The organism is Acinetobacter haemolyticus (assembly GCF_900406815.1).
GTDB lineage: Bacteria > Pseudomonadota > Gammaproteobacteria > Pseudomonadales > Moraxellaceae > Acinetobacter > Acinetobacter haemolyticus_A.
This window is the reverse complement of the sequence record NZ_OVCN01000002.1, coordinates 173,015-215,477: the sequence shown is the minus strand read 5'-3', so window position 1 is coordinate 215,477 and position 42,463 is coordinate 173,015. Positions and strand designations below refer to the sequence as shown.

The window sequence follows — 42,463 nt, the reverse complement described above, 5'->3', positions numbered from 1 at the left end:
AAACAGTTTGCTGGCGACAATAGCAAGAGTGAACCACCTGATCCCTTCCCGAACTCAGAAGTGAAACCTCTTCGCGCTGATGGTAGTGTGGCACTTGCCATGTGAGAGTAAGTCATCGCCAGCTTTTTAATTCTAAACACCCCCTCCGCTAACGCAGAGGGGGTGTTTTTTATTGGCTAGAGAAAAACACATTGAATGGCGTATCTTGAGGAATATGTTATTGTTTTATAGGTTGAATCAAAACAATAAAAGGATGAAATTTAAATGATTAATAATAACTTTTCTATTACTTCAGAAGAATTTGTAGAGGAATTTAAACTTTTAAAAGATGATCTGATCCAGGGTTACTTTACTGTTGATTCTGAAATATCAAGGATCAGTTTATTAGAAAAATCTGGAATGAATCATGAACAGATTCATTTAACAAAAAAAATTGTCTCGGAGGTTTTAACTGATGCGTTGTATACGGTCTTGCTAGGTCTTGATGGTAGTGCATCAATTGGGTGTCATCAAATCATGTATAAGCTATTGGATGAGTAATCCAATGAACTGACTGGCGACTTGGAATCTATCGCATGGGAAAAGTTTCACGGGGAAGATGTATAACCATCTTTGCGTTTAACTTCAATTCAGTCTTTAAAGTTGTGTTGAATCTATTAATCTTGGATAGAATAAATTTGCGCATTGTGCACTGAGATGAATTGGGCTTAGAATTTATATTTATTCTATTTAGATATTCCTATGAAATGGGTTGTCGCTGAAACGTATTCTTTTCCATATGAGGCCCAAATTGCCAGAACGCAATTAGAAGCGGCTGGGATTCCAGCACGTATTGAAAATGAACATACCATTAATATGGATTGGCTTTATTCAAACGCCTTAGGTGGAGTTCGTTTATTGGTTCATGAAGTCTATTTGAAAGAAGCACAAGGCTTATTGGCGCAAGACTTTAGTCAGGAATTAGAACAGCAGTTTGGTTCAAGCGAGCGTTGTCCCCAATGCGGTAGTTTCGATATAAAGCCTTATACGGAAGGAAAGCGGCCAGCTTATTTGGTTTTCTTGTTACTTGGTTTTCCTCTATTTTCGTATAAACATGGGACTAAATGTCAGCAATGCCAATATTTTTGGCGTTAGACTTTATCTTAAATAAAATTTATCAACACTGCTTCATTTGAATTTTAAGTCAGAATAGACTAAAACTAGCTAATAACTAAAAAGAGAAAAGAACATGAAATATCAAGGAAGCTGTCATTGTGGAAAAATCACCTTCATTGCACAGGGTGAACTCACTGAAGCATTGTCTTGTAATTGTTCAATTTGTCAGAAAAAAGGTTCTTTACTCTGGTTTTTACCTAAGAGTGAAGTTGAGATTATTGTGGAAGACGATGATCAGGCGACTTATCAATTTAATAAGCATATGATCAACCATCATTTTTGCAAGGTCTGTGGTATTCATCCCTATGCAATGGGTGTGGATCCTCAAGGGAATACCATATGTGCAATCAATGTGTGTTGTATTGATGATCTGGATCTGGAAAATATCAAGATCAATCATTTTGATGGACGTTCGGTATAGCTATAAAGTTTAGAGTATAAAAATGACCAAAAATAAAAAGTTAGACCTTGAACAAGTCGCAACGTTATTAGATATATTAAAGCAGCGTTTTGAGCAAAATATGCATCGTCATAAAAACCTGAGTTGGTCTGATATTGAAGATCGATTAGAGCAGCAGCCAGAAAAGTTATGGTCACTCCATCAGATGGAAGAAACAGGTGGCGAGCCAGACATCATTTTATTGGATGCAAAGTCATCAGAAATCATATTTTATGATTGTTCAGTAGAATCTCCGAAAGGACGTAGAAGTTTATGCTACGACAAGGCAGCTTTAGATGCACGTAAAGAACATAAGCCTGAAAATAATGCGGTCGATGTGGCCGAGGCCATGGGAATTGAATTGCTCACAGAAGAGCAATATAAGCAGTTACAAGCAGTAGAACATTTTGATTTAAAAACCTCGAGCTGGGTCAAAACGCCAGTAGATGTAAGAGCTTTAGGGGGTGCTATCTTTTGTGATAGTCGTTATGGACGAGTTTTTACCTATCATAATGGCGCGCAATCTTATTATGCGAGCCGGGGATTTCGTGGACGATTAAAAATATAGTTTTATGGTTCTTTCGCTGTTTTTGACGTGTTTTTTTACTTTTAATTTTGCCAAGCGCTTGCTCGGTTTTTCTGGTTTTGCTACTTTAGTGCTCATTCAATAAACAATGATCAATAATTGCTAGGAAGCAGAATATGCAGCTAAACCCTTTATACTACAACGAGCAGCATCTTGAATTTGCTAAGACTGTTCAACGTTTCGTAGAGAAAGAGATTTCACCTTTCATAAATGAATGGGATGAAAGTGAAACCTTTCCTAGAGAGCTATATAAAAAAGCCGCAGATATTGGTTTGTTGGGACTAGGTTTTGAAGAACAATATGGTGGGATTGCTGGAACAGATGCATTTTATACGCTGTTAGCTTCTATTGAGCTGGCAAAATGCGCGTCGGGTGGCTTAGCAGCTTCTTTATTATCACATACCATTGGTGCACCGCCGATTCAGCATTTTGCAAATGAGGAAGTTAAAGCTCAAGTCCTGCCTCAGATTTTATCGGGAGAGAAAATTTCTGCCTTGGCAATTACTGAACCTGGTGGTGGATCAGATGTTGCATCACTTAAAACCAAGGCTGTACGCGAAGGTGATTATTTTCTGGTAAGTGGTGAAAAAACCTTTATCACATCAGGAATGCGAGCGGATTATTATTCAGTGGCAGTACGTACCGATCCGAATGCAAAAGGGGCAAATGGTATTTCAATGCTGCTGATTGATGCACATAGTGAAGGCATTACAAAATCAAAACTAGATAAAATGGGTTGGTGGGCTTCAGATACTGCACATCTACATTTTGACAATGTCAAAGTCCCCGCTAGTAATTTATTGGGTCCTGAAAATATGGGCTTCCTAGTGATTATGAACAACTTCAATATGGAGCGTTTTTTTCTCGCAGCAAGTAGTTACGGCTTTGCTCTGACTTGTTATGAGGAGGCCTTAGATTGGGCAAAACAACGACAAACTTTTGGCAAACGCTTAGTTGATCATCAAGTCGTTCGTCACAAGCTAGTAGATATGGCGACTCGTTTAACTTCAACTCGTGCGTTATTGGAAGATACAGCCTACCGTTTAGGAAAACCTGAATTGCAGGGTAATGAACTGATTGCGCAAATTTGTATGCTTAAGAATGTTGCAACACAAACTATGCAATTCTGTGCTGATGCTGCGGTACAGACATTAGGCGGTATGGGCTTTATGCGTGGTACGAAATCAGAACGTATTTATCGTGAAGTGAAAGTCAACATGATTGGTGGTGGGGCAGAGGAAATCATGAAAGATCTTGCCAGTCGCCAACTGGGCTATTAATACATATTTTAAAGGCTTTGAATCAAGAGGAAGTTGGTTTAAAGCCTTATCCGTATAACAAGAATGAGTTAAATAATAATTTAGGAAAAAGGCATGGATGGTTTATCACTTAACCCAATTTATTACACATCTGAACATCTGGCTTTTGCAGACAGTGTTAAACGCTTTGTTGAAAAAGAAATCTCACCCTATGTAAATGAATGGGATGAAGCAGGCACCTTTCCGCGAGAACTTTATCAAAAGGCCGCGAGTGTTGGTTTGCTGGGTTTAGGTTTTGATGCAGAACATGGTGGAATTCCTGAAGCTGATGCATTTCATGTATTGCTTGCTGCAATTGAGATGGCAAAAGCAGCATCGGGTGGGGTTCATATTTCATTGATGATTCATAGCATTGGTACACCGCCGATTCATCACTTTGCGCGTCCTGAGATACGAAATACAGTGATGCCGCAAATTATTGCAGGTGAAAAAATTTCAGCCTTAGCGATTACTGAACCGAGTGGTGGTTCCGACGTTGCCGCTTTAAAAACCAAAGCGGTTCGTGACGGAGATTATTATATTGTGAGTGGGGAGAAAACCTTTATTACTTCGGGTATTCGAGCTGATTATTATACGGTTGCAGTACGTACAGATCCGAATGGACAAGGTCCAAAAGGGATCTCGATGCTTTTGATGGATGCGCATAGCGAAGGGATTACAAAATCACCTTTAAAAAAGATGGGATGGTGGGCTTCTGACACAGCACACCTACATTTTGATGAAGTTAAGGTGCCTGTAAGCCATTTATTGGGTGAAGAAAATACTGGTTTTAAAGTGATTATGAATAACTTTAATATGGAGCGTTTTTGGTTAGGAGCAATAGCCTATGGTTATGCATTGGTTTGCTATGAAGAAGCTTTAGAATGGGCACAACAACGTAAAACCTTTGGTAAGCGCTTAATTGATCATCAAGTGGTACGTCATAAACTTGTCGATATGGCCACGCAACTTACAGCTACACGTGCGTTATTGGAAGATACTGCATATCGTATGGGAAAAAAGGAACTGCAAGGTAGTGAACTCATTGCACAGATTTCGATGCTTAAGAATGTCGCAACACGAACCATGCAGTTTTGTGCGGATGCTGCGGTACAGACCTTAGGGGGTATGGGTTTTATGCGAGGTATGAAGTCCGAACGTATTTATCGTGAAGTGAAGGTGAATATGATTGGTGGTGGCGCTGAAGAAATTATGAAGGATTTGATTAGTAAGCAGTTAGGATATTAACTAAAATGTTTAAAGGTTTGCTAATTAACTAAATCTTTACTTGTTGCTGATTTGCTTTGAATAAACATCTAGTATCCAAATTTCAGTACTTTCTAAAGTGATTAATATTTTTGAAGTTGTGATTTGCTGCAATGAAGTTATCCACCATATAGATGGTGGATTTCTATGTAGTTCAAAATATTGAGAACTTTCTTGATCATATTGATAAGGGATAAATGGTTCTTGAATAAAGTAAATGATAAGTCCACATCCACCGACTGCACACCACTTCTCATTTTTATCAATGATAGCGACTTCTGGATTCCCATAAAAATCACCTATCTCTATGTATTGATTGATATCGCTAGATTGTAAAGGTGCTATATATGCGCTCTCATAAAGATGAATGATTTTATAGCTTTTAGATTGAGAAAGTTGAACATAATCAAAATTCATAATTATAAAATTAGTCCTTTGTAGTCATAATTTTTATGTATTATTAATCAGTCTTAGTTAAAAAATTATAGAACAATATCTTGAACATTAATTTCACGAACTTTATTTTTAATTAACATAACGCCAACGCCCAGTTGTTTGTCCCAATCACAATCCATGATGAGTCCTATAAATTTACTCCAGTCTTCATCATAATAAGATACCTTTATAGAATGGAAATATATATGTTTTTCAAGATCTTTTGGAGATTTTAACTCAGAAAAAAACTCTTCATAATAGTCTTCATATTTATTATCTTCTCTTTGTTCTTGATAGTAAGCAAATAATTGTTCTTCTAATTTTTCAAAGATTTGTGGTGCTTCATTTAATAATTCTTTAAATGCTTGTAGTTGTTTTTGTGTTGGCTGAGCATCATCATCATTTTCAAAACGAACATATACATTAGTCGTTTTACCATACCAAGGAAGGGCAACTACACAGTTATAAAACTCATTATCAGATTCTATTACATTTAGATTTTCTAATTTCATAAACATTCTTTATTAATAATATTATTTCGCTAGCGCCATTTCCCAAACCATTTCAGTTAACTCGTCAATCTTAACTTTACCTTCAGGTCGGTACCAAGTCACCGTCCACGAAATAGAACCACCGACCAAACGTCGCCAAATAAATGCATCATGTTTGACTTTGCCTAGAGTGCGTAATTTTTCAATCACATCAAGCCAGACTTGCTCATATTCATTACGCATTTTCAAAAGGTATTCTTGTTTTTCTTTAGAAAGCGCAAACCATTCATGAACCAGCACCGCCATAGCCGCACCAGTATCACCAGTAATTGAGATTAATTCGGCTCTGATTAAATCACGCAATTGCTGTTCAGGATCATTTGATCGTTCAGCCGCTTCTTTAAGCCTTGCGAAGTTATAAATAATGGTTTGCTCCATCACAGTAGCAAGAATGTCATCTTTACTTTTAAAGTGATGAAAGAGACTACCTGATTGAATACCAATAAATTCACCAAGTTGGCGAACCGTAGTTTTATCATATCCTTGCTTATAAAACAGATACGCGGCACCTAAGAGCAAACGTCCACGTGGGCTATCGTCAAAACATACGATTTTAGGTATTTGCTCAATTGAAGTTGCGATCATGCCTGTCCGTCTATCCCGTCTTATCAAAGTGTATTGTAACAAAATTCATTTCATGAATTGTCTTATCTTTTTATAACAAGCATTTGCTTGAATTTGTCTGTTTTTGCTAATACAGCATATCATTATGCACTTTACAAACCAAGCACTTGCTTGGTAATGTTGTGTTGTTTTTAATAATAATGAGAAAGCTCATGACAAGCGTCAAGCAGGATGACCAAAAGCCAGTAAAAATCGGATGTGCTTCAGGATTTTGGGGCGATACCAATACGGCCGCTTTTCAGTTGGTACATCTGAGTGATATTGATTATTTAGTCTTTGATTATCTATCTGAAATTACCATGTCAATCATGGCTAAAGCAATGATGACTGATCCAAATCATGGCTATGCGTTGGATTTTGTTAGTCACGTGATGTCTCCACTGATTAATAAAATTGCTGAGAAGAAAATCAAAGTGATCAGTAATGCAGGGGGCGTGAATCCCTTAGCTTGTCGGGATGCTTTACAAAAAATCATTGATGAAAAAGGCTTGGATTTAAAAGTTGCGGTGGTACTTGGTGATGACGTATTGCCAAAGCACGCAGAACTACAGCAAAAAAATATCAAAGAAATGTTTAATGGTGAGTCTTTGCCTGCGTATGTGGCGAGCAGTAATGCCTATTTAGGGGCTGTCGCTATTCGTGACGCTTTGGATTTAGGCGCGGATATTGTGATTACAGGTCGTGTTGTTGATTCAGCTGTGGTTCTTGCACCGTTGTTGCATGAATACAAATGGTCATTGGATGACTATGACAAACTCGCACAAGGTTCATTGGCTGGGCATGTGATTGAGTGTGGTGCTCAATGTACGGGTGGTAATTTTACTGATTGGCGTTTGGTACAAGGCTTTGACAACATGGGCTTTCCAATTGTAGAAGTCAGTGCAGACTCCTCTTTTGTTGTAACTAAACCACAAGGTACAGGTGGTTTGGTGTCGACGGCAACGGTCGCAGAGCAAATCGTTTATGAAATTGGCAATCCACAAGCCTATCTACTTCCTGATGTGACAGCTGATTTTAGTCAAGTCCATTTAGAACAAGTGGGTGATGATCGAGTTAAAGTCACAGGTGCAACAGGTCGAGCACCAACTCAACAATATAAAGTGAGTGCCACTTATGCCGACGGTTATCGTGTTTTAGTCAGTTTCTTAATCGCAGGTCGCGAAGCGCCTGAGAAAGCACAAACGATTGCCAATGCCATTATTAATAAATGTGAGCGTGTATTGGCTTTACGTTCTGTTCCTCCATTTACAGAAAAATCGATCGAAATTTTAGGTGTTGAAAGTACCTATGGGGCACATGCACGCATTAAAGAAAGCCGTGAAGTTGTGGTTAAAATTGCGGTCAAACATATGTTTAAAGAAGCGTGTATGTTCTTCGCTTCGGAAATCGCACAAGCTTCCACAGGTATGGCCCCTGCATTAGCGGGCATTGTCGGTGGTCGTCCTAAAGCTTCTGCAGTCGTGAAATTGTTCTCTTTCCTGATTGATAAAGATCAAATCAAGGTTGAGGTTGATTTTGCAGGTCAGCGACATGCCGTTGAGATTCCAACTGGCTCACCAAAGCAGGATTTCGTTCCCCATCCAACTGGTGAAGTCGCAACTTATCAAGGTGACGAAATCGAAGTGCCTTTGATTGAGATCGCTCATGCTCGTAGTGGGGATAAAGGCAACCATAGCAATATTGGAGTGATTGCCCGTAAAGCAGACTATTTGCCTTGGATTCGAGCAGCACTCACTGAAGCCAATGTTTCAGACTATATGCAGCATGTTTTAGATCCAGCAAAATCAAAGGTCATTCGTTATGAATTGCCTGCGATGAATGCACTGAATTTTATGTTGGAAAATGCATTAGGTGGCGGTGGGATTGCAAGTTTACGTATTGATCCACAAGGTAAGGCTTTTGCACAGCAATTGTTAGATATGCCAGTCAAAGTACCAGCAAAATTGTTAGAAAAATAAGTAAGGGATGTAAATCAAATGGGTTATCAATCAATTTTCAGAGCAGATGCATTTGCCGACAAAGTGATTATCGTCACAGGTGGCGGCTCAGGTATTGGACGCTGTACAGCACATGAGTTGGCATCTCTAGGTGCTCAAGTCGTGATTACAGGTCGAAAAATTGAAAAGTTAGAAAAAACTGCAGCAGAAATTAGCGAAGATGGTGGCAAAGTCCATTTCATCGTTTGTGATAACCGTGAAGAAGAACAAGTCAAAAGCATGATTGCTAAAGTCGTTGAAAAATTTGGCAAGCTCGATGGTTTAGTGAATAACGCAGGTGGGCAATTTCCTTCGGCATTGGAAAATATTTCTGCTAATGGCTTTGATGCTGTGGTTCGCAATAACTTGCATTCGACATTCTATTTAATGCGTGAAGCCTATAACCAATGGATGGCTAAACATGGGGGCAGCATCGTCAATATGACTGCAGATATGTGGGGTGGTATGCCAGGTATGGGGCATTCAGGTGCAGCACGCTCAGGTGTGGATAACCTGACTAAAACGGCTTCAGTAGAATGGGGTAAATCGGGTGTGCGCGTCAATGCAGTTGCGCCAGGATGGATTATTTCCTCAGGTATGGACAACTATAGTGGTGACTTCGCCAAAGTGATCATTCCAAGTTTGGCAGGGAATGTTCCGTTAAAACGTATGGGTACAGAATCTGAAATTTCTTCAGCAATTTGTTATTTGCTTTCTGATGCAGCGGCTTTTGTTTCAGGGGTAACTTTACGTATTGATGGTGCTGCATCTCAGGGAACACGTATGTATCCATTGGCAGATGCAACCAATAGCCAGTCTTTTAATGGTTTCCATCGTGCTTTTATTCCAGAAATTTTTAAAGATGAGGCTGGAAAAGCAGAGCAACGCTCTGCCCAGCCGCAAGACGACAAGCTAGGCTTGGAGTGAGGAAAAACAATGACCATTCTCCAATCTGAAATTGCTGTCGGTAGTGAGCAGTACGAGCAAAACCGTGAAGCTTTGTTGAATCAAATTGCGGAAGTACGTGCAGTACAGCAAAAGAGTATTGATAAATCTTATGCGGCTAAACCAAAGTTTGATAAGAAAGGCAAAATCTTGCCGCACGAACGTGTGCGTTTACTATTGGATGCGGATTCACCTTTTGTCGAGTTATGTGGCTTAGTCGGCTACAACATGCATGATGATAAAGATGGCTCAGAAGCAGGTGGCGGTATTATTGCGGGTTTGGGCTTTGTGAGTGGGGTACGCTGCTTAGTCTCTGCGAGTAATAGTGCAATCAAAGGTGGAACGATGTCACCGATGGGCGTACAGAAAACCTTACGCTTACAGAAAATCGCACTTGAACAAAAACTACCGATTGTGACTTTAACGGAAAGTGGTGGGGCGAATCTTAACTATGCTGCTGAAGTATTTACCTATGGCGGTATGACCTTTGCCAATCAAGCACGGATGTCTGCGGCAGGGATCCCACAAATTTCGGTGGTACATGGTAATGCCACAGCAGGTGGAGCTTATCAACCTGGTCTGTCTGACTATGTAATTGCGGTTCGTAAACAAACCGAAATGCTACTGGCTGGTCCACCATTGCTATTGGCTGCCACTGGTGAAGTCGCAACGGCTGAAGAGTTGGGCGGTGCTGAAATGCATACCCAAGTTTCAGGTGTAGCAGAATATTTGGCAGAAAATGATGCAGATGGGATTCGACTTGCTCGTGAGATTTTAGAGCATTTGAATTGGAAGGAACAAACCACTAGTCTAAATCAAAACTATAAAGAACCGCGTTTCGCGCCTGAAGAGTTGCTTGGCATTATTCCCAAAGATCCAAAGCAACCTTTTGATATGAAAGAGGTAGTGGCTCGTATTATTGATGATTCAGATTTCCTTGAGTTTAAACAGGAATACGATGCTTTAACCGTTTGTGGTTGGGCGAAAATGGGTGGGGTACATATTGGCATTATTACCAACAATGGACCTATCACACCACAAGGTGCAGTCAAAGCGGCACAGTTTATTCATCTCTGTGAGCAGACCCAACGTCCGCTTTTATTTTTGCACAACACTACAGGTTTTATGGTTGGGACAGATGCGGAACAGAACGGCATCATTAAGCATGGTTCCAAGTTGATTCAAGCAGTTGCGAATGCCACTGTACCAAAAATCTCGATTATTGTGGCTGGTTCATACGGTGCAGGCAACTATGCAATGTGTGGGCGTAGCCTCTCACCAAGTTTTATCTTTGCATGGCCAAATTCACATGTTGCGGTGATGGGTTCGGCACAAGCGGGGAAAGTGTTGCGTATCGTCGCAGAGGGTAAACAGAAAGCTTCAGGAATGGAACCGAATCCACAAATGTTGGATTTCCTAGAGCAAAGCACTGCGATGAAATTGGAACAGCAATCGACCGCTTTGTTTAATACAGCTATGTTGCATGACGATGGCATTATCGATCCAAGAGATACGCGTAAGGTTCTGATCTTCTTGCTACAAACCATTTATGAAGCACAACAACGTGAACTTAATCCAACACGTTTTGGTGTATCGAGATTTTAAGAAATCCCTCCTAGCTCCTCTTTTTTTAAAGAGGGGGAGCTTCTCCCTTTACAAAGGGAGATTAGGAGGGGTTTATGAATATGTAATTTTAAAGGAAAAAAATAATGAAATTTACCGCAGAGCATGAAGCATTACGTCGTACCGCACGTCAGTTTGTAGAAAACGAACTCAATCCATTTATTCCAGAATGGGAAGCAGCGGGACGCTTTCCGATTCATGATGTGTTTAAGAAAATGGCAGATTTAGGTTTGCTAGGTATTTGTAAGCCAGAAGAAAATGGCGGTTTGGGTTTGGATTATTCATATAACCTTGTTGTCGCTGAAGAATTAGGGCGTGCGGCATGTGGTGGTGTGCCACTGGCGATCGGCGTGCAAACCGATATGGCGACACCTGCACTTGCTCGTTTTGGTAGCAAAGAATTAAGAGAAGAGTTTTTGAATCCTGCGATTCGCGGCGAATATGTGGCATCCATTGCAGTATCAGAAGTGCATGCTGGTTCAGACGTAGCAGCAATCAAAACCACTGCGAAAAAAGAGGGTGATGATTATGTGATTAACGGCAGCAAAATGTGGATTACCAATTCACTGCAAGCTGATTTCTTCTGTTTACTTGCCAATACCTCAGATGACAAACCGCATGTGAATAAATCCATGATTATTGTGCCTGCGAAGACTGCGGGTATCAGTTTTTCAGAGCCACTGAATAAATTAGGTATGCGTTCAACAACAACTGCTCAAGTCTATTTTGATAATGTTCGAGTGCCACAACGTTATTTAGTTGGTGCTGAAGGCATGGGCTTCATGATGCAAATGATGCAGTTCCAAGAGGAACGCATGTGGGCATGTGCCAATGCTGTAGGTGGTTTAGAAAAAGTTATTCAACAGACCATCGATTATGCCAAAGAACGTACTACCTTTGGTCAGCCATTAATTAATAACCAATATGTACATTTCCGCTTTGCCGAGTTGATGACTGAAGTTGAAGCATTAAAAGCACTGACTTATCAAGCTTGTGAACAGCATATCGCTGGGGAAAATGTCACGATGATGGCTTCGATGGCAAAGCTCAAAGCAGGGCGCTTAACTCGAGAAGTCGCAGATAGCTGCCTACAATATTGGGGTGGCAATGGCTTTATGTGGGAGAACCCTGCATCACAGTTGTATCGTGATGGACGTTTAGGTTCGATTGGCGGTGGTGCAGATGAAATTATGCTTGGGATCATCTGTAAGCTCATGGATATTCTGCCGAAGAAACAGAAAAACTAGGAGAAGAAAAATGACACTTTCAACTTCTCTTACTGATTTACAAGTAGATGAAAGTATCCAACTTGAACAACAAGGCAGTATCTTAACCCTGTGGCTGAATCGACCTGAAAGCCGTAATGCCATGAGCCTCAACATGGTTAATGCTATTCAACAGGTCTTTGCTCACATTGCTGATGATGTGTCTATTCGTGCGGTAATTTTGCGTGGTAAAGGCGGGCATTTCTGTGCTGGCGGTGACATTAAAGATATGGCAGCTTTGCGTGTTGAAGCGGCGAATGTGGGCAGTTTACAGCCTTATGTTGATTTTAACCGTCGTTTTGGTGCCATGATTGAACAAGTTGATCAAGCGCCACAAACGGTTGTTGCAATTTTAGAAGGGGCAGTGCTCGGCGGTGGTTTTGGCTTGGCATGTGTCTCTGATATCGCGATTAGTCGTGATACGGCACAGTTTGGCTTACCTGAAACAGGCTTAGGTGTTTTGCCAGCGCAAATTGCACCTTTTGTAGTGAAACGCATTGGACTAACACAAGCGCGTCGTTTGGCATTGTTAGGTTCTCGTTTCAATGGTGAGACTGCTCAGAAGTTAGGTGTAGTACATGATGTAGTGCATGATGAAAATGAGCTTGAGCAGCTACTGAGCGATACAGTTCAACAAATCAAACGTGCTGCACCATTGGCTTCTCGCAATACTAAAGCTTTATTACATCGTACTTTGAATGAACCTTTAGATTCTCTACTCGATGATGCTGCACAGCAATTTGCACAAGCTGTCGGTGGAGTAGAAGGTCAGGAAGGTACGATGGCATTTATACAAAAACGTAATCCGAGTTGGTTTAGCTAAGATCTCCCACGATAGGGATTTGATTAAGTACCATTGTTCCCCTCTTTGTTAAAGAGGGGGTAGGGGAGATTTAAAAATGAAATTTTCAAAAGTTTTAGTCGCAAATCGTGGTGAAATCGCAGTTCGAGTGATGCAAACAGCGAAAGCGATGGGCTATCAGACAGTTGCTGTATATTCGGATGCAGATGCCAATGCTCGCCATGTTCAAGTGGCTGATGAAGCTGTATACATTGGTGCTTCTAAAGTCTCTGAGTCTTATTTGTCGATCACCAATATTATTGAAGCCTGCAAAAAGACATGTGCAGATGCTGTTCATCCTGGTTATGGATTTTTATCTGAAAATACCGATTTCGCCCAAGCGTGTAGTGATCATGGCATCACTTTTATTGGTCCAAATGCCGCGGCGATTCATTTGATGGGTAGTAAGCGCTTGTCAAAAATTGCCATGATTGAGGCGGGTGTACCTTGTGTACCGGGTTATGAAGGTGATCAACAAGATATCGAATATTTAGCAGAACAAGCAGAAAAAATTGGTTTCCCATTGATGGTGAAGGCATCTGCTGGTGGTGGTGGGCGTGGTATGCGCTTGGTTCACCAGTCTGCTGATTTGCTCGAAGCTTTAAAAACAGCGCGTTCAGAAGCCGAAAATGCATTCGGTTCGGGTGAACTCATTATTGAAAAAGCAGTGATTGCACCTCGTCATGTGGAAATCCAAGTATTTGGTGATACGCATGGCAATTACGTCTATCTATTTGAACGAGATTGTTCAATTCAACGCCGCCATCAAAAAGTCGTTGAAGAAGCACCTTGCCCAGTGATGACAGCTGAATTACGTCAGCAAATGGGGGAGGCGGCCGTTGCTGCCGCCAAAGCTTGTGAATATATCGGTGCAGGTACAGTTGAATTCTTACTTGATCAATCAGGCGAGTTTTATTTCCTTGAAATGAATACCCGTTTACAGGTTGAGCATCCTGTAACTGAAATGATCACGGGGCTAGACCTAGTTGAATGGCAATTACGTGTTGCAAATGGTGAAAATTTACCCCTTCAACAGCACGAACTCACTTTAAATGGACATGCTATTGAGGTGCGTTTATATGCGGAAGATCCGCGTCAGGATTTCTTACCTCAAACTGGAAAAGTACTCAGTTGGCAACCTGCGGATTTACCAAATGTTCGGATTGATCATGGTATGTTAGAACAGGGTGAAATTAGCCCGTTTTATGATCCAATGGTAGCGAAGGTAATTGCTTATGGTAAAACTCGTCAGGATGCGATTCGTCTGTTAGCACGCGCAGTAGATGATTGTGTGCTACTGGGTGTGAACAGCAATAAACAGTTTTTGGTAAATTTATTACGTCATCCGATTATCGTGGCTGGTGATACCAACACGGCATTTATTCAACAGCATTTCCAAGATGATGTTAGCCTACATCAACAAGCACCAAGTTTGGAAAATCTCGCGGTTGCCGCTGCGTTATTCACCCAACTTAACCAAGCCAAGGTTTCATGGCAAACAGGTATTTCTGTTCCTTTCCCATTAAAGTTGAAATGTGCTGATCAACAGCTATTACTCCATATCCAAACAGATCATGATCAACTCATCGCTACGCTGTGTGATCAGCAAGTTAAAATTAAGATTTTAGCGATTCAAGATACACAGATCATTTATGAGGTTGATGGTGTACGCCGTAAATTGGATTATGTGCTTGACCAAAACCAACTTTATTTGGATACGGCGAATGGCAATCTCATGATAGAGAATAGTACTTACGCAGAACCTGAAGCGGTTGAGGTCATTGGTGATGGTAAGATTCGAGCACCAATGGATGGTGCGATTGTAAATCTACTGGTCAATGCCGGAGATACCGTTACCAAAGGACAAACCTTGTTGATCTTGGAGGCGATGAAAATCCAGCAACAGATTAAATCTGATGTAGATGGTGTCGTTGATGAGCTGATTGGTCAAGTTGGTCAACAAGTGAAAAAACGACAATTGTTATTAAATGTCGCAGTTGCATAAAACGTATGAATTAAAAAGCTAGGCTAGTCCTAGCTTTTTAATAATTTTTCTACAGCATCGAGTGAACTTCCCGAATTTCCTTTTAATTCTTGTGTTGCAAACTCTGCCAAAGCTTGTTCATGTGCCAATAAATATTGCAGAAATGTTTGAGTTTGAGCATCAGCATGTTGATTCATTCGCTCGAAAGTTTCCATAAAAGGTTTTGTGCCTTGTTTAAGCAAATGCATCGCAACTTTCCACGGCAGTTTTGCCATCACAATTCCTGATGCTTTGGCTTGTAATTTGATATGCGGTCGTATCTTTGCGGTATGCCCATTTTGAATCAGAAACTGTTGTAACTTATGTAAAGTTTGAGTTTCTAATTGAGCCAAGATATTCCATTTATATTGTTGTTCAGTCGAGTGAGTATACTTTGCTGCATTCTGAAAAATCAATTCACCTAAGATTTCAGATTCAAGCGCGGTATTTAAGTCATGTTGAAATTTTGGGTAATTCATTCCATTGATTTCCAAAAATAAAGAAGCGTTTGTGAGTTTTACTTTTACAGCAGTATAGGTGAAAAAATCAGATGCTGAAATAGTCGCCATCTGTATATCAGATGGCATTATTTTTAAGGAAACAGATTCGATCGTAAGCTTTCAAGACGCTGTTGATAGTGCTTTTGCCACTCAGTTTCAGAAAGTTGAGACTTGAGCGGTTGCATTTCTTGTTGTAGTTGTTTGAGCGCTTGTTGGTATTGATCTACTTTTTGTTGCTGCTGTTGTTCACGTTGTTGTTTAAATTGTAGGTCTAATTGCTCTTGTTGTGAGAGATAGCGCTGTTGTAACTCTTGTTTTAGACGTTGTGTTTCAGCAGTTGGCTGTTTCTCGTCAAGCAGTTGAACAGCTTGTTCATAACGAGCAAAATTACTTTCTTGCTCCATCAGTCGAGGGTGTTTTTGTTGAAGCGTTTCTAATGCAGCCAATCGTTGTTCAGGATTTAATTGCGTATTCTGTTTAAGTTCCGCATAAGCAAAACGATAATCTGCATATTCACGTTCTTGTCCAAAACCTAAAGCTGCTTCATCTTTACCTAGCGTCTGTTCTCTTAGTTTCCAAATTGCATCAAAGCGTTCTTTAGGTGATATCGCCGTTGATAACACGGTACTTTGCATTTGCTGTTCATATTGCGGCATACGCTTCAATAAATTCTGCACAGTTTGAGCAAATTTTTGATCAGGATAATTTGCGAGTGCTTGGGCTAAGGCTGCATCACAGTTTTCTAACTGGCAATTGGCTTTAAACGTATTGATAAATTGGGTGATATTTCCTGGTTGACGCTGCACGGATTTTAATTGCGTGGACAAAGACTCTTGTAAAATTTGATCGGCATTTTTATGTTGCATGTTTTTATCTTGAGTTGGGTTAGGTCTTATAGATTCGGTCCGTGCTGCTTGTTCAATTGCAGCGGAAGAGGCGGTGCTCTTCCAAACTGCAATTCCGACCAAGACCAGTAAAACAAGAAATATTGTCAGTAATAGTCTCTTATTCATTCGGCATTCCGCTTTATGGGTTGTAATTAAAATGTCCCATGACAGGGAAATGATCAGATAGATCCCATGTCATAAACAATGGGTCAGCAGCCGAACGTAGAATGCGAACATCGTTACGAGATTGGGTCGGTTGACGGTGATTATTTGATGAAACGACATAATCCAAGTATTCAACTGTTGTTCCACCTGAACCAGCCGCTCCAGCGAGTTTATTGATACGTGGATCAAAAGTTGAAGCGGTATAGCCTGTGCTCACAGGTGCAGTCGCATTAAGATGAGTAAGCATATCTTGGTAATCTTGTGGCCATAACAACTTATTTACATTGAAATCGCCACCCATTAATACTGCATCGAAGCTTGGAATATTTTGCTGATTGATCAATTGTCGAATTTGTTGGAATTGAACCTGACGTAACGCGCGCGCTTCATTGGTATCAAATGATGCAGTGTGTGTTGAAGTCACATGGTAGGCTTTACCATTCTTGATGATTTCTGCATAAATTACGCCTTTATCTGCGAAACAATCCGTTCCAGTACAATCTGGATAAATCATTTCAGCTGTTTTAACGATAGGGTAACGGCTCAATACCAATACACCGCTATCGAATAAGTTATAGCCAGATCCAATTGGAACATGTGTTTGATAAGGATATTGTTGCGCGAGTTGATTAAGCATGCCAGTACGCGAAGATGAAAAAGCTTCCTGCATCAGAATGACATCGTAACCATTTAGATGTTGGGGTAACTCAGCTAAACGTTCACTAATTTTGCTGGCGACCATAGGTAGGGCGTAAATATTATAGGACAAAACCTTAATTTCATTGGCATTGTTCGAGACAGGTTCAGGTATCGTATTTTGATGAATGGTGTAATGAAAATCATCATAGCCCCCTGTATATTCTGCTTTCACAGCAGTCTGAGCGGCTAAACCTGCATATATTGTATTGATCCGATATATATTGCGATCTGTATACCAAGGTGAAGTCGTCGATGAGGTTTGCATACCGTGTTTAATGGTGCTGCCATACCATGTCCCAGTCATGGATTGTTTAAAAGTAACTTGAGAATTGCCACTGGAAACTACGGTATCAAAATTGTAGGTTTGACCAGATTTGAGTCCTGAATATCGGTTCATGCGGAGCACACGTTTGGTTTCATAAGGCGCTATCTGTGTTGCCTCTTGCGCCCATTGATTTCCATGCTGCAAAACTTGTGTGCCTGTATGGTTGACTTGAACGGATACCGTTTCAGGAGTGGTATTCGTAATAAAAACATAAGAATCTGCCAAGGCATTTTGCATGGCAAAAGTACCCATCAGCAATGCTGTACCGACACTGAATTTAATAGTGCTTAGCCCCATTGAATCTTTCTCCTTGTTGATCTTGCCTTGATGATTAATCGATTTCATCAAGCAATGGTGTTGATTTTCATTTTTGAACATTAATGTTGTTATTTGTTCGAAAATTATCATAATGAAAAATTATTGCTAAATCATGTAATTTTTATACCGTTCATCTGATTTAATTACAGTAATTTATATGGATGATTTTCAAATAAACATGAAGAAGGGATGTATTAAGAGAATTTATACAGGTTTAGGATATAGATTCGAATATGAAAATTTAAAAATGTATATGGCTAAATTTAAGGCTAAAAAAAATCTGACAGGATGATTGCCCTGACAGATTGAATGAAATCAATGAAGAATTAAGCTTGATCGGCTGCGCTAATGGCTGCGCTGGCTTGTTTTAAACTATATAACAATTGTCCGAGAAGAACATCTTTATTGCTCAGTGTGACTAGAACCATCGGATGATGCGGTGCTGGGATGGCTGTCAAAATCGCTTTGCCATTTTCTGCATCTAAGGTAATGCTCTGACAGCCTGTAAGTTGAATTTCATTAAGAAAAGCGCTGACCATTGCCAAGATAGAACTACTTACCGCGGCCAGTTTACTACTGTTATAAGGATTCTTTTTATAAATTGATGCCAACTCAAAACCGTCGGTTGAACAAATCATAATATAATCAATACCACGAATATTAACAAGAATATCATTGGCTTGCGATTTTGCGAACTGAATCAGCTCTTTCGGTGCGGTACGTTGTTGGCTTGAGATAGTGAACATAATTTTTCTCTTTATTAAAATAGTTAATGGGTGGCTTTTAAGTTTACTTCTAACGCCGCAATCAGTGATTCGATCATAAGCAGGATATGTTCTTGTTTACGTGCATCAATAAAAAAAAGTGGGTATTGATAGTTGTTCTGCATTAGCCACTCTCGATATATCGCAGTGGATTGTCCTTTGTTTTCATCAACATGAGTAATGCCAATCGAAATATTCTGTGTATAGTCTTTAAATGTGTCTAGATAACCTTCAAGCTCTTCGATAGGCACCTTGCTGTTATGATCAACTAACAGAATTACTCCAAGAGCACCTTGACAGATGACGGGCCAAATAAAGTCAAAACGTGACTGTCCAGGTGTGCCATATAAGCCTATTTTAATGCCGTCATCTAGTGTGATTTCCCCATAGTCAATCCCCACAGTTGTTTCAGCTTTACTATGTGCTTGAGTATCCGTGTTAAATGCTTCAGTTGCTAGGACAGGGACTTCAGAAAGAGACCGTATGGCTTCAGTTTTGCCTGCGCCCATGCTTCCTGCAAAAACAATTTTATATTGTTGAAGAATCATATTATTCCTTAAAGCCCAAAGCGGCGTCTAATTTTTCCAAAAAACTTATTCAAAAAACCTTGTTGTTCAGGAGGTGGTTCAACTGTATTGGATTTTAAGTAATGACCGTCAATTGCTGAAATAATGTTGCCATTATTTGAAGCAATACAAGCGGCAATATATTGCTGAACTGTTTGAATGGGTATGTTTAATTGGTTCGCAACTTGATCAAGTTGAGCGCCTTGAATGAAACAAGCAGACAGCAAAAGAATAATTTTTCGATCCGCACTTTGTGTCGGTTGAGGCCAGTAGTCAATTTTGTAATATTCTTGTGCAACAGGTGCTAGTGTTTGAAATTCGTGCGAAGACCATATTAAGTTCCATAACCAGTCTTGTAGGTTGTATTCAACTTTACGAGAGACTTTGGTGAAATCAGATGTTGTCGCAAACCCATAATTAAAACTGCGATTGGTCTGTGTATGTATGCGTGTAGGTTCTAACCAAGCAACTTGACTGCGTGTATCGATAATTGCCAATGTACCGTGATCATCAAAAAGATGTAGACGTGCATTTTCAGGATTTAACATATCCGTTAAAAACTTTTTATCGAGCGCGTTATGGGTTGAATTGGTCTCTATTTTTGGTTGTTGGGCTTGTTGATGTGATAAATAGCTTAAAAGACGGAGCTGAATCCAGTTTTTTAAGGCATCGGTTTGTTGAAAGGGTAAGTAAAGGGTATTGTTTTCTTCGATATTACAGCTGGCTTGTCCTTTAGAGACTTTTAAGCAGGGAAGTTCCTTCTCTCTCAAAATACGCTGAATACCTTCGGTATCAAAAAAATTTTCGTTTATTAATAATAAGTCTATATTTGGATCTGCAATATTAATCCAGTTAATTCCAAAATCATTGGGTATGGTTTTTCTAAGCTCTATTTTTAACTCATCCGAAACTTTTAAACTTATACCTGAAATTGCGATATTAATGCAATGCCCATTCATAGTATCACTTTAATATTGGTAAAATATTGGACTGCACAAAATGGTCTTTATTTAATATATAAAGACTAATATTAGACCTCTTATATTATTCCTATTGTTTTAAATAAAAATAAATGTAAGAAGTCTAATATACTAAATCTTTTAGCTTTGCAAATTAAGCAAAGTCTAATTCTTTTTCGAAGGTTTTAAGTTCGTGACGAGCCATTGCTAGGTTTGATTTTGTGCGGTCAAGTACAACATAGAGGAAGAGGTTGCCATTGCTTTCTAATGGTCGAATTAAGTGGTATGCCTTACCAAGTGTAATTAAGATATCTTCGATATCATCGTTTAGTTTCAGTGAGTTAGCAACACGGCGTTTTGCTCGTACAACTTCGGTATTACCCGCTGCTGCAAGTTCCAAATCAATTGCCCCACCACCTTGTGTCGCGAGGGCTAGGCCACTTTCTGTGTCTACTAACGCTGCTGCAACGAAACCATCAATATTTGATAAGCTTTCTAGTGAAATTTTAGCCATGATATTATCTCTACTAATACATTATTGTTTATAAGTTTATATAACTTACTTTTGTTTTAATTGGTTTTCAAAAGTAGTTAATTTCATTATAGGAAACTATTTAATTAAATCAATCATGCTTTAGGATAATAATAAAATAAAGGGTGTTAATAATTGACAATTTTTGTCAGGATGAAAAATTAAAATATTAAATACAGATGTTATTTTAATTTTATTGTGATTTTTATCACATTATTGTTTGGGAATTTAATGGAAATATGATTGTAAATAAATGTAAATTATTCTGTTAAATTGTTTAAAATTAATATTTATTCAAACTTTATTATTTATAAGTGTTTGATAAAGAAAGATATAAATCTTTCTTTATCATTTGGAAATTTAGGCAACAATAAGTTGAGTATAAGAGCAATACAGTATCCCTAAAATAATTAAGGCAACCAAAGGTGCTGTAATAGAAGCCCATGTTGGCGTAGCAGGCGGCTGAATATCAATTGTTTCTTGATGGTCTAAGGTTGGCTGGGCTTGATGAACCATTTTATTGAATTCTTGCATAGTTGTTTCAAGCGAGACCTCTTCTTGTTCAATTGGTTTTGAACCCAGAAGCTCGGTTAATTGATTGGTTGACCAGACCCAGTCTTCTGCTTGACCAGATAAATGTTCGACTTGACCCAAAAGCAATTCAGTAAGCCCTGTTTGACCAAAACTTCCTGTTTCATCCAGCTGTTTCAATTCAGCAAGTTGTAATGACAAAACCTCAGTGAGACTTGTTTCTAGTTCAGTTGTGCTGAGGGAGGATTGGTTGTGAGCGGAAGTCGTGAGGTGACGCGTAATTTCCCGGATATACAATGGATCAGAAGTTTGGACTTCCTGATAATGTTTTTGAGGATTTTGTTTCCAGAGACTAATCAAGCGACCAAGTGCGAGTGCATTGATTTCATCAATGTAAAGCAGTTTTTCTGGTTGAGAATATTGACTAAATAGTTGCGGTTTTTGAATTTTAATTTGTTCAGCAAAATATTGAACTAAGTCAAAGGCCATTATATATATCCTCAATTAATCTAAAATTCTAAGCGAAGGTTTTTTCTTAGTTGTTTCAGTTTTTTGTTGTGATTCTTCTTTTGCCGGGCTGATTGTTTCTTCAATATCAGCATACTCAGAAGGATCGAAAAATAAACCTTGGCCGTTTTCCTTTGCATAAATGCCGAGTACAGCGCGGATAGGCACGTAAATTTCTTTGGCAACACCGCCAAATCGTGCAGAAAAAGTAATTGCTTCATTGCTGATATGCAATTGATGAATGGCATGAGGTGCAAGATTTAAAACAATTTGACCATCTTTAACAAATTGTTGTGGAACATCGGTATGCGGTTGTGTTGCATCAACTAATAAATATGGCGTGAGTTGATTATCGCAAATCCATTCATAAATGGCACGAGCAAGATAGGGGCGTGTAGGAGTAAACGTTATTTGCTCAGACATAATTAAAAACTTATTAAATCGTAGAAATCAATTTATTGTAGCTGTTTTTTTCTTGAGCTGTCATTGATTTAATGAAAGATGGACGGCTAAAGATACGATGACAATACAAGAAAATTGGTCGACAGTGTTGTTGGGGTAATTCTATTCCCATGCTTTTAAGTCTGAGAAAGATGGGTGCAAGCATACAGTCCAGAATGGAAAATGTTTCTGACATAAAAAAGGGATAGTGTTGAAATAAGGGTGTCAGTGAAATCAAGGTATTCCTCAACTCCTTCTGTGCTTTTTGTTTTTGGGTTAAATCGAGCGTATCAGCATGTCTAAGCATGTGGTCAACGAGTTTGAACCAGTCTTGCTCAAAGCGCCAAATATATTGGCGTTGTTCTGCTCTGGCCATAGGTGCATCAGCATAGAGCTTATTTTGTCGATAGCGATCATCTAAATATTCAGCAATTACATGCGGAGAGAAAAGTTTAAGGTTCTGCTCTATCAGCATGGGGAGCTGATTGTAGGGATTCAGATCAGCCAAATCTTCATCTTCATGGTCAGTAAGAATCAGATGATATTTGATTTGTTTTTCGGCGAGTAATAAGCGAATCCAGTGGGAACGGAAATCATCTGCGTGACTATAAAGGGTGATGCCCTGAACTGGTGTATTTTCAACCGATGACATATGACAAAGCTAGAGGTATAAACGCTTTAGCATACTAAAAAAACGTAGAAAAAGCATCCTTGAGATTTGATCTTAGTCATAAATAAAAAACCTCGGAAAAATCCGAGGTTTTTGGTCCAATTCGTAAAACGATTAACGTTTAGAGAATTGAGGACGTTTACGTGCTTTACGTAAACCAAGTTTCTTACGTTCAACTTCACGAGCATCACGAGTAACGAAACCAGCTTGACGAAGAGCAGGTTTTAAAGTTTCGTCTGCAGCGATCAACGCACGAGTAATACCGTGACGAATAGCGCCAGCTTGACCACCGATACCACCACCTTTAACAGTGATGTAAAGGTCAAACTTTTCAGTAACTTCTAAAAGTTCTAAAGGCTGACGTACAACCATACGAGCAGTTTCACGACCGAAATATTGCTCTAAAGTACGATTGTTGATTACGAGTTTGCCTGTACCAGCTGATAAGAAAACACGTGCAGTTGCGGTCTTACGGCGACCTGTACCATAATTAGTAGCCATGTGCTGTATCCCTTAGATGTCCAAAACTTGTGGCTGTTGAGCAGTATGAGGATGCTCGCTACCAGCGTACACTTTCATTTTTTTGATCATTGCATAACCAAGAGGACCTTTTGGCAACATACCTTTAACAGCTTTTTCTAAAACAGCTTCAGGTTTGTGAGCAATTAACTTCTCGAAGTTAGTCTCACGGATACCACCAGGGAAACCAGTATGGCGATAATACTTTTTATCAAGTGCTTTGTTACCAGTCACTTGAATATTCTCAGCATTGATAACAACGATGTAGTCACCAGTGTCAACGTGAGGAGTATAAGAAGTTTTGTGCTTACCGCGTAAACGACGAGCGATTTCAGTCGCGAGGCGACCTAAAGTTTTGCCAGAAGCATCAACAACATACCAGTCATGTTGAACTTCAGCTGGCTTAGCGCTGAGAGTTTTCATTAAACCACTACCTATTATAGTTGGTTTGGACGGTGAAATCTGTCCAAACAAAAGGAGACCGAATTCTACATTAATTTATAAAACGGCACAACAGAAAATCATACGAGAGGCATTATTTTGCTGCAAAGTGACTGATTTGGTCAATAACAAGACCATAATTATAGCGTGTATTGTTCCGCTTGTGATGGGGGAGAGTTTGACTTATTATTTTTATTAATTGATTGAAATAAATAGAAGTATTTGCATGTTCTCTTGGGGATCTTGATGAGACTGTCGTTTTCTACAAAAATTGTTGTAGTGACTTTATTAATAGGTGTTTGTTCTACACAAACAAATGCACGACGTCTTTATAAATGGGTAGACCAAAGTAGTGTGACCAATTATTCAGAATTCCAACCTAGAGAAGGCACCACCAAGAAACTTGAAGTGCTTGAGAGCCGAGGCAGTGATCATGTCGATCCGATGATGGCAGTTACGGCCGAGATGAAAGCAATTGAAATTCCTGTAGATTTGATTACATCACAAGACCAAGCGCCGACTCGTCCATCGTCAGTTGCTCCTCAATCTCAACAATCTTCCATTCAAACAGTAGTGAAACAGGGAATGTTGGCGCCGTCATATACCCAGTCCAATACTGCTACAACAGTAACTACCATTGTTGATAAAAAAGAGATGCAAGTTGGACAGCCCATCCCTGCGATTGAAAAGAAAGAGCTTGCTGTCAATTCTAGTCTGGATAAAGCAAATGGTGCTGGAGGGATCGCAGAGAAGAAAAGCGATTTGGCTGTAAGTGTACCAGTCGAAAGAAAACCACAGGCCACCATTAACCCTTGGACACGTACGCCAAGCTTTGTCCCATCAAATTTAGTGCCTCAGAATCTCACTAAAACGGCAGCCAGTCCTTAACTTGTATATAAATAAAGGCTGAAAAACTACAGCTGATTTTAGATTTTCGCTACACTAGAAAAAGTATCAAATGATCGGCGAAAAATATGCTTCCTTTATATGTCACTTCTGGTGAACCTGCAGGAATAGGACCTGATATCTGTTTGGGGTTGGCCGAACGAGTAGATGAGCGTCCTATTGTCGTTTTAGCTGATTTGCAGATGTTACAGCAGCGTGCTGATCAATTAGGCATTATTGTCGAACTGACGCCATATCAAGGTCAGTCGTTGTCTAGTCCAAAAGGGCAGTTATTCGTTGAACACGTCCCATTGAAAGAGACTGTGATTGAAGGGCAATTAAATCCAGTAAATTCAGACTATGTCTTAGAGCAATTACGTCGTTCTGCAGATTATGCCATGTCAGGGCGAAGTGTAGGTGTCGCTACAGCTCCCGTGCAGAAATCCATTATCAATGATGCAGGCATTGCATTTAGTGGACATACCGAATACTACCAAGAGTTTGCTAGCGTTGAGCGTGTGGTGATGATGCTGGCGACAAAAACGCTAAGGGTGGCTTTGGCAACGACTCATTTGCCGCTACGCGATGTGCCAGATGCTATTAGTAAAGAACGTCTACATCAGGTGATTGATATCCTGATTCATGATTTAAAAACAAAATTCAAAATCACGCATCCTAAAATTTTAGTCTGTGGTTTAAATCCTCATGCGGGTGAGGATGGTTATCTAGGACGGGAAGAGATCGAGGTGATTAATCCAGTCTTGGAAGAGTATCGTGCACAGGGCGTGAAGATGAGTTTGAGTTTGCCCGCAGATACTTTATTTACCCCAGAAAACCTGAAAGATGCAGATGCAGTTTTAGCGATGTATCACGATCAAGGCTTACCTGTGTTAAAATCACAAGGCTTTGGTGAAGCTGTAAACATTACATTAGGCTTACCATTTATTCGAACCTCTGTCGATCATGGTACAGCACTGTCTCTTGCAGGCACTGGACAGGCTAAAGCATCAAGCTTGCATGTTGCAGTAGATTTAGCACTAGATTTGGCTCGTCAGTGATTCACGAGTAAATTATTCACGTTGGAATTATTATGTATCAAATTAATGCCCTAAACCCTAAAGATGAAGGGCATCAGGCTCGAAAACGTTTTGGTCAGAACTTCTTACATGATCAGCGTGTGATTGCCAAAATTGTACGCTCAGTAAATCCGCGTGCGGGCGATAATGTTGTGGAAATTGGTCCAGGATTGGCAGCATTGACATCTCCTCTGATTGGCGAGTGTGATGCTTTGACCGTGGTTGAGCTGGATCGAGATCTGGCAGCAGGTTTGCCGGGTCGTGTGCCGCATCCTGAGCGTTTGACGATTATTGAAGCAGATGCATTGAAGTATGACTTTACCCAACTGTTTCAAGATGGTCGCCCATTGAGAGTGGTGGGTAACTTACCTTATAACATTTCAACGCCATTATTATTCCACCTTTTAGAATTTGGCGACAAAGTCAAAGACATGCATTTCATGTTGCAAAAAGAAGTGGTTGATCGTATTACGGCGGTGCCTAACACCAAAGAATATGGTCGTTTGTCTGTAATGATTCAGTATTATTGTAAACCGACATTTCTATTTGAAGTTCCACCAGGATCATTTAATCCACCGCCGAAAGTAACTTCTGCTGTTTTCCGTTTAGAGCCTTATGAAACTAAACCAATTGTGGCGAAAGATGAAAAAGCGTTGGCTCGCTTAGTGAGCCATGTGTTCACGCAACGTCGAAAAACTTTGCGTAACAGCTTAAAAGGCATGCTGGCTGAGGATGGTTTTGAAAAAGCGGGTGTTGATCCAATGGCACGCCCAGAAACTTTAAGCTTAGCGGACTTTGTTGCTCTCTCTGATCAGATGGTGTCTTAATGTCAAAACGCTATAACTATGTGATTGGTGATGTGCAAGGTTGTTTTGCTGCACTCAAAGCATTATTGAAAGAAATTCGTTTTGATCCCGACCAGGATTTTATTTGGTTTGCAGGGGACTTGGTTGCACGCGGTGAAGATTCAGTTGGTGCTTTACGCTTTGTAAAAAAACTGGCGGATCGTGGTGCGGCTGCGACGATTTTAGGAAATCATGATCTGTCGTTAATTGCCTCTGCGCGTGGTTTCAAAAAAATCAAAGCCAAAGATCGAATTCAAGAGGTGATTGACGCGATTGATGGAGATGAGCTGATTGATTGGTTGCGTAAACAACCATTATGCTTATTTCCAAATCCTCAAACGATGTTGACGCATGCGGGTGTACCTTGTATCTGGTCAGCAGAAAAAACAGCTGAACTTGCGCAAGAAGTGCAAGATGCAGTTAGTCATGAAGATTTAATGGTCTTAGATGCATTTTTAGCTGAAATGTTTGGCACTCAGCCCGATCTTTGGTCAGATGACTTGACGGGTATGGCCCGTTTACGTTGTATTACCAACTATTTAACCCGTATGCGTTTAACGACAGCGGAAGGTCGGTTAGAGTTTGAGTTTAAAGAGGGCTTGGATGCGCCAATGCCTGAGGGCTACAAGCCGTGGTTCGATTATGAAAGTCAAGCTGCTAAAACACACCAACTGATTTTTGGCCACTGGGCTGCCTTGCACGCAAAACGTATCAATGATGATATCCAAAGTATTGATGGGGGGTGTGTGTGGGGACATCAATTGGTAGCTTATCGTCTAGAAGATAAACAGTTGTTTGCTGTCGAAAATCCTTGGGCTGAGTAGTCAGAACGAATTTTTCTCTACTTAAATTGTGCTTCGCCCAAAAAAGGTGAAGCATTTTTTATTCTGAAGTTGTCAAAAAACTGTCATCTATTGATCATTAAAGTGTCAAAAAATATTTTTATGCTTAAAGCATGAAAATAACGACACAAATGGATGGCGATATGCAAAGTACATACGCGACATCTCTATTAAAGCAAGAACAGTTTCCTGAAAGTTTAAAATTTTACTTTAAAAGGAAGCATTTTAAAGATCAACAAGATCAATTGTCTGAACTTCAAGACCTTGTTCGTCCCCGTCTGAGGATTGCGATCGTGACTGAAACATGGCCACCAGAAATTAATGGTGTGGCGATGTCGATGATGCAATTGTGTCAGGGTTTACAGCGTCTTGGTCATAAGATTTTACTGGTACGCCCTGTACAAAAAAATGTCTGTACCGAGTTCCATCCTGATCAGGAGTGCTTGGTATTTTCTCAACCTGTGCCGAAGTATCCAAGTGTTCAATTCGGTTGGCCCCAATATCTCAAAGTGTCTAAAGCATTTGAAAAATTTGCGCCAGATGTGGTGCATATTGTGACAGAAGGACCTTTGGGTTTAACTGCGCTGCAAGCAGCAAAGTCTAAAAAAATTGCTGTATCAAGTGGTTTTCATTCCGCTTTTCATGATTTTAGTCGTTTTTTTGATTTGGCATTCTTGGTTAAACCCATCCAACGTTATCTCACTTGGTTTCATAACAGTACTGATGTGACGTGTGTACCTAGCCAATATACAGAGCAAGCTCTACGTGGTTTTGGTGTGACTTGTCCATTGGTTGTTGTTGGGCGTGGGGTAGATATAGATAAATTTTCGCCAAGACATCGTTCGCAAAAATTGCGCCAGCGATGGGGTGTGGATGCTCATACTCGGGTCTTGTTATATGTCGGACGTCTCTCACCTGAAAAAGAGGTAGATGTCTTAATTAAGAGTTTCCATGCATTGCAGGCTCAACAAGGTACTAACTCAAAATTTGTGATTGTGGGTGATGGCCCAGATCGCGCTCGATTGGGGAAGCTGGCCCAGTCAGATGATGTGATCTTTATGGGAAGTTTAAGTGGTCGTGAGTTATCAGAAGCTTATGCCAGTGCCGATGTTTTTACCTTTGCTAGTCAAGCCGATACCTTTGGAAATGTTGTGCTTGAAGCGATTGCGAGTGGGTTGCCAGTAGTTGCTTACGACTATGTCTCTGCTCATCAACATGTCAAACATGAGGTTACTGGATGGTTGAGTCCACTGGGACACACCAATGATTTAATCCAATCTATTTGTCATTTACCTGCGCTCCCACAACTTAGACAAATGGGTTTGCTTGCCAGTGAAAGCGTGCAAGAAACCAGTTGGCAGTTTCCTGTACAACAATTAGAACAAGCGCTTTATCAAGTTGCCAAGGAGTCCCTGATGACTTCTAGCTAACGATTCTCATATAGGAGAAGATTATGAAATTTGAAAATGCAAAAATAAAAATACTTGATCTTGATTTAAAAGGGTGTGTATACCTAAATCATCTCTCGCATTCACAGCGTGTTGCCTTGTTTTTTAAAACAATCAGTCGTTTAGGTGATGGGCCGTTTTGGTATGTTATGTTGCTATCTGTGTGGGCAACACAAGGGTTGGCATACGGCCTAAACATTCTGTATTTAATTCTCGCAGGCTCCGTTGGAACACTGATCTATAAATTTTTAAAACATAAAACCACACGTCCAAGACCTTATCAGGTACATCAAGTCATTGTATTGGGTGAACGACCATTGGATCATTTTAGTTTCCCATCAGGACATACGTTACATGCGGTGATGGTGACGATTGTATTGGGTTATATCCAGCCTGTACTCTTGATTTTGATGCTCCCATTTACGATCTTGATTGCCTTGTCACGGATGGTACTAGGTTTACACTATCCAAGTGATGTGATTGTGGGTGCAGTCATTGGTGCCTCAGTTGCAAGTGCGATCATCTTACTGGCACCGAGTTTGAATATTATTTTGTAGTGAATCTCGGGAATAGGGCTATCGTTCAAATCGAATGATTTGTTAAAGTACGGGATAATCCTATTTTTTTATTCAGGTTGTCATATGGGCTTACGTTGGACAGATACGATCGATATCGCAATTGAATTGGTTGAGGCACATCCTGATGTCGATCCGCAATGGATTCGTTTTACTGATTTACATGCGTGGGTATGTGCATTGCCAGACTTTAATGATGATCCAAACAAATCAACTGAAGGCTTATTAGAAGCGATTCAAATGGCGTGGTTGGACGAAGTTCGTTAGAAATTCATCTGAAATCGTGGAACTTTTACAGATTCCAGCTGATTATTGGCGATGACATCGGTATAATGCGGCAAATTTTTTAATGTTTAGACCATAATGGGAGCCAATCATGGCGATTGAACGTACTTTATCTATTGTTAAACCAGATGCAGTTTCTAAAAACCACATCGGCGATATCTTTGCTCGTTTTGAAAAAGCGGGTTTAAAAATCGTTGCAACTAAAATGAAACACCTTTCTCAATCAGATGCTGAGGGTTTCTATGCTGAGCACAAAGAACGTGGTTTCTTTGGTGATTTAGTTGCTTTCATGACTTCTGGTCCAGTTGTTGTTTCAGTTCTTGAAGGTGAAAATGCAGTTCTTGCTCACCGTGAAATCTTAGGTGCGACAAACCCTAAAGAAGCTGCACCTGGTACGATCCGTGCTGATTTTGCTGTAAGCATCGATGAAAATGCTGCTCACGGTTCTGACTCAGTTGCTTCTGCTGAGCGTGAAATCGCTTACTTCTTTGCTGATAACGAGATCTGCCCACGCACTCGTTAATCCAAAGTATTCAAGCCAGATAAGTGGTATACTACTTATCTGGTTTTTTATTTTTTATAAATTGTGTTGTGTAAAGAATACACAGCATATTTAGCGCTGATATTGTTTAGGTAAATGTTCATGAGTTCTGCAGTGGTCGTTTCATCCGAAAATTTAGATGAAAAACAACAGTCTGTTTCTATGCCTGTGGTTCATGCTGCTGACAATAAAGTCAATTTACTGGGCATGTCACGTGCAGAATTAGAAAAGTTCTTCGAAGACTTGGGCGAAAAAAAGTTTCGCGCTGGTCAGGTGATGAAATGGATTCATCAATATTTTGTTACTGATTTTGCTGAGATGACCAATATCTCAGGCAAGTTACGTGAAAAATTAGAAAAAATTTGTGAAATCAAAGCACCTGAGGTAGTACATCGCAATTACTCAAAAGATGGTACCCGTAAGTGGGTGTTCCGTGTCGGCGATGGTGAGGGTTCATTGGTTGAAACTGTCTTGATTCCTGCCGAAGATAAAACGGGCGCGCGTAAAACCTTATGTATCTCGTCACAAGTTGGTTGTGCACTGGATTGTTCGTTCTGTTCAACAGGCAAGCAAGGCTTTCAGCGTGATTTGACACCAGCGGAAATTATTGGTCAGCTTTGGATGGCAAACTATTCCTATATGGAGGATGTGCCTGTTGCTGAGCGCGAACGTACTGTAACCAATGTCGTGATGATGGGTATGGGTGAACCATTACTCAATTATGATGCGGTATTGAGTTCAATGCAGTTGATGCTGGATGACTTTGCTTATGGTATGTCAAAACGTCGTGTAACCTTATCTACATCTGGCGTGGTGCCTAAGATTGATCAATTGGCGCAAGATATTGATGTGGCATTGGCAATTTCATTACATGCACCGAATGATGAGTTGCGTAATGAATTGGTACCGATTAATAAAAAATATCCATTACAACAATTGATCGCTGCTTGTCAGCGTTATCTCGCTAAAGATGGCAATGAAAGTGCGCGCCGTCATGTCACTATTGAATATGTGATGTTGGATGGGGTAAATGACCAGCCAGAGCATGCTCAACAGCTACTTAAATTGTTAAAAAATTTACCAAGTAAAATCAACCTTATTCCATTTAACCCATTTCCGCATGCCCCGTATGGGCGTTCTAGCCGTAATCGAATTATTGCTTTCCAAAAAACTTTGTCTGATGCAGGATTTGTGTGTACGATTCGTCAGACACGTGGTGATGATATTGATGCTGCGTGTGGTCAATTGGTAGGGCAAGTTGCTGACCGAACTCGTCGTGCTGAACAATGGAAAAAGAAAGTGGCGCAGCGACAAGAAATTTTGCGCACACAAGGATAAAACTTGGGGATAATGCGTTGAATACAACTCGACTAAAAACGACTATAGCGATAACAGTTGTACTTATGGCAGGCGGTTTAACAGCTTGCCAATCGACACCATCTACGAAAGATCCAGAAAAAGCCGTTCAGGTTCGCACCCAATTGGCTGCCGAATATATTCGTAATCGTGATTTGGATTCTGCCAAGCGTTCTCTTGACCAAGCGCTGAAATTGAATTCCCGTGATGCAAATGCCAATATGATGATGGGCATTTTGCTTCAACAAGAGGGAAGTAAGCTCAATATGGAAAAAGCAGATGCTTATTTTAAGCGTGCGATTTCATCAGAGCCAGACAATGCTCAAGCGCGTAATAATTACGGTACATATTTATATCAAATGCAGCGTTATAATGAAGCGATTGAGCAGTTTACTCGTGCTGGCGCAACCTTGGGTTATGATCAACGGTTTCAATCACTGGAAAACCTAGGGCGAATCTATTTATTATTGGGCGATGTGACGAATGCTGAAAAATCATTCAAACAAGCGCTGCAAGCAAATCGAAATGCAACCATTTCAATGTTAGAGTTGTCGGAAATTTTCTATTTGCAACAAAACAATAGAGATGCATCCCAGTTATATGAACAATATGTTCGGAGCGTGGGGCAGCGCAATCAAGGTGCTAGAGCACTTTGGATCGGGATACGCATTGCTCGAGCGAATGCGGATCAGTTAGGAATGCAAGTGTTAGTCAACCAATTACGCGCTTTATTTCCTGATAGTCCAGAATATCAACGTTATTTGCAATTACAGTACAGTACTGAGGCCGTATGGAAATAAATCCAAATTCACATCAGCCAACTGGCTCAACCTCGCCATCGTCAACATTAGGAAATATTCAACGACCTGGTGAGTATTTGCGTCAAATTCGTATTGCACAAAAGAAAGAACTTGAAGAAATTGCAAGCGTATTGAATATGCCAGTCAAAACTTTGACAGCATTAGAGCAGGATGAATATACCGCTTTGCCTGAGGCGACTTTTATTAAAGGTTATTATCGAGCATATGCAAAATACTTAAATGCTGATGCAAGTGCGATTATTCAACGCTTTGATGAAATTTATGTCAATGATACGGGTCTCAAAGCCAGTCATGCCTTGAATAACTCACCGATTAAAACCATGGGTAAATTGGCGGGTTCGAAAAGTGTACGTAATCGTAAATGGTTAAAACGTCTGGTGATTTTGGCTGTTGTACTGTTGCTAGGCTGGTTAGCCGTTATGGCTGTACAAAACTGGTCATCAAGTAGCAGCAAAGATGAAGCCGATATTCCAAAGATAACCAATTCTGATATTGAGATCTTACCGATGGCTAATACTGCTGCCACATCGGGAGATCAGTTAGAGTTGAACTTTAGTCGTCCGACATCAATTAATATCGTTGATGCAACGGGTAAAGTCCTTGCGACAGGTCGCCAAGCGTCAACATTAAATTTGAATGGTGAATCACCATTTCAAATTCGCTTAGATGATGCGACTGCCGTAACATTAAGTTTAAATCAAGAACAGATTTCATTGCGTCCTTATACAGTGAATGGTAAAGCTGAATTCCGTTTATCTCGCTAATGCTAAATAGGTAGCTATACGATGATCGTGAACCCAATTAAGCGTCGTCCAACACGAAAAATCCGTGTGGGGTCGGTGTATGTCGGTGGTGATGCTCCCATTAGTGTGCAGAGCATGACCAATACTGAAACCTGTGATGTCGATGCAACGGTTGCGCAAATCCAACGCTGTGCAGATGCAGGCGCGGACATTATGCGTGTTTCTGTCCCATCAATGGAAGCAGCAGAAGCCTTTGGTGCCATACGCAAACGTGTTTCTGTGCCTTTGGTAGCTGATATTCATTTTGATCATCGTATTGCATTAGCGGTCGCTGATTATGGTGCTGATTGCTTGCGTATCAATCCGGGAAACATTGGTTCGGATCAGAAAGTACGTGAAGTGGTTGCAGCGGCAAAACATCATGGGATTTCGATTCGAATTGGTGTAAATGGCGGTTCTTTGGAAAAAGACCTGCAAATCAAGTATGGCGAACCAACTGGGCAAGCATTGCTTGAGTCTGCGATGCGTCATATTGATATTCTAGATCGCTTAAATTTTCACGAATTCAAAGTGAGTGTGAAAGCATCAAATGTATTTTTAACCATGGATGCTTATCGTTTGTTGTCACAACAGATTGATAATCCATTGCATCTCGGTGTAACTGAGGCAGGCATCTATCGTACTGGTACAGTGAAATCAGCGATTGCGCTTGGCGGACTATTAATGGAAGGCATTGGAGATACCATGCGTATTTCCTTGGCTGCTGAACCCGAAGATGAGATTAAAATTGGTTTCGATATTTTAAAATCATTGGGTTTACGTTCAAATGGCATTAACTTTATTGCTTGCCCAAGCTGTTCACGCCAAGAGTTTAATGTGATCCAAGTAATGCAAGCTTTGGAAGAGCGTTTAGAGGATATTCGTACTCCGATGGATGTATCGGTTATCGGATGTAAAGTGAACGGTCCTGGTGAGGCTAAAGAAGCTGATATCGGAATTGTAGGCGCATCACCGCGTTCGCTGGTCTATCGAAATGGTGAAAAAAGTCATTTAATTGACACCAATCAGTTGGTTGATGAAATTGAAACAATGGTTCGTCAACGTGTTCAAGAGCTTGAAGAAGCCAAATCTAAAGAAATTATTCGTAGTTCATCATGAGTTCAATCGTCGCTATCAAAGGTTTTAATGACATCCTTCCAACGCAAACTGCGGCTTGGAGAAGTCTAGAACAACAATTGGCATCTTTAATGGATGCTTATGGTTATCAGCAAATCCGTTTGCCTATCGTTGAGCAAACAGGTTTATTCAAACGTGCTATTGGTGATGCGACTGATATTGTCGAAAAGGAAATGTATACCTTTTTCGATAAGGGAACACCACCAGAGTCATTGACCTTACGTCCAGAAGGGACAGCGGGTTGTGTACGTGCAATGTTAGAACACAACTTACTTCGTGGCGCTGCGCCACGAGTGTGGTATGTGGGACCAATGTTCCGTTATGAAAAACCGCAAAAAGGACGTTATCGTCAATTCCATCAATTCGGTGTAGAAACTTTTGGTGTTGCAACGCCTGATATTGATGCTGAAATTATTCTCATGACTGCACGTTTGTGGAAACGTATGGGAATGGCGGAAAATGTACGTTTAGAATTAAACACTTTAGGTGAAACGGATGAGCGTGCTGAATACCGCGCCGCATTGGTTGAGTTCCTGAATCAACACAAAGATCAGTTGGATGAAGACTCACAACGCCGATTAAGCACTAATCCTCTGCGTATTTTGGATTCTAAAATCGAATCAACACAAAAGATTTTAGAAAATGCACCTAAATTGCATGATTTCCTAAAAGAAGATTCGCTTAATCATTTCCAACAACTACAGCAATACTTAACCGATGCTGGCGTTGAGTTTGTGATTAACCAAAAGCTCGTACGTGGTTTAGATTACTACAACAAAACAGTGTTTGAGTGGACGACCACGATGTTGGGTTCTCAAGGAACGGTGTGTGCAGGCGGTCGTTATGATGGCTTGGTTGGACAGCTAAAAGGCAAGGCAGATCAATCTGTGCCTGCGGTTGGTTTTGCGATGGGAATGGAGCGTTTGCTGTTATTACTTGAGCAAGTAGAGCAGACTAAAATTACGCGTGATTGTGAAGTATTCCTCTTGGCAGAACCAGCTTATCAAGCCAAAGCATTGGTGTTGGCTGAGCAAATTCGTGATCAATTGGAAGCTGCCAACAGCACAATTCGTCTCAAAACTGGCTCTCAAGGGAGCATGAAAAGCCAAATGAAGAAGGCGGATCAATCTGGTGCTGTTTATGCCGTGATTTTGGGCGAGCGAGAATGGGAATCTCAGCAACTTGTAGTGAAGGAACTTGCAACGGCTGAACAGTCCCAAGTGAGCTTAGCTGAGTTGGCGCCATTTTTTATCGAAAAATTTAAACAATAAAACATTTAGGAAAAGGACAATCACATGAGTTTAAGTGATGATGAACAACTCGACAGTTTGAAGTCGTTTGCTAAAAAATATGGTTCTGCAATTATTAGCGGGATTCTCATTGCCTTGATTGCCTTTTTCGGATGGGAATATTGGCAGAAGAAAACTCAGGCTGAAGCACAGAATCAGACGGCTAAAGTGCAAAAGTTAATGGATGAGGCGAAAGCAATTTCGGGTCAACCTAATGCATTTGAAACGATTTCTGAAGCAGCTGATAAGATTGTTAAAGAAGATGCCAATTCTGTGCATGCTATTCAGGTTCAATTGTTGTTGGCAAAATTAGCTTATGACAAAGATGATTATGCTGCAGCTGAAAAAGCATTAAAGAAAGTTGAAAATTCGACGATCAAAGATACTGGTCTAGTGCAAATTGTTAAATTACGTTTAGCAGATGCACAACTGGCACAGAAAAAATACGACGAAGCTTTGAAGACCTTAGCTCAAGTAACTGAACCATCCTTCAAAGCGACGGCTGATGAGCTACGTGGTGATGTATATGTTGCAAAGCAAGAGACTGAAGCTGCACGTAAAGCCTATCAAAGTGCATGGGATAATGTAGTTGAACGTAAGTTAGAGCGTCAGCTTTTACAAATTAAACTCGAAAGTGTTGGCGTTTTAGTGGATGATCCTGAAGTCGAGCGCCCGATCTTAGATACCAATGTGGATGAGTCTTAATGCAGAATAAACTAAAACTACCATTGGCAATCGCCATTGCTTCAGCTTTATTTGTAGGTTGTTCGAGTAATAAGGTAAAGCCTGTAAAGCCGAACCCATTACCGAAAATCACCCAAGAACAAAGTTTAAATCTTGTATTTTCGCAAAGTGTTTCCTCAACCAATGCTGCTGATGCGTTACGTTTGCAATTGGATACGGATAACGGTGTAATTTTTACTCCAGATCCAGACGGTCAAGTGTCTGCTTATCAAGGCAAACAACGACTTTGGAAAAGCAAAATCACTAAACAAGAGCTGACTGCAGGTGTAGAGGCAGGCGAGGGTGTTGTAGTCATCGGTAACCGTAAAGGCCAGTTATTTGCACTGGATCAAGCAACTGGTGAGCAGAAATGGACTGCACAATTGTCTGGTGCGATTTTAACCCCATCTTTAATTCAGTCTGGTCGTGTGATTAGTTTGGCAAATGATGGAACTGTATTTGCACATGATGTTGCTACAGGGCAACAGGTATGGGCATATAAGTTGCCAAATGTACAATTTAGCTTACGTGGTCAAGCTGCACCAGTACGTTTAGACGATCGTACAGTATTAATCGCTTCTGCAAATGCGTATATCTATGCAATTGATGTGATCAGTGGTATTCCAAGATTTCAACGTCGAGTTGCAATCAGTGAGGGACGCTCTGATATTCAACGTTTGAATGATATTAATGGTGATCCTGTTGTCGCAGGGCAGTACTTGGTGACTACAAGTTTCCAAGGACAAGTTACTGTTACTGATCTAGCAACCCAACGCGTGGTTTGGAGTGAAGATGCAAGCAGTACTAACCGCCCTGAAGTTGCTGAAGATAAGGTCTTTGTTTCAACTGTAGATGGCAAGTTAAATGCTTATGATCTCGCGACAGGTGAGCTTGTTTGGCAGAACGAAAGCTTGTTAAATCGTAAGCTTAGTAATCCAGTTATGCTTGGACAAAACCTTGTAGTTGGTGATTTGGATGGTGTTTTACATCTGATAGAACCTGCCACAGGACGTTTGGTTGGTCGTGCTAAAACACGTGGAGATGTTCGTAAATTACGTGTGATTAATGATCAGCTTTACGTTTCCACTCAAAAAGGTGCATTAAGCATTTGGCAGAATCGTTAATTTTATCCAAGCTTGTGGTAAAATTAGAAAATAGGGCATGGCAAAATACCATGCCCTGCATTTTTTATAGAATTTAAATTTCAACATAAATTTTTCAATCCGAATATGATACTCGTTAGGGGCATCCGCAACCTGAGCGAAGATACACAAAGCACTGCTTTGTCTGGGTGTAAGACGAGTAGCTCTGCTGCGAATATTGTATGCGAATTGAGTCTTGTAGTATGGATAACTGTCTTTGCCTTTACGAAGCTTCAAGTGCTTGTTTGGGTAAAAAGAAAGTCAGTCTAACTGAAAGCTTATCCAAGTATTGGGTGATAAATCAGCAAGACACCATTATGATGATTTTAAAAATCTAACTCAGATTAAGGTAATTTATGAAACCCGTTATTGCGCTCATTGGTCGTCCAAACGTCGGAAAATCAACGCTATTTAACCAAATCACTAAAAGTCGTGATGCTTTGGTTGCTGACTTCGCTGGTTTAACTCGTGACCGCAAATACGGAGATGCGGTATATCAAAATAAATCATTTATCGTCGTCGATACCGGTGGTATCGGTGAAAATGAAGGTGGTATTGACTCTTACATGGCGGAGCAGTCAAAAACCGCGATACATGAAGCGGATATCATCGTTTTCGTGGTAGATGCGCGTGCTGGTCTATTGGCATCAGATGAACAAATTGCACGAGAACTACGCACCTTAGGTAAGAAAGTTTATTTAGTTGCTAACAAAGTGGATGGCGTCCATGCTGAAGCTGCTTTAGTCGAGTTTTATAAGCTCGGTATGGGTGAGCCATTGCAAGTAGCTGCAAGTCATGGTCGTGGCGTACAGCAAATGTTAGAGGATGTACTTGCAGAAGTACCTGAAGATGAAAATCCTGAAGAGCATAATAAAAATACGGGTTTGCGTTTAGCGATTATTGGTCGTCCAAATGTGGGTAAGTCAACACTCGTTAACCGTTTATTGGGTGAAGAACGTGTGGTGGCTTTCGACCAACCAGGGACAACCCGAGACTCGATTTATATCCCATTTGAACGTGATGGCCGCCAATATACTTTGATTGATACGGCAGGCGTACGTCGTAAAGGTAAAGTGGATGAAATGATTGAGAAATTCTCAATTGTTAAAACACTACAAGCGATGAAAGATGCCAATGTGGTCGTAATCGTTGTAGATGCTCGTGAAGGTATTGTTGAGCAAGATCTACATTTGATCGGTTATGCACTTGAAGCAGGTCGTGCGATGGTGATTGCGATCAACAAGTGGGATAACATGACCGAGTATGATCGTAAGCAATGTAAACTAGATGTTGAGCGTCGCTTTGATTTTATTCCATGGGCGAAAATTCATTTAATTTCGGCATTACATGGCACTGGGGTGGGTGAGTTATATCCATCCATCCACCGCGCTTATGAATCATCGAATTTGAAAGTTTCACCAGCAAAACTCACTCAAATTCTAAATGATGCAACAGAAGCGCATCAGCCGCCAATGATTAGTGGTCGACGTATTAAAATGCGTTATGCGCATATGGGTGGTCAAAACCCACCGACGATCGTTATTCATGGTAATAAGGTCGATAAGACACCAGCAGACTATCGCCGTTATCTCGAAAATGTATTCCGTAAAGTCTATAAGCTTGAAGGAACACCCGTTAAGATTGATTTTAAAACGTCTGAAAATCCATTTGAAGGTCGTAAATCTCAGGTGGATGAGCGCGTTGCAGCACGTAAACGCCGTTATGTTCAGAAATTCAAAAAGGCTGAAAAGAAATTTAAGCGTTAATATAAATAGATCTAGATTAGCCCAAAGTTCGCTTTGGGCTTTTTTATAAGGAGGGACCAATGACCATACGTAAAATCGAAATACATCTACAGGCATTGGCGCAACTGCTGAAAAAAAATAAAACAGATTTTGCTGATTTAAGCAGCTTTAATTTATATAAACAACAGCAAATAAGAGCTTACCGTGACCAGCTTTTGGCTGAGCACTTGCAGAGTGGTATTGAAGCGCTCAGCTTTGCTAAACATGAACATGGTAAGCCTTTTTTAAGCTCTCACGCTTTACATTTCAACCACTCACATAGTCGACATTATTATGCTTTGGCAGTGAGTGAATGTGTCCGAGATGTTGGTGTTGATGTAGAGGAGTTAGATCGAAAAGTTCGATTTGATGCTTTCGCACAACATGCTTTTCACCCACAAGAATATCAAATCTGGCAACAAGAGCAGAACAAAGAATATTGGTTTAAGGTGTGGACGACGAAGGAAGCAATATTAAAAGCTTCGGGCTTGGGGATTCGTTTAGATTTAAATAGTTTAAATACACAGGTTCATCCTGAACAGACTGGGGGAGTGTGTACCCACCCTTTGATTGGAACATTTGCCTATCAAAATTTTATCTTAAATCGTATTGTGATAACTGTGGCATGGCGAAGTGAGCAGTCATGCCGTGGGTTCCAGTTTCCACAGCTTCAAATCATTCAACACTGATGTGAATAAAAAAATGCCAGTGATTACACTGGCATTTGGTTTAAATCTAGAGAAGCCGAGATTTAAGGAATCTGATCATCTTCAAATTCAGGTTTGACTTGCACGATAAAGTCTTGACGGCTAAGACCACGCCATAAGGCATAGGCTGTACCAATGTAAATCGATGAGTAAGTACCGACGAAGACCCCAACAATCATTGCTGCTGAGAACCAATGTAAGCCATCACCACCCAAGATAAACATCGCCACTACAACCAGTAATAAGGTTGCAGAAGTATGAATGGTGCGACGTAGCGTTTCAGTCAAGGCAATATCAATAATTTCTCGAGAGCTCGTATCACGGATCTTACGGAAGTTCTCACGAATACGGTCTGAAACGACGATGTTATCGTTTAACGAGAAACCGATAATCGCAAGCAGGGCTGCTAAAACGGTTAGATCAAATGGCCATTGGAATAAAGCAAACGCACCGATAATGATGACAATGTCATGGAACAGTGACATTACTGCACCCATTGCAAGTTTAAACTCGAAACGAATGGTGACATAAATCAGCATTAAAATGAGTGCAAGAGCAACCGCACCAGCTGAACGGACATAAAGTTCATTTCCAACCGCACCACCTACTGCATCTACTTTATGTACATTCACCGTATTATTCGGTAACTGCACTGCTTGAGTGATGCTTTGGCTGAGATCATCGACCACGAGATCATCCTGTACAGGCATACGTACAATCAGATCAGTATTACTTCCTAAGGTCTGAACTACAGCATCTTTAAAACCAGCTTGATTGAGCGCTTGTGTCACCTGTGAAGGTTGAACTGGATTTTGATAGTTCAATTCAGCAGAAACACCGCCGGTAAAATCTAAGCCAAGATTCAGTCCTTTGGTTGCAATAAAGAAAATACTCGCAATGGTCAGTAAGATCGAAATAATCGCAGCAGGTTTAGCGATCTTCATAAATGGGATGATTTTTAAATCATCTGGACGACCGTATTGTTTTGAGTCACGTTGAGTCAGATCTGACATATCAATCTCCTTAAATACTCAACTTGGTCAAATTACGGCGTTTGCCATAAATGAGTTGTACGATTGCACGCGTCACTGTAATTGCAGTAAACATCGAACAAACAATACCGATCATCAACGTGACAGCAAAGCCTTTGATCGGACCTGTACCTATTGCAAATAAAATAAATGCAACAAGGAATGTGGTTAAGTTGGAATCAACGATGGTGTTATAAGCGCGATCATAACCTGCAACAATGGCTTGTTTCGGTGATGCACCCCATCGCATTTCCTCTCGAATACGTTCGCAGATCAATACGTTCGCATCGACTGCCATACCAATGGTAATGACAATACCCGCAATACCCGGCAAGGTGAGGGAAGCACCTAACCATGACATGACCGTTAAAATCATCGCAAGGTTGAAAATCAGGGCAAAGTTTGCAATCAAACCAAATAGACGGAAGAACACCACCATCCAAATTGCAACTAAGATAAAGCCAATAATGGTTGACTGAACCCCTTTTTCGATATTTTCTTTACCTAAGCTAGGACCAACCACACGTTCTTCAACGAAATACATTGGCGCAGCAAGCGCTCCCGCACGCAACATCAGTGCAAGTTCAGCAGCTTCTTGAGGTGAATCTAGACCTGTAATACGGAACTGTGAACCCAACACCGCTTGAATCGTTGCTGCATTGATAACAACTGATTCAGTGTAAGGTGTACGAACTTCGGTTTGTGCCCCTGTTTCAGGATCAGTGACGTAGCTAATGCGTTGTTTATTTTCAATAAACAAGACCGCCATACGTTTTCCAACTGCGTTACGTGTGCCATCTGCCATGAGCTTGCCACCCGCACTGTCCAAGGTAATATTTACCTCAGCACCACCTGTATCTTGGCTAAAACCAGAGCTCGCATTTTGTACACGTTCACCCGTTAAAATACGATTGCGGTTAAGCAATAAGTCACGGCCACTGTCTAGAGATTCAAAAGCAAAAACTTCTGTTCCTGGTGGCACAGGTTGTCCATTGTATTTACGTGTATAAGGATCGATATATTGATCGTTACTATCTGCAACCAAACGGAACTCTAGGTTGGCTGTACGACCGAGGACACGTTTTGCTTCAGCTGTATCTTGGATACCCGGTAACTCAACCACAATACGGTTGCTACCTTGAGTTTGAACCAAGGCTTCAGCCACCCCTAATTCATTGATACGGTTGCGAAGAGTCGTTAAGTTTTGGTTGACAGCGTAGGATTGGATTTCCTGACGACGAGCATCAGTATAATTCAATCTTAATGTTGCACCAGTCGCTGTCGCAATGGATTGCTGATTAAACTCATTACCATTACGACGTAAGAAATCAGCCGCTGCATCA

General features: G+C 40.5%; 45 protein-coding genes, 1 rRNA gene and 1 pseudogene (1 of these 47 only partly in view). 30 read left to right on the top strand and 17 right to left on the bottom strand.

Features of this window, described 5'->3' with window-relative positions:
* Window positions 1-9: 9 nt before the first annotated feature.
* The 7 genes and pseudogenes from rrf to DK207_RS02415 all read left to right on the top strand — a co-directional run bounded on the left by rrf (window position 10) and on the right by DK207_RS02415 (window position 4,726).
* Window positions 10-124 (top strand): 5S ribosomal RNA (rrf, locus tag DK207_RS02445).
* Between the two features lie 140 nt (window positions 125-264).
* A pseudogene (locus tag DK207_RS02440) lies at window positions 265-606 on the top strand (hypothetical protein).
* Window positions 607-741: 135 nt separating this feature from the next.
* Window positions 742-1,134 (top strand): putative signal transducing protein, encoded by a 393-nt coding sequence (locus DK207_RS02435; protein ID WP_109439817.1) that lies wholly within the window; start codon window positions 742-744, stop codon window positions 1,132-1,134.
* Window positions 1,135-1,228: 94 nt separating this feature from the next.
* Window positions 1,229-1,576 carry a GFA family protein gene (locus DK207_RS02430; protein WP_109439816.1) on the top strand — a complete coding sequence of 116 codons (348 nt, stop codon included), beginning with the start codon at window positions 1,229-1,231 and terminating at the stop codon, window positions 1,574-1,576.
* Window positions 1,577-1,598: 22 nt separating this feature from the next.
* Window positions 1,599-2,162 carry a DUF4256 domain-containing protein gene (locus tag DK207_RS02425; RefSeq protein ID WP_109439815.1) on the top strand — a complete coding sequence of 188 codons (564 nt, stop codon included), beginning with the start codon at window positions 1,599-1,601 and terminating at the stop codon, window positions 2,160-2,162.
* A gap of 134 nt (window positions 2,163-2,296) precedes the next feature.
* A complete protein-coding gene (locus tag DK207_RS02420; protein WP_109439814.1) occupies window positions 2,297-3,460 on the top strand; it encodes an acyl-CoA dehydrogenase family protein in 1,164 nt (387 codons plus the stop codon).
* 93 nt (window positions 3,461-3,553) lie between these two features.
* Window positions 3,554-4,726, top strand: coding sequence for an acyl-CoA dehydrogenase family protein (locus DK207_RS02415; protein WP_109439813.1), 1,173 nt, complete (start codon window positions 3,554-3,556; stop codon window positions 4,724-4,726).
* 36 nt (window positions 4,727-4,762) lie between these two features.
* Here DK207_RS02415 and DK207_RS02410 read toward each other — a convergent pair whose 3' ends face one another.
* From DK207_RS02410 to DK207_RS02400, 3 genes are all read right to left on the bottom strand, one after another.
* The gene (locus tag DK207_RS02410; protein ID WP_109439812.1) at window positions 4,763-5,161 is read right to left on the bottom strand and encodes a hypothetical protein; all 399 of its coding nucleotides are present in this window, start codon (window positions 5,159-5,161) and stop codon (window positions 4,763-4,765) included.
* A gap of 65 nt (window positions 5,162-5,226) precedes the next feature.
* On the bottom strand, window positions 5,227-5,691 hold the full coding sequence (locus tag DK207_RS02405; protein WP_109439811.1) for a DUF6985 domain-containing protein: 465 nt from the start codon (window positions 5,689-5,691) through the stop codon (window positions 5,227-5,229).
* Window positions 5,692-5,712: 21 nt separating this feature from the next.
* Window positions 5,713-6,315, bottom strand: coding sequence for a TetR/AcrR family transcriptional regulator (locus DK207_RS02400; RefSeq protein WP_109439810.1), 603 nt, complete (start codon window positions 6,313-6,315; stop codon window positions 5,713-5,715).
* 191 nt (window positions 6,316-6,506) lie between these two features.
* Between DK207_RS02400 and DK207_RS02395 the strand changes: the two genes are divergently transcribed.
* From DK207_RS02395 to DK207_RS02370, 6 genes are all read left to right on the top strand, one after another.
* Window positions 6,507-8,312, top strand: coding sequence for an acyclic terpene utilization AtuA family protein (locus DK207_RS02395; RefSeq protein WP_109439809.1), 1,806 nt, complete (start codon window positions 6,507-6,509; stop codon window positions 8,310-8,312).
* 18 nt (window positions 8,313-8,330) lie between these two features.
* Window positions 8,331-9,257 carry an SDR family oxidoreductase gene (locus tag DK207_RS02390; RefSeq protein ID WP_109439808.1) on the top strand — a complete coding sequence of 309 codons (927 nt, stop codon included), beginning with the start codon at window positions 8,331-8,333 and terminating at the stop codon, window positions 9,255-9,257.
* Between the two features lie 9 nt (window positions 9,258-9,266).
* Window positions 9,267-10,880 (top strand): acyl-CoA carboxylase subunit beta, encoded by a 1,614-nt coding sequence (locus DK207_RS02385; RefSeq protein ID WP_109439807.1) that lies wholly within the window; start codon window positions 9,267-9,269, stop codon window positions 10,878-10,880.
* 104 nt (window positions 10,881-10,984) lie between these two features.
* A complete protein-coding gene (locus tag DK207_RS02380) occupies window positions 10,985-12,145 on the top strand; it encodes an acyl-CoA dehydrogenase family protein (protein ID WP_109439806.1) in 1,161 nt (386 codons plus the stop codon).
* A gap of 10 nt (window positions 12,146-12,155) precedes the next feature.
* A complete protein-coding gene (locus tag DK207_RS02375; RefSeq protein WP_109439805.1) occupies window positions 12,156-12,986 on the top strand; it encodes an enoyl-CoA hydratase/isomerase family protein in 831 nt (276 codons plus the stop codon).
* A gap of 76 nt (window positions 12,987-13,062) precedes the next feature.
* Window positions 13,063-15,009, top strand: coding sequence for an acetyl/propionyl/methylcrotonyl-CoA carboxylase subunit alpha (locus DK207_RS02370; protein ID WP_109439804.1), 1,947 nt, complete (start codon window positions 13,063-13,065; stop codon window positions 15,007-15,009).
* Between the two features lie 29 nt (window positions 15,010-15,038).
* Here the strand turns inward: DK207_RS02370 and DK207_RS02365 are convergent, their stop codons facing one another.
* The 12 genes from DK207_RS02365 to rplM all read right to left on the bottom strand — a co-directional run bounded on the left by DK207_RS02365 (window position 15,039) and on the right by rplM (window position 23,833).
* Window positions 15,039-15,506 (bottom strand): hypothetical protein, encoded by a 468-nt coding sequence (locus DK207_RS02365; RefSeq protein WP_109439824.1) that lies wholly within the window; start codon window positions 15,504-15,506, stop codon window positions 15,039-15,041.
* 113 nt (window positions 15,507-15,619) lie between these two features.
* A complete protein-coding gene (locus tag DK207_RS02360) occupies window positions 15,620-16,540 on the bottom strand; it encodes a lipase secretion chaperone (RefSeq protein WP_109439803.1) in 921 nt (306 codons plus the stop codon).
* A gap of 13 nt (window positions 16,541-16,553) precedes the next feature.
* Window positions 16,554-17,900 (bottom strand): sphingomyelin phosphodiesterase, encoded by a 1,347-nt coding sequence (locus DK207_RS02355; RefSeq protein WP_109439823.1) that lies wholly within the window; start codon window positions 17,898-17,900, stop codon window positions 16,554-16,556.
* 347 nt (window positions 17,901-18,247) lie between these two features.
* A complete protein-coding gene (locus DK207_RS02350; protein ID WP_109439802.1) occupies window positions 18,248-18,667 on the bottom strand; it encodes a roadblock/LC7 domain-containing protein in 420 nt (139 codons plus the stop codon).
* 23 nt (window positions 18,668-18,690) lie between these two features.
* Window positions 18,691-19,233: a GTP-binding protein gene (locus tag DK207_RS02345; protein WP_109439801.1), complete on the bottom strand. Its 543-nt coding sequence runs from the start codon at window positions 19,231-19,233 to the stop codon at window positions 18,691-18,693.
* A gap of 8 nt (window positions 19,234-19,241) precedes the next feature.
* On the bottom strand, window positions 19,242-20,210 hold the full coding sequence (locus DK207_RS02340; protein WP_109439800.1) for a hypothetical protein: 969 nt from the start codon (window positions 20,208-20,210) through the stop codon (window positions 19,242-19,244).
* Window positions 20,211-20,364: 154 nt separating this feature from the next.
* Window positions 20,365-20,724: a hypothetical protein gene (locus DK207_RS02335; protein WP_005083406.1), complete on the bottom strand. Its 360-nt coding sequence runs from the start codon at window positions 20,722-20,724 to the stop codon at window positions 20,365-20,367.
* A 378-nt stretch (window positions 20,725-21,102) separates the two neighbouring features.
* On the bottom strand, window positions 21,103-21,762 hold the full coding sequence (locus tag DK207_RS02330; RefSeq protein ID WP_109439799.1) for a hypothetical protein: 660 nt from the start codon (window positions 21,760-21,762) through the stop codon (window positions 21,103-21,105).
* Window positions 21,763-21,777: 15 nt separating this feature from the next.
* Window positions 21,778-22,203: a ClpXP protease specificity-enhancing factor gene (locus tag DK207_RS02325; RefSeq protein ID WP_109439798.1), complete on the bottom strand. Its 426-nt coding sequence runs from the start codon at window positions 22,201-22,203 to the stop codon at window positions 21,778-21,780.
* A gap of 13 nt (window positions 22,204-22,216) precedes the next feature.
* Window positions 22,217-22,873, bottom strand: a complete 657-nt coding sequence (locus tag DK207_RS02320; protein WP_109439797.1) for a glutathione S-transferase N-terminal domain-containing protein — start codon at window positions 22,871-22,873, stop codon at window positions 22,217-22,219.
* Window positions 22,874-23,005: 132 nt separating this feature from the next.
* Window positions 23,006-23,392, bottom strand: coding sequence for a 30S ribosomal protein S9 (gene rpsI, locus DK207_RS02315; RefSeq protein ID WP_004640839.1), 387 nt, complete (start codon window positions 23,390-23,392; stop codon window positions 23,006-23,008).
* Window positions 23,393-23,404: 12 nt separating this feature from the next.
* Window positions 23,405-23,833 carry a 50S ribosomal protein L13 gene (rplM, locus tag DK207_RS02310; protein WP_004640836.1) on the bottom strand — a complete coding sequence of 143 codons (429 nt, stop codon included), beginning with the start codon at window positions 23,831-23,833 and terminating at the stop codon, window positions 23,405-23,407.
* 264 nt (window positions 23,834-24,097) lie between these two features.
* Here rplM and DK207_RS02305 point away from each other — a divergent pair, with 264 nt between their 5' ends.
* From DK207_RS02305 to DK207_RS02225, 17 genes are all read left to right on the top strand, one after another.
* Complete coding sequence (locus tag DK207_RS02305) at window positions 24,098-24,739, top strand: hypothetical protein (protein ID WP_109439796.1); 642 nt, start codon at window positions 24,098-24,100, stop codon at window positions 24,737-24,739.
* Window positions 24,740-24,825: 86 nt separating this feature from the next.
* Window positions 24,826-25,794, top strand: coding sequence for a 4-hydroxythreonine-4-phosphate dehydrogenase PdxA (gene pdxA / locus DK207_RS02300; RefSeq protein WP_109439795.1), 969 nt, complete (start codon window positions 24,826-24,828; stop codon window positions 25,792-25,794).
* 32 nt (window positions 25,795-25,826) lie between these two features.
* Complete coding sequence (rsmA, locus tag DK207_RS02295; protein WP_109439794.1) at window positions 25,827-26,639, top strand: 16S rRNA (adenine(1518)-N(6)/adenine(1519)-N(6))-dimethyltransferase RsmA; 813 nt, start codon at window positions 25,827-25,829, stop codon at window positions 26,637-26,639.
* On the top strand, window positions 26,639-27,481 hold the full coding sequence (locus DK207_RS02290) for a symmetrical bis(5'-nucleosyl)-tetraphosphatase (protein ID WP_109439793.1): 843 nt from the start codon (window positions 26,639-26,641) through the stop codon (window positions 27,479-27,481). Before rsmA ends, DK207_RS02290 begins: the two co-directional genes overlap by 1 nt.
* A gap of 131 nt (window positions 27,482-27,612) precedes the next feature.
* Window positions 27,613-28,929 (top strand): glycosyltransferase family 4 protein, encoded by a 1,317-nt coding sequence (locus DK207_RS02285; RefSeq protein WP_171293614.1) that lies wholly within the window; start codon window positions 27,613-27,615, stop codon window positions 28,927-28,929.
* A 23-nt stretch (window positions 28,930-28,952) separates the two neighbouring features.
* Window positions 28,953-29,504, top strand: a complete 552-nt coding sequence (locus DK207_RS02280) for a phosphatase PAP2 family protein (protein ID WP_109439791.1) — start codon at window positions 28,953-28,955, stop codon at window positions 29,502-29,504.
* 84 nt (window positions 29,505-29,588) lie between these two features.
* Window positions 29,589-29,789, top strand: coding sequence for a Fe-S cluster assembly protein IscX (iscX, locus tag DK207_RS02275; protein ID WP_004640824.1), 201 nt, complete (start codon window positions 29,589-29,591; stop codon window positions 29,787-29,789).
* Window positions 29,790-29,898: 109 nt separating this feature from the next.
* Window positions 29,899-30,330, top strand: coding sequence for a nucleoside-diphosphate kinase (gene ndk / locus DK207_RS02270; RefSeq protein WP_004640823.1), 432 nt, complete (start codon window positions 29,899-29,901; stop codon window positions 30,328-30,330).
* A gap of 120 nt (window positions 30,331-30,450) precedes the next feature.
* Window positions 30,451-31,686 carry a 23S rRNA (adenine(2503)-C(2))-methyltransferase RlmN gene (gene rlmN, locus DK207_RS02265; RefSeq protein ID WP_109439790.1) on the top strand — a complete coding sequence of 412 codons (1,236 nt, stop codon included), beginning with the start codon at window positions 30,451-30,453 and terminating at the stop codon, window positions 31,684-31,686.
* Between the two features lie 17 nt (window positions 31,687-31,703).
* Window positions 31,704-32,504, top strand: coding sequence for a type IV pilus biogenesis/stability protein PilW (pilW, locus tag DK207_RS02260; protein ID WP_213066227.1), 801 nt, complete (start codon window positions 31,704-31,706; stop codon window positions 32,502-32,504).
* Window positions 32,495-33,289, top strand: a complete 795-nt coding sequence (locus DK207_RS02255) for a helix-turn-helix domain-containing protein (RefSeq protein WP_109439788.1) — start codon at window positions 32,495-32,497, stop codon at window positions 33,287-33,289. Before pilW ends, DK207_RS02255 begins: the two co-directional genes overlap by 10 nt.
* 21 nt (window positions 33,290-33,310) lie before the next feature.
* Window positions 33,311-34,426: a flavodoxin-dependent (E)-4-hydroxy-3-methylbut-2-enyl-diphosphate synthase gene (gene ispG, locus DK207_RS02250; protein ID WP_005083384.1), complete on the top strand. Its 1,116-nt coding sequence runs from the start codon at window positions 33,311-33,313 to the stop codon at window positions 34,424-34,426.
* A complete protein-coding gene (gene hisS, locus DK207_RS02245; RefSeq protein WP_109439787.1) occupies window positions 34,423-35,715 on the top strand; it encodes a histidine--tRNA ligase in 1,293 nt (430 codons plus the stop codon). The genes ispG and hisS overlap by 4 nt, the downstream gene beginning before the upstream one ends.
* Before the next feature lie 24 nt (window positions 35,716-35,739).
* Window positions 35,740-36,438, top strand: coding sequence for a YfgM family protein (locus tag DK207_RS02240; protein WP_109439786.1), 699 nt, complete (start codon window positions 35,740-35,742; stop codon window positions 36,436-36,438).
* On the top strand, window positions 36,438-37,580 hold the full coding sequence (gene bamB, locus DK207_RS02235; RefSeq protein WP_109439785.1) for an outer membrane protein assembly factor BamB: 1,143 nt from the start codon (window positions 36,438-36,440) through the stop codon (window positions 37,578-37,580). The genes DK207_RS02240 and bamB overlap by 1 nt, the downstream gene beginning before the upstream one ends.
* Before the next feature lie 374 nt (window positions 37,581-37,954).
* Window positions 37,955-39,364, top strand: coding sequence for a ribosome biogenesis GTPase Der (gene der, locus DK207_RS02230; RefSeq protein ID WP_004640809.1), 1,410 nt, complete (start codon window positions 37,955-37,957; stop codon window positions 39,362-39,364).
* Window positions 39,365-39,423: 59 nt separating this feature from the next.
* Entirely contained in the window at window positions 39,424-40,071 is a 648-nt protein-coding gene (locus DK207_RS02225) for a 4'-phosphopantetheinyl transferase family protein (RefSeq protein ID WP_109439784.1), read from the top strand.
* Between the two features lie 62 nt (window positions 40,072-40,133).
* On the opposite strand, the gene secF is transcribed toward DK207_RS02225, so the two are convergent.
* On the bottom strand, window positions 40,134-41,102 hold the full coding sequence (secF, locus tag DK207_RS02220; RefSeq protein ID WP_109439783.1) for a protein translocase subunit SecF: 969 nt from the start codon (window positions 41,100-41,102) through the stop codon (window positions 40,134-40,136).
* A gap of 10 nt (window positions 41,103-41,112) precedes the next feature.
* Window positions 41,113-42,463 carry the 3' portion of a protein translocase subunit SecD gene (gene secD, locus DK207_RS02215; RefSeq protein ID WP_004640806.1) on the bottom strand. Its footprint extends 551 nt past the window's final position, so 1,351 of the gene's 1,902 nt are visible here — the last part of the coding sequence; the start codon falls outside the window, past its right edge; it ends in the stop codon at window positions 41,113-41,115.

Bases quoted from the DNA above. Each gene is read 5' to 3' on its own strand.
- DK207_RS02345 (WP_109439801.1), bottom strand. From the start codon at position 19,233: ATGATTCTTCAACAATATAAAATTGTTTTTGCAGGAAGCATGGGCGCA.
- rsmA (WP_109439794.1), top strand. From the start codon at position 25,827: ATGTATCAAATTAATGCCCTAAACCCTAAAGATGAAGGGCATCAGGCT.
- DK207_RS02255 (WP_109439788.1), top strand. From the start codon at position 32,495: ATGGAAATAAATCCAAATTCACATCAGCCAACTGGCTCAACCTCGCCA.
- DK207_RS02290 (WP_109439793.1), top strand. From the start codon at position 26,639: ATGTCAAAACGCTATAACTATGTGATTGGTGATGTGCAAGGTTGTTTT.
- DK207_RS02415 (WP_109439813.1), top strand. From the start codon at position 3,554: ATGGATGGTTTATCACTTAACCCAATTTATTACACATCTGAACATCTG.
- DK207_RS02420 (WP_109439814.1), top strand. From the start codon at position 2,297: ATGCAGCTAAACCCTTTATACTACAACGAGCAGCATCTTGAATTTGCT.
- DK207_RS02240 (WP_109439786.1), top strand. From the start codon at position 35,740: ATGAGTTTAAGTGATGATGAACAACTCGACAGTTTGAAGTCGTTTGCT.
- pdxA (WP_109439795.1), top strand. From the start codon at position 24,826: ATGCTTCCTTTATATGTCACTTCTGGTGAACCTGCAGGAATAGGACCT.
- der (WP_004640809.1), top strand. From the start codon at position 37,955: ATGAAACCCGTTATTGCGCTCATTGGTCGTCCAAACGTCGGAAAATCA.
- bamB (WP_109439785.1), top strand. From the start codon at position 36,438: ATGCAGAATAAACTAAAACTACCATTGGCAATCGCCATTGCTTCAGCT.
- DK207_RS02355 (WP_109439823.1), bottom strand. From the start codon at position 17,900: ATGGGGCTAAGCACTATTAAATTCAGTGTCGGTACAGCATTGCTGATG.
- DK207_RS02360 (WP_109439803.1), bottom strand. From the start codon at position 16,540: ATGAATAAGAGACTATTACTGACAATATTTCTTGTTTTACTGGTCTTG.
- DK207_RS02395 (WP_109439809.1), top strand. From the start codon at position 6,507: ATGACAAGCGTCAAGCAGGATGACCAAAAGCCAGTAAAAATCGGATGT.
- rplM (WP_004640836.1), bottom strand. From the start codon at position 23,833: ATGAAAACTCTCAGCGCTAAGCCAGCTGAAGTTCAACATGACTGGTAT.
- DK207_RS02410 (WP_109439812.1), bottom strand. From the start codon at position 5,161: ATGAATTTTGATTATGTTCAACTTTCTCAATCTAAAAGCTATAAAATC.
- DK207_RS02400 (WP_109439810.1), bottom strand. From the start codon at position 6,315: ATGATCGCAACTTCAATTGAGCAAATACCTAAAATCGTATGTTTTGAC.
- DK207_RS02320 (WP_109439797.1), bottom strand. From the start codon at position 22,873: ATGTCATCGGTTGAAAATACACCAGTTCAGGGCATCACCCTTTATAGT.
- DK207_RS02285 (WP_171293614.1), top strand. From the start codon at position 27,613: ATGAAAATAACGACACAAATGGATGGCGATATGCAAAGTACATACGCG.
- DK207_RS02305 (WP_109439796.1), top strand. From the start codon at position 24,098: ATGAGACTGTCGTTTTCTACAAAAATTGTTGTAGTGACTTTATTAATA.
- hisS (WP_109439787.1), top strand. From the start codon at position 34,423: ATGAGTTCAATCGTCGCTATCAAAGGTTTTAATGACATCCTTCCAACG.
- DK207_RS02370 (WP_109439804.1), top strand. From the start codon at position 13,063: ATGAAATTTTCAAAAGTTTTAGTCGCAAATCGTGGTGAAATCGCAGTT.
- DK207_RS02225 (WP_109439784.1), top strand. From the start codon at position 39,424: ATGACCATACGTAAAATCGAAATACATCTACAGGCATTGGCGCAACTG.
- DK207_RS02385 (WP_109439807.1), top strand. From the start codon at position 9,267: ATGACCATTCTCCAATCTGAAATTGCTGTCGGTAGTGAGCAGTACGAG.
- DK207_RS02325 (WP_109439798.1), bottom strand. From the start codon at position 22,203: ATGTCTGAGCAAATAACGTTTACTCCTACACGCCCCTATCTTGCTCGT.
- DK207_RS02435 (WP_109439817.1), top strand. From the start codon at position 742: ATGAAATGGGTTGTCGCTGAAACGTATTCTTTTCCATATGAGGCCCAA.
- DK207_RS02375 (WP_109439805.1), top strand. From the start codon at position 12,156: ATGACACTTTCAACTTCTCTTACTGATTTACAAGTAGATGAAAGTATC.
- rlmN (WP_109439790.1), top strand. From the start codon at position 30,451: ATGAGTTCTGCAGTGGTCGTTTCATCCGAAAATTTAGATGAAAAACAA.
- secF (WP_109439783.1), bottom strand. From the start codon at position 41,102: ATGTCAGATCTGACTCAACGTGACTCAAAACAATACGGTCGTCCAGAT.
- DK207_RS02380 (WP_109439806.1), top strand. From the start codon at position 10,985: ATGAAATTTACCGCAGAGCATGAAGCATTACGTCGTACCGCACGTCAG.
- iscX (WP_004640824.1), top strand. From the start codon at position 29,589: ATGGGCTTACGTTGGACAGATACGATCGATATCGCAATTGAATTGGTT.
- DK207_RS02280 (WP_109439791.1), top strand. From the start codon at position 28,953: ATGAAATTTGAAAATGCAAAAATAAAAATACTTGATCTTGATTTAAAA.
- rpsI (WP_004640839.1), bottom strand. From the start codon at position 23,392: ATGGCTACTAATTATGGTACAGGTCGCCGTAAGACCGCAACTGCACGT.
- DK207_RS02335 (WP_005083406.1), bottom strand. From the start codon at position 20,724: ATGGCTAAAATTTCACTAGAAAGCTTATCAAATATTGATGGTTTCGTT.
- DK207_RS02405 (WP_109439811.1), bottom strand. From the start codon at position 5,691: ATGAAATTAGAAAATCTAAATGTAATAGAATCTGATAATGAGTTTTAT.
- DK207_RS02350 (WP_109439802.1), bottom strand. From the start codon at position 18,667: ATGTTCACTATCTCAAGCCAACAACGTACCGCACCGAAAGAGCTGATT.
- DK207_RS02390 (WP_109439808.1), top strand. From the start codon at position 8,331: ATGGGTTATCAATCAATTTTCAGAGCAGATGCATTTGCCGACAAAGTG.
- DK207_RS02330 (WP_109439799.1), bottom strand. From the start codon at position 21,762: ATGGCCTTTGACTTAGTTCAATATTTTGCTGAACAAATTAAAATTCAA.
- DK207_RS02340 (WP_109439800.1), bottom strand. From the start codon at position 20,210: ATGAATGGGCATTGCATTAATATCGCAATTTCAGGTATAAGTTTAAAA.
- ispG (WP_005083384.1), top strand. From the start codon at position 33,311: ATGATCGTGAACCCAATTAAGCGTCGTCCAACACGAAAAATCCGTGTG.
- ndk (WP_004640823.1), top strand. From the start codon at position 29,899: ATGGCGATTGAACGTACTTTATCTATTGTTAAACCAGATGCAGTTTCT.
- DK207_RS02425 (WP_109439815.1), top strand. From the start codon at position 1,599: ATGACCAAAAATAAAAAGTTAGACCTTGAACAAGTCGCAACGTTATTA.
- DK207_RS02430 (WP_109439816.1), top strand. From the start codon at position 1,229: ATGAAATATCAAGGAAGCTGTCATTGTGGAAAAATCACCTTCATTGCA.
- DK207_RS02365 (WP_109439824.1), bottom strand. From the start codon at position 15,506: ATGAATTACCCAAAATTTCAACATGACTTAAATACCGCGCTTGAATCT.